47 protein-coding genes are annotated in these 51,831 nt (G+C 64.1%); 35 read left to right on the forward strand and 12 right to left on the reverse strand.

Translation table 11 applies throughout. The features are described 5' to 3' along the window. Positions 1 to 182 precede the first annotated feature (182 nt). The 12 genes from DCO49_RS06030 (at position 183) to DCO49_RS20125 (ending at position 19,647) form a co-directional block, all read left to right on the forward strand. Complete coding sequence (locus tag DCO49_RS06030; RefSeq protein ID WP_116863236.1) at positions 183 to 2,015, forward strand: monovalent cation:proton antiporter-2 (CPA2) family protein; 1,833 nt, start codon at positions 183 to 185, stop codon at positions 2,013 to 2,015. A gap of 175 nt (positions 2,016 to 2,190) precedes the next feature. Then, entirely contained in the window at positions 2,191 to 3,069 is an 879-nt protein-coding gene (gene folD / locus DCO49_RS06035) for a bifunctional methylenetetrahydrofolate dehydrogenase/methenyltetrahydrofolate cyclohydrolase FolD (protein WP_116863237.1), read from the forward strand. A gap of 310 nt (positions 3,070 to 3,379) precedes the next feature. Continuing rightward, entirely contained in the window at positions 3,380 to 4,837 is a 1,458-nt protein-coding gene (gene guaB, locus DCO49_RS06040) for an IMP dehydrogenase (protein WP_116863273.1), read from the forward strand. Between the two features lie 110 nt (positions 4,838 to 4,947). Next, a complete protein-coding gene (gene guaA, locus DCO49_RS06045; protein ID WP_005409309.1) occupies positions 4,948 to 6,513 on the forward strand; it encodes a glutamine-hydrolyzing GMP synthase in 1,566 nt (521 codons plus the stop codon). Positions 6,514 to 6,608: 95 nt separating this feature from the next. Then, the gene (locus tag DCO49_RS06050; protein WP_116863238.1) at positions 6,609 to 9,137 is read left to right on the forward strand and encodes a type I restriction-modification system subunit M; all 2,529 of its coding nucleotides are present in this window, start codon (positions 6,609 to 6,611) and stop codon (positions 9,135 to 9,137) included. Next, positions 9,128 to 10,504, forward strand: a complete 1,377-nt coding sequence (locus tag DCO49_RS06055) for a restriction endonuclease subunit S (protein ID WP_116863239.1) — start codon at positions 9,128 to 9,130, stop codon at positions 10,502 to 10,504. The genes DCO49_RS06050 and DCO49_RS06055 overlap by 10 nt, the downstream gene beginning before the upstream one ends. Positions 10,505 to 10,569: 65 nt before the next feature. Beyond that, positions 10,570 to 13,707: an HsdR family type I site-specific deoxyribonuclease gene (locus DCO49_RS06060; RefSeq protein WP_116863274.1), complete on the forward strand. Its 3,138-nt coding sequence runs from the start codon at positions 10,570 to 10,572 to the stop codon at positions 13,705 to 13,707. Further along, positions 13,707 to 14,423, forward strand: coding sequence for a SprT family zinc-dependent metalloprotease (locus tag DCO49_RS06065; protein ID WP_165835685.1), 717 nt, complete (start codon positions 13,707 to 13,709; stop codon positions 14,421 to 14,423). Before DCO49_RS06060 ends, DCO49_RS06065 begins: the two co-directional genes overlap by 1 nt. 156 nt (positions 14,424 to 14,579) lie before the next feature. Further along, positions 14,580 to 15,500 carry a restriction endonuclease gene (locus DCO49_RS06070; protein ID WP_279325640.1) on the forward strand — a complete coding sequence of 307 codons (921 nt, stop codon included), beginning with the start codon at positions 14,580 to 14,582 and terminating at the stop codon, positions 15,498 to 15,500. A gap of 474 nt (positions 15,501 to 15,974) precedes the next feature. Continuing rightward, a complete protein-coding gene (locus tag DCO49_RS06080) occupies positions 15,975 to 17,312 on the forward strand; it encodes a DUF4433 domain-containing protein (RefSeq protein WP_116863241.1) in 1,338 nt (445 codons plus the stop codon). 7 nt (positions 17,313 to 17,319) lie between these two features. Then, a complete protein-coding gene (locus DCO49_RS06085; RefSeq protein WP_165835686.1) occupies positions 17,320 to 18,753 on the forward strand; it encodes a macro domain-containing protein in 1,434 nt (477 codons plus the stop codon). A gap of 465 nt (positions 18,754 to 19,218) precedes the next feature. Next, complete coding sequence (locus tag DCO49_RS20125; RefSeq protein WP_133249395.1) at positions 19,219 to 19,647, forward strand: hypothetical protein; 429 nt, start codon at positions 19,219 to 19,221, stop codon at positions 19,645 to 19,647. A gap of 120 nt (positions 19,648 to 19,767) precedes the next feature. Here the strand turns inward: DCO49_RS20125 and DCO49_RS06090 are convergent, their stop codons facing one another. Further along, positions 19,768 to 20,124: a hypothetical protein gene (locus tag DCO49_RS06090; protein WP_116863243.1), complete on the reverse strand. Its 357-nt coding sequence runs from the start codon at positions 20,122 to 20,124 to the stop codon at positions 19,768 to 19,770. A gap of 246 nt (positions 20,125 to 20,370) precedes the next feature. Between DCO49_RS06090 and DCO49_RS20295 the strand changes: the two genes are divergently transcribed. Beyond that, positions 20,371 to 20,511 carry a hypothetical protein gene (locus tag DCO49_RS20295; RefSeq protein WP_165835687.1) on the forward strand — a complete coding sequence of 47 codons (141 nt, stop codon included), beginning with the start codon at positions 20,371 to 20,373 and terminating at the stop codon, positions 20,509 to 20,511. A 159-nt stretch (positions 20,512 to 20,670) separates the two neighbouring features. On the opposite strand, the gene DCO49_RS06095 is transcribed toward DCO49_RS20295, so the two are convergent. After that, the gene (locus DCO49_RS06095; protein WP_116863244.1) at positions 20,671 to 21,594 is read right to left on the reverse strand and encodes a LysR family transcriptional regulator; all 924 of its coding nucleotides are present in this window, start codon (positions 21,592 to 21,594) and stop codon (positions 20,671 to 20,673) included. 96 nt (positions 21,595 to 21,690) lie between these two features. Here DCO49_RS06095 and DCO49_RS06100 point away from each other — a divergent pair, with 96 nt between their 5' ends. The 4 genes from DCO49_RS06100 (at position 21,691) to DCO49_RS20300 (ending at position 24,498) form a co-directional block, all read left to right on the forward strand. Next, positions 21,691 to 22,530 carry a type 1 glutamine amidotransferase domain-containing protein gene (locus tag DCO49_RS06100; RefSeq protein WP_116863245.1) on the forward strand — a complete coding sequence of 280 codons (840 nt, stop codon included), beginning with the start codon at positions 21,691 to 21,693 and terminating at the stop codon, positions 22,528 to 22,530. A 310-nt stretch (positions 22,531 to 22,840) separates the two neighbouring features. Then, positions 22,841 to 23,152, forward strand: coding sequence for a hypothetical protein (locus DCO49_RS06105; protein WP_116863246.1), 312 nt, complete (start codon positions 22,841 to 22,843; stop codon positions 23,150 to 23,152). Between the two features lie 77 nt (positions 23,153 to 23,229). Then, positions 23,230 to 24,012 (forward strand): 3-hydroxybutyrate dehydrogenase, encoded by a 783-nt coding sequence (locus DCO49_RS06110; protein ID WP_116863247.1) that lies wholly within the window; start codon positions 23,230 to 23,232, stop codon positions 24,010 to 24,012. 228 nt (positions 24,013 to 24,240) lie between these two features. After that, positions 24,241 to 24,498, forward strand: coding sequence for a hypothetical protein (locus DCO49_RS20300; RefSeq protein WP_165835688.1), 258 nt, complete (start codon positions 24,241 to 24,243; stop codon positions 24,496 to 24,498). 577 nt (positions 24,499 to 25,075) lie between these two features. Here DCO49_RS20300 and DCO49_RS06120 read toward each other — a convergent pair. Continuing rightward, positions 25,076 to 25,471: a helix-turn-helix domain-containing protein gene (locus DCO49_RS06120; protein ID WP_116863248.1), complete on the reverse strand. Its 396-nt coding sequence runs from the start codon at positions 25,469 to 25,471 to the stop codon at positions 25,076 to 25,078. Between the two features lie 96 nt (positions 25,472 to 25,567). On the opposite strand from DCO49_RS06120, the gene DCO49_RS06125 reads away from it, so the two are divergent. After that, positions 25,568 to 26,305, forward strand: a complete 738-nt coding sequence (locus tag DCO49_RS06125; protein WP_116863249.1) for an SDR family oxidoreductase — start codon at positions 25,568 to 25,570, stop codon at positions 26,303 to 26,305. A 22-nt stretch (positions 26,306 to 26,327) separates the two neighbouring features. Here DCO49_RS06125 and DCO49_RS06130 read toward each other — a convergent pair whose 3' ends face one another. Further along, positions 26,328 to 26,627 carry a hypothetical protein gene (locus DCO49_RS06130; RefSeq protein WP_116863250.1) on the reverse strand — a complete coding sequence of 100 codons (300 nt, stop codon included), beginning with the start codon at positions 26,625 to 26,627 and terminating at the stop codon, positions 26,328 to 26,330. A gap of 633 nt (positions 26,628 to 27,260) precedes the next feature. Here DCO49_RS06130 and DCO49_RS06140 point away from each other — a divergent pair. The 8 genes from DCO49_RS06140 (at position 27,261) to DCO49_RS06175 (ending at position 34,448) form a co-directional block, all read left to right on the forward strand. Next, positions 27,261 to 27,920 carry a thermostable hemolysin gene (locus DCO49_RS06140; RefSeq protein WP_116863252.1) on the forward strand — a complete coding sequence of 220 codons (660 nt, stop codon included), beginning with the start codon at positions 27,261 to 27,263 and terminating at the stop codon, positions 27,918 to 27,920. Further along, a complete protein-coding gene (locus tag DCO49_RS06145; RefSeq protein ID WP_116863253.1) occupies positions 27,917 to 29,404 on the forward strand; it encodes an AMP-binding protein in 1,488 nt (495 codons plus the stop codon). Before DCO49_RS06140 ends, DCO49_RS06145 begins: the two co-directional genes overlap by 4 nt. Continuing rightward, a complete protein-coding gene (locus tag DCO49_RS06150) occupies positions 29,401 to 30,075 on the forward strand; it encodes an iron-containing redox enzyme family protein (RefSeq protein ID WP_116863254.1) in 675 nt (224 codons plus the stop codon). Before DCO49_RS06145 ends, DCO49_RS06150 begins: the two co-directional genes overlap by 4 nt. Continuing rightward, positions 30,075 to 30,935: an SDR family oxidoreductase gene (locus tag DCO49_RS06155; RefSeq protein WP_116863255.1), complete on the forward strand. Its 861-nt coding sequence runs from the start codon at positions 30,075 to 30,077 to the stop codon at positions 30,933 to 30,935. The genes DCO49_RS06150 and DCO49_RS06155 overlap by 1 nt, the downstream gene beginning before the upstream one ends. Then, positions 30,916 to 31,578: a hypothetical protein gene (locus DCO49_RS06160; protein ID WP_343126021.1), complete on the forward strand. Its 663-nt coding sequence runs from the start codon at positions 30,916 to 30,918 to the stop codon at positions 31,576 to 31,578. The genes DCO49_RS06155 and DCO49_RS06160 overlap by 20 nt, the downstream gene beginning before the upstream one ends. A gap of 24 nt (positions 31,579 to 31,602) precedes the next feature. Further along, positions 31,603 to 32,277 (forward strand): response regulator transcription factor, encoded by a 675-nt coding sequence (locus DCO49_RS06165; protein ID WP_116863256.1) that lies wholly within the window; start codon positions 31,603 to 31,605, stop codon positions 32,275 to 32,277. Between the two features lie 17 nt (positions 32,278 to 32,294). Next, complete coding sequence (locus tag DCO49_RS06170) at positions 32,295 to 33,680, forward strand: ATP-binding protein (RefSeq protein WP_116863257.1); 1,386 nt, start codon at positions 32,295 to 32,297, stop codon at positions 33,678 to 33,680. A 111-nt stretch (positions 33,681 to 33,791) separates the two neighbouring features. Continuing rightward, on the forward strand, positions 33,792 to 34,448 hold the full coding sequence (locus tag DCO49_RS06175; protein WP_133249396.1) for a hypothetical protein: 657 nt from the start codon (positions 33,792 to 33,794) through the stop codon (positions 34,446 to 34,448). 89 nt (positions 34,449 to 34,537) lie between these two features. Here the strand turns inward: DCO49_RS06175 and DCO49_RS06180 are convergent, their stop codons facing one another. The 4 genes from DCO49_RS06180 to DCO49_RS06195 form a co-directional block, all read right to left on the reverse strand. After that, positions 34,538 to 34,921, reverse strand: coding sequence for a chemotaxis protein CheW (locus DCO49_RS06180; protein WP_165835689.1), 384 nt, complete (start codon positions 34,919 to 34,921; stop codon positions 34,538 to 34,540). A 177-nt stretch (positions 34,922 to 35,098) separates the two neighbouring features. After that, a complete protein-coding gene (locus DCO49_RS06185) occupies positions 35,099 to 36,865 on the reverse strand; it encodes a sensor domain-containing phosphodiesterase (RefSeq protein WP_243402675.1) in 1,767 nt (588 codons plus the stop codon). A gap of 123 nt (positions 36,866 to 36,988) precedes the next feature. Further along, positions 36,989 to 38,581, reverse strand: a complete 1,593-nt coding sequence (locus DCO49_RS06190) for a sensor domain-containing diguanylate cyclase (protein ID WP_243402676.1) — start codon at positions 38,579 to 38,581, stop codon at positions 36,989 to 36,991. A 200-nt stretch (positions 38,582 to 38,781) separates the two neighbouring features. After that, positions 38,782 to 39,615: an oxidoreductase gene (locus DCO49_RS06195; protein ID WP_116863260.1), complete on the reverse strand. Its 834-nt coding sequence runs from the start codon at positions 39,613 to 39,615 to the stop codon at positions 38,782 to 38,784. A 100-nt stretch (positions 39,616 to 39,715) separates the two neighbouring features. Between DCO49_RS06195 and DCO49_RS06200 the strand changes: the two genes are divergently transcribed. The 4 genes from DCO49_RS06200 (at position 39,716) to DCO49_RS06215 (ending at position 44,770) form a co-directional block, all read left to right on the forward strand. Then, on the forward strand, positions 39,716 to 40,657 hold the full coding sequence (locus tag DCO49_RS06200; RefSeq protein WP_243402677.1) for an AraC family transcriptional regulator: 942 nt from the start codon (positions 39,716 to 39,718) through the stop codon (positions 40,655 to 40,657). Positions 40,658 to 40,786: 129 nt separating this feature from the next. After that, positions 40,787 to 41,218 carry a BLUF domain-containing protein gene (locus DCO49_RS06205; protein WP_116863262.1) on the forward strand — a complete coding sequence of 144 codons (432 nt, stop codon included), beginning with the start codon at positions 40,787 to 40,789 and terminating at the stop codon, positions 41,216 to 41,218. A 62-nt stretch (positions 41,219 to 41,280) separates the two neighbouring features. Continuing rightward, positions 41,281 to 41,565, forward strand: a complete 285-nt coding sequence (locus DCO49_RS06210; protein ID WP_165835690.1) for a hypothetical protein — start codon at positions 41,281 to 41,283, stop codon at positions 41,563 to 41,565. A gap of 460 nt (positions 41,566 to 42,025) precedes the next feature. Then, complete coding sequence (locus DCO49_RS06215) at positions 42,026 to 44,770, forward strand: PAS domain-containing protein (RefSeq protein ID WP_116863264.1); 2,745 nt, start codon at positions 42,026 to 42,028, stop codon at positions 44,768 to 44,770. On the opposite strand, the gene DCO49_RS06220 is transcribed toward DCO49_RS06215, so the two are convergent. Continuing rightward, positions 44,727 to 45,071 (reverse strand): response regulator, encoded by a 345-nt coding sequence (locus tag DCO49_RS06220; RefSeq protein ID WP_116863279.1) that lies wholly within the window; start codon positions 45,069 to 45,071, stop codon positions 44,727 to 44,729. The two genes, DCO49_RS06215 and DCO49_RS06220, sit on opposite strands and share 44 nt — an antisense overlap. Before the next feature lie 123 nt (positions 45,072 to 45,194). Continuing rightward, entirely contained in the window at positions 45,195 to 45,365 is a 171-nt protein-coding gene (locus DCO49_RS06225; RefSeq protein ID WP_116863265.1) for a CsbD family protein, read from the reverse strand. A 161-nt stretch (positions 45,366 to 45,526) separates the two neighbouring features. Here DCO49_RS06225 and DCO49_RS06230 point away from each other — a divergent pair, with 161 nt between their 5' ends. Both DCO49_RS06230 and DCO49_RS06235 read left to right on the forward strand, forming a co-directional pair. After that, positions 45,527 to 46,114, forward strand: coding sequence for a TetR/AcrR family transcriptional regulator (locus tag DCO49_RS06230; protein ID WP_116863266.1), 588 nt, complete (start codon positions 45,527 to 45,529; stop codon positions 46,112 to 46,114). A gap of 92 nt (positions 46,115 to 46,206) precedes the next feature. Then, the gene (locus tag DCO49_RS06235; protein WP_116863267.1) at positions 46,207 to 46,707 is read left to right on the forward strand and encodes a hypothetical protein; all 501 of its coding nucleotides are present in this window, start codon (positions 46,207 to 46,209) and stop codon (positions 46,705 to 46,707) included. Positions 46,708 to 46,845: 138 nt separating this feature from the next. Here the strand turns inward: DCO49_RS06235 and DCO49_RS06240 are convergent, their stop codons facing one another. Next, the gene (locus DCO49_RS06240) at positions 46,846 to 47,739 is read right to left on the reverse strand and encodes a LysR substrate-binding domain-containing protein (protein ID WP_116863268.1); all 894 of its coding nucleotides are present in this window, start codon (positions 47,737 to 47,739) and stop codon (positions 46,846 to 46,848) included. Between the two features lie 84 nt (positions 47,740 to 47,823). Between DCO49_RS06240 and DCO49_RS06245 the strand changes: the two genes are divergently transcribed. Then, on the forward strand, positions 47,824 to 48,603 hold the full coding sequence (locus tag DCO49_RS06245; RefSeq protein ID WP_116863269.1) for an NAD(P)H-dependent oxidoreductase: 780 nt from the start codon (positions 47,824 to 47,826) through the stop codon (positions 48,601 to 48,603). Positions 48,604 to 48,676: 73 nt separating this feature from the next. Here the strand turns inward: DCO49_RS06245 and DCO49_RS06250 are convergent, their stop codons facing one another. Further along, on the reverse strand, positions 48,677 to 49,750 hold the full coding sequence (locus DCO49_RS06250; RefSeq protein WP_116863270.1) for an MBL fold metallo-hydrolase: 1,074 nt from the start codon (positions 49,748 to 49,750) through the stop codon (positions 48,677 to 48,679). A gap of 104 nt (positions 49,751 to 49,854) precedes the next feature. Here DCO49_RS06250 and DCO49_RS06255 point away from each other — a divergent pair, with 104 nt between their 5' ends. Then, complete coding sequence (locus DCO49_RS06255; RefSeq protein ID WP_116863271.1) at positions 49,855 to 50,466, forward strand: TetR/AcrR family transcriptional regulator; 612 nt, start codon at positions 49,855 to 49,857, stop codon at positions 50,464 to 50,466. A 129-nt stretch (positions 50,467 to 50,595) separates the two neighbouring features. Then, positions 50,596 to 51,603, forward strand: coding sequence for an aminoglycoside phosphotransferase family protein (locus DCO49_RS06260; RefSeq protein WP_116863272.1), 1,008 nt, complete (start codon positions 50,596 to 50,598; stop codon positions 51,601 to 51,603). Positions 51,604 to 51,831: the final 228 nt, after the last annotated feature.

Consider the following 51,831-nt stretch of genomic DNA (forward strand, 5'->3'; position numbering starts at 1 on the left):
CGCGGTTGGCCAAAGGCAGTCGAGCATGGCTCGACTCTACAGGGCGCGATTTCGGAACGATGCTGGGTATCAATTGCACCATCGTTCCATTTCCGGCACAAGCAAACGCAACGTCGATGCTATTGCCGTCAGAAAACTTGCTCTATCGTTGAGGCCGATTTCGGTTTTCGGGGATACACCGCATGGCGGTAGAAGCAGCGACCAGCGAACTGGTCAAGGTCGTCGCCCTGTTGGGCGCGGCAGTGGTGATGGTGCCCCTGTTCCGCAGGCTCGGCCTGGGTTCGGTGCTGGGTTACTTCGCCGCGGGCCTGGCGATCGGACCGTTCGGCCTGGGCTGGTTCTCCGACCCGCAGGCGATCCTGCATACGGCCGAGCTTGGCGTGGTGATGTTCCTGTTCGTCATCGGCCTGGAAATGCGCCCCTCGCACCTGTGGAGCCTGCGCAAGGAGATCTTCGGGCTGGGCACGCTGCAGATCGTCACCTGTGCGCTGGTGCTGACCAGCATCGCCAAACTGTTCGGCCTGTCGTGGCAGGTCGCCTTCATCGGCGCCACCGGCTTCGTGCTCACCTCCACCGCGGTGGTGATGCAGCTGCTGGCCGAGCGCGGTGACATCGCGCTGCCGTCGGGGCAGAAGATCGTCTCGATCCTGCTGTTTGAAGACCTGCTGATCGTGCCGCTGCTGGCCCTGGTCGCGTGGATGGCGCCGAGCGCCGGCAATGCCGATGGCGAGGGCTCGCGCTGGTTGTCGGTGGCGATCGGCGTGGGTGCCATCGTCGGCCTGGTGCTGGTCGGCCGCTTCCTGCTCAATCCGCTGTTCCGCCTGCTTGCCGAATCGAAAGCACGCGAAGTGATGACCGCTGCCGCGCTGCTCGTCGTGCTGGGTGCGGCGCTGCTGATGCAGCTGTCGGGCCTGTCGATGGCGATGGGCGCGTTCCTCGCCGGCGTGCTGCTGAGCGAATCCACCTTCCGCCACCAGATCGAGGCGGACATCGAGCCGTTCCGCGGCATCCTGCTGGGCCTGTTCTTCCTCAGCGTGGGCATGGCGCTGGACCTGGGCGTGGTGGCCGGCAACTGGCCGATGATCGTCGGCCTGGTGCTGGCGCTGATGGCGGCCAAGGCGTTGTGCATCTACGTGGTAGCGCGGGTGATGGGCAGCGACCACGCGCAGGCGATGGACCGTGGCGTGCTGATGGCGCAGGGCGGCGAATTCGCCTTCGTGCTGTTCTCCGCCGCGGCCAGCGCCGGCGTCATCAACATGGACATCAATGCCAACTTCACCGCCGTGGTGGTGCTGTCGATGGCGCTGACCCCGCTGGTGGTGCTGGTCTACAAGCGCGTGGCGCCGAAGCCCGAGGTCAGCCTGGAAGGCGTGGACACCGCCGACGGCCTGTCCGGCAGCGTGCTGATGATCGGCTTCGGCCGCTTCGGCCAGGTGGCCAGCCAGTCGCTGCTGGCCCGCGACGTGGACGTGACCATCATCGACAACGACGTCGAGATGATCCACAACGCCGAGCGCTTCGGTTTCAAGATCTATTACGGCGATGGCACGCGTCTTGACGTGCTGCATGCCTCCGGCGCCGGTACCGCGCGGGCGATCGCGGTGTGCGTGAACAATGCCGAGGATGCCGACCGCATCGTCGAGCTGGTCGCGCACGAGTTCCCGCAGGCCAAGCTGCTGGTGCGCTCGTTCGACCGCGAGCACTCGCTGCGCCTGATCCATGCGGGCGTCGATTTCCAGATCCGCGAGACGTTTGAATCGGCGCTGATGTTCGGCCAGGCCGCGCTGATGGAGCTGGGTGCGGACGAGGAGGATGCGCAGGAGATCGCCGAGCAGATCCGCGAGCGTGATGCCGAGCGCTTCGAACTGGAAATGGCCGGCGGCAGCCTGCGTGCCGGCGCGCACATGGTGTTCGGCAGCGCGCTGCCGGGCGTGCCGACCCCGACCCCGTTCACCGCGCCCAAGCGCAAGGCCCGCACGTTGAACGCGGACCAGGTGCCGGAAGAGGAAGAGTAGAGCCGAGCCCATGCTCGGCTTGCTCTTCGGTCAGGTTGCGATAAAGCCGCGCTGCGCGCGTGAGCCGACATTAGGCTCGGCTCTACAAGGGCGGGCGGACCGGTGCCGTGGCGGTGGGCGAGGGGGCCTGAATCAGGGACAATAGCGTCCCCGCCGCCGCCCGCCCCCGCATTCGATGACTGACTCCGCCTCCCAGCCTCCTGCCCGCATCCTCGATGGCCGCCGTATTGCCGAGGACCTGCTCGACAGCCTGAAGGTGCGCGTCGACGCCCGCGTGGCCGCCGGTGGCAGCCGCCCCGGCCTGGCCGTGGTGCTGGTCGGTGGCGACCCGGCCTCCACCGTGTACGTGCGCAACAAGCGCCGCGCGGCCGAAAAGGTCGGTATCGAAGCGCACGACTACGATCTGCCGGCCGGCACCAGCGAAGCCGAACTGCTGGCCCTGATCGACCAGCTCAATGCAGACCCGAAGATCAACGGCATCCTGATCCAGCTGCCGCTGCCGGGCATTCCCGACGCGCGCCGCCTGATCCAGCGCATCGACCCGCGCAAGGACGTGGACGGCTTCCACCCGGAAAACGTCGGCCACCTGGCCCTGCGCGAATTCGGCCTGCGCCCGTGCACCCCGCGCGGCATCACCACGCTGCTGGGCCATACCGACCAGCCGGTGCGCGGCCGCAACGCCACCATCGTCGGCGTCAGCAACCACGTCGGCCGTCCGATGGGCCTGGAGCTGCTGATTGCCGGCTGCACCGTCACCAGCTGCCACAAGTTCACCCCCAAGGACGTGCTGGAACAGGCCGTGCGCAACGCCGACATCCTGGTGGTGGCCGTGGGCCGCCCGGGCATCGTGCCGGGCGAGTGGGTGAAGCCGGGTGCGGTGGTGATCGACGTCGGCATCAACCGGCTGGAAGACGGCCGGCTGGTGGGCGATGTTGGGTTTGAAGCGGCGGCCCAGCGGGCCAGCTGGATCACCCCGGTGCCGGGTGGCGTCGGCCCGATGACCGTGGCCACGTTGATGCAGAACACGCTGGAAGCGGCGGAAGCGCTGAGCTGACCCGCCGTTGGTGGGTGCCAACCTCGGTTGGCACCTGGTGGGGACGGGGTCCGCCCCCCTGAATGAATCACCGCCCCGCGCGACGCTGCGGCACCGCTTGGTGGTACCGGGCCTCGGGCCTCCTGTAGAGCCGAGCCCATGCTCGGCTCATCGCGGTCTGGCGGAAAGCAGCCGAGCGTGGGCTCGGCTCTACAGGTGAGCGGGTGCGACACTGTGTCGCGCGAAGTTCCAATTCTGGCTACCAAAAATGCTGTTCTTGGCTCCTGAAAAGGGGTAAAATGTCGCGCTTCCCCACATCTCGGGTATGCCGATGCTGCGCATCCAGGCTGAAGCACTCACTTACGACGACGTCTCGCTCGTCCCCGCCCACTCGACCATCCTGCCCAAGGACGTCAACCTCGAAACGCGGTTGACCCGAGACCTGAAGCTCAAGCTTCCGATCCTGTCTGCGGCCATGGATACCGTCACCGAAGCCCGCCTGGCCATCGCCATGGCACAGCTGGGTGGCATGGGCATCATCCACAAGAATCTCAGCCTGGAACAGCAGGCCGCGGAAGTGGCCAAGGTCAAGAAGTTCGAGGCCGGTGTCATCCGCGACCCGATCACCGTCGGCCCGGAAACCACTATCCGCGACGTGCTGGCCCTGACCCAAGCGCACAACATCTCCGGCGTGCCGGTGGTGGGCAGCGACGGCCTGCTGGCCGGCATCGTGACCCATCGCGACATGCGCTTCGAGACCGAGCTGGACGATCCGGTCCGCCACATCATGACCAAGAAGGATCGCCTGATCACGGTCAAGGAAGGCGCCGCCAGCGAAGAAGTGCTGCAGCTGCTGCACCGCAACCGCATCGAAAAGGTGCTGGTGGTCAACGATGATTTCGCGCTGCGTGGCCTGATCACCGTCAAGGACATCCAGAAGAACACCGACTTCCCCAACGCCGCCAAGGATCTGTCGACCCGCCTGCTGGTCGGCGCTGCCGTCGGCGTGGGCGGTGACACCGACCGCCGCGTGGAAGCGCTGGTTGCCGCCGGCGTGGACGTGATCGTGGTCGATACCGCGCACGGCCACTCGCAGGGCGTGCTGGACCGCGTCAGCTGGGTCAAGAAGAACTTCCCGCACGTGCAGGTCATCGGTGGCAACATCTGCACCGGCGAAGCCGCACTGGCGCTGCTGGACAGCGGCGCAGACGCGGTCAAGGTCGGCATCGGTCCGGGCTCGATCTGCACCACCCGCGTCGTCGCCGGCGTCGGCGTGCCGCAGGTCACCGCCATCGATCTGGTGGCCGAAGCCCTGCAGGACCGCATCCCGCTCATCGCCGACGGTGGCATCCGTTACTCGGGTGATATCGGCAAGGCGCTGGCCGCCGGTGCCTCGACCATCATGGTCGGCGGCCTGCTGGCCGGTACCGAGGAATCGCCGGGCGAGACCGAGCTGTACCAGGGCCGTTCGTACAAGAGCTACCGCGGTATGGGTTCGCTGGCCGCCATGGAAAAGGGGTCCAAGGACCGCTACTTCCAGGACGCCGCCACCGCCGACAAGCTGGTGCCGGAAGGCATTGAAGGCCGCGTGCCGTACCGCGGCCCGGTGGGCGGCATCATCCACCAGCTGATGGGCGGCCTGCGCGCCACCATGGGCTACGTGGGCTGCGCCACCATCGACGACATGCGCACCAAGCCCAAATTCGTCAAGATCAGCGGCGCCGGCCAGCGTGAGAGCCACGTCCACGACGTGACGATCACCAAAGAGCCGCCGAACTACCGCGCCTGACGCGGGCCGGGCAAAGAGGAACGAGGAAGCTGATTCCCGTTCCTCTTTCTCTATGCGCTGTTGAAAAGTATTCGAAGTTTTCGTTTTCCCTACTGCATTGCCAGGGCGCCATGACCAACATCCATAACGACAAGATCCTCATCCTCGATTTCGGCGCGCAGTACACGCAGCTGATTGCCCGCCGCATCCGCGAGCTGGGCGTCTACTGCGAAATCTGGGCGTGGGACCACAACCCGGCCGACATCGCGGCGTTTGGCGCCAAGGGCATCATCCTGTCCGGTGGTCCGGAATCGACCACGCTGCCGGGCGCCCCGGCCGCACCGCAGGAAGTGTTCGACAGCGGCCTGCCGATCTTCGGCATCTGCTACGGCATGCAGACCCTGGCCGCGCAGCTGGGCGGTGCCACCGAAGCCGCTGACCAGCGTGAATTCGGCCATGCCGAAGTGAACGTCATCAACCCCGATGCACTGTTCAAGGGCCTGAGCGACCACGGCGGCGAGCCGAAGCTGAATGTCTGGATGAGCCACGGCGACCACGTCTCCGTGGCACCGCCGGGCTTCACCATCACCGCCACCACCGACCGCATTCCGGTGGCCGCCATGGCCAACGAAGAAAAGCGCTGGTACGGCGTGCAGTTCCACCCGGAAGTGACCCACACCCTGCAGGGCCAAGCGCTGCTGCGCCGCTTCGTGGTGGACGTGTGCGGCTGCCAGACCCTGTGGACCGCCGCCAACATCATCGACGACCAGATCGCCCGTGTGCGCGAACAGGTGGGCGATGACGAAGTGATCCTGGGCCTGTCCGGCGGCGTCGATTCGTCCGTGGTGGCCGCGCTGCTGCACAAGGCCATCGGCGAGAAGCTGACCTGCGTGTTTGTGGATACCGGCCTGCTGCGCTGGCAGGAAGGCGACCAGGTGATGGCGATGTTCGCCGAGCACATGGGCGTAAAGGTGGTGCGCGTGAATGCCGCCGACCGTTACTTCGCCGCGCTGGAAGGCGTGAGCGACCCGGAAGCCAAGCGCAAGATCATCGGCAACCTGTTCGTTGAGATCTTCGACGAAGAGTCGAACAAGCTGAAGAACGCCAAGTGGCTGGCACAGGGCACCATCTACCCGGACGTGATCGAGTCGGCCGGCAGCAAGACCGGCAAGGCGCATGTGATCAAGAGCCACCACAACGTGGGCGGCCTGCCGGAGCACATGAAGCTGGGCCTGGTGGAGCCGCTGCGCGAGCTGTTCAAGGACGAAGTGCGCCGCCTGGGTGTTGAGCTGGGCCTGCCGCGCACCATGGTCTACCGCCATCCGTTCCCGGGTCCGGGCCTGGGTGTGCGCATTCTGGGTGAAGTGAAGCGCGAGTACGCCGAACTGTTGGCCAAGGCCGATGCCATCTTCATTGATGAGCTGCGCAAGGCGGATCTGTACGACAAGACCAGCCAGGCGTTTGCCGTGTTCCTGCCGGTGAAGTCGGTGGGCGTGGTGGGCGATGCGCGCGCTTATGAGTGGGTGATTGCGCTAAGGGCCGTGGAGACGATTGACTTCATGACGGCGCATTGGGCGCATCTGCCGTATGAGTTCCTGGGTACGGTGAGCAACCGGATCATCAATGAGTTGCGGGGGGTTTCAAGGGTTGTCTATGACATCTCGGGGAAGCCGCCGGCTACTATTGAGTGGGAATAACTGCTGTGCCATAAATAGCCGGAGCCTTCTCCGGCTATTTTTTCCTCATTCAATGGCTTTGTCCGTCCTAGGTCGGAAGCCGATCGCGAAACTAAATGGCTCTCAAGAAATCAGAACTCTATTCCTCGCTCTGGCAAAGCTGCGATGCGCTGCGCGGCGGCATGGATGCCAGCCAGTACAAGGACTATGTGCTGGTGCTTCTGTTCATCAAGTACGTCAGCGACAAGTACGCCGGCAAGCCCTATCAGCCACTCACCATTCCGCGCGGCGCCAGCTTCGCCGATATGGTGGCGCTGAAGGGTAAGAGTGACATCGGCGACCAGATCAACAAGAAGATCATCGCGCCACTTGTCGACAAGAACTCTCAGCTCTCGCTCTCCGACTTTCCGGACTTCAACGACGCAGCCAAGCTCGGCACCGGCAAGGAGATGGTGGAGCGGCTTACTGAACTGGTGGCAATCTTCGAGAACAAGGCGCTCGACTTCTCGAAGAACCGTGCCGACGGCGACGACATCCTGGGCGACGCCTACGAATACCTGATGCAGCACTTCGCCACCGAAAGTGGCAAGAGCAAGGGCCAGTTCTACACGCCAGCTGAAGTGAGTCGCGTCATTGCCGCGACGTTGGGCATCGCCACCGCGCCGACCACGCATCAGACCACCGTGTACGATCCGACCTGCGGCTCGGGCTCGCTGTTGCTGAAGGTGGCTGCCGCGGCGTCGACCAAGTTGGCGCTGTACGGTCAGGAGAAGGACGCGGCCACCAGCGGCTTGGCGCGCATGAACATGATCCTGCATGACCAGCCCACGGCCGAGATCAAGCAGGGGAACACGCTGGCCGATCCGAAGTTCCGCGATGGCAAGACGGGCAATGAAAGTCTCAAGGTCTTTGACTACGTGGTAGCCAATCCGCCGTTTTCCGACAAGCGCTGGAGCACCGGCATCGACCCGCTGCACGATCCCTGGCAGCGCTTCGAAGGCTTCGGCGTGCCGCCGGCCAAGCAGGGCGACTACGCCTACCTGCTGCACATCGTGCGTTCGCTCAAGAGCACCGGCCGCGCGGCCTGCATCCTGCCGCACGGTGTGCTGTTCCGTGGCAACGCCGAGGCTGACATCCGGCGCGCGCTGATCCGCAAGGGCTACATCGAGGCCATCATTGGCCTGCCGGCCAACCTATTCTATGGCACGGGTATCCCGGCCTGCATCGTCGTGATCGACAAATCACACGCGGTTGAGCGCGTGGCCGCCGGCACCGGCATCTTCATGATCGACGCTAGCCAGGCTTTCATGAAGGATGGCCCCAAGAACCGCCTGCGTGAGCGCGACATCCACCGAATCGTCGACACCTTCCAGCGGCGTCAGGACGTGCCGCGCTATGCCAGGCAGGTAAGCTTGCGCGACATCGAGAAGAACGAGCAGAACCTCAATCTGCCGCGCTACATCGACAGCCAGATGCCCGAAGACCGGGAGGACATCGAGGGCCACCTGCGAGGCGGTATCCCTGAGACCGATGTCACGGCGGCCGACAGCCTCGTCAGCCGCTACTGGGCCGTGTGCCCGCAGCTAGAGCGCACGCTGTTCCGGCCTAATCGCCCCGGCTTCGTCGATCTGGCTGTCGACAAGGTGGCGATCAAGTCCACTATTCACGGCCACCCCGAATTCGTCGGCTTCATCGCGCGGATGAACGCGCATTTCGCCGAGTGGCGCGACACGCAAGCCCAAGCGTTGAAGGCGCTGCGGCCCAATATGCCTGAAGTTAAGCCCGGGCGCGTGATTGCCGAACTCTCCGAAGACCTGCTCGGCCACTACCTCGACCAGCCGCTGATCGACGCCTACGCTGTATACCAGCACCTGATGGACTATTGGGCGCAGACCATGCAGGACGATTGCTATGCCATCGCCGCGGATGGCTGGAAGGCGCAGACCTACCGCGTGATCGAGACCAATAAGAAGGGCAAGCAGAAGGACAAGGGCTGGGCCTGCGACCTGGTGCCCAAGCCGCTGATCGTGGCGCGCTACTTCGCCAAAGAGCAGGCCGCGCTTCAGGCGCTACAGGTCAAGCTGGAAGGTGTGAGCGCGGCCCTCGCCGAGCTGGAGGAGGAACACAGTGGTGAGGACGCGGCTTTCCACGGTTTCGATAGAATCAACGTCGCAACGGTGAAGGATCGGCTTCGCGAGATCGAAGGCGAAGTCAAGGCCGAGATCAAGGCGGCCAAGAGCGGCAAGTCAGGCAAGGCGCTGACGGCCACCAACGGCAATGCCGGAGAGCCGGTCGCCGAAGAGCGGCTTGTTCTGCTGGACTGGTTGAAGCTCGCGGTCGAAGAATCGGCGCTGAGGAAGCGCGTGAGAGAGGCCGACGCTGCGCTGGATGCAGCGGCGTATGCCAAGTACCCGAAACTCACCGAAGTCGAGGTACAGGCGCTTGTGGTGGATGACAAGTGGCTCGCCACGCTAGATGCAGCGGTGCACGGCGAAATGGACCGGCTGAGCCAGCGGCTGGCAGCGCGGGTGAAGGAGCTGGCAGAGCGCTATGAGGCGCCTTTGCCGCAGTTGAGCGAGTGCGTGGCGGATCTAGAGGCGCGGGTGAACTTGCACTTGGAGAGGATGGGATTCGCATGGAAGTGATGGCGCCGACTCTTCAGCCCGTGACATCTGGCGCTTTCAAACAGACAGATGTTGGAACTATTCCTGTTGATTGGATAGTGAAATCTGCCAAACAGATTGCCAACCCTGTTCGCGGTGGATCTCCCCGTCCAGCTGGAGATCCGCGCTTCTTCAACGGTCAGTTCATGCCATGGTTGACTGTCGCATCTCTCACGAATCTACCCCAATCGCAGCTGATCGTTTCGGAGACGGCATCCTTTCTTACAGAAGAGGGAGCAAACTATAGCCGCACATTGCAGCCTGGCACGCTCATCATAGCGAACAGTGGGGCGACTCTTGGTGTCGCCAAAATCTTGGGCATCAAGTGCTGCGCGAACGATGGAATTGCCGCTCTGCTAGGCCTTGATCAAGATGTGTGCCCGAAGTACCTCGCTTACTTCATCAATACTCAGACCAAAATGCTGCGGGAGGTTGTTGCGACGGGTAACGGGCAGCCGAATCTTAATACCGCACTAATCGGGGGTCTTAAATTTCCGCTACCACCCTCTCGTAAAGAGCAAGAGGCAATCGCCGAAGCACTCTCATGCGCGGATGCCCTCATCGAATCCTTGTCGCAGCTGCTGGTGAAGAAGCGCCAGATTAGAAAAGGTGCAATGCAAGAGCTGCTCACGGGTACGAAGCGGCTGCCGGGATTCGCTGGTGATTGGCCGCAGAAGTCTCTGGGCGAGTTATTTCGTTTCAGTGGCGGTGTTTCCGCGTCCCGCGATCAACTATCAGATCGAGGGCATCTCTACCTCCACTACGGCGATATCCATGTAAGTACGAAGACTTTCATCGACGTGGCGGTCGAGGGCGGCGTGATCCCGAGGCTCGACATCGGCCTCGCAAACGTTCCGCCGACGTCCCTGCTCGCCGATGGCGACGTGGTTTTCGTCGACGCCTCGGAGGATGATGAAGGTGTCAGTAAGCACATCGTGATCTCCAATTCGGATCGATTGCCATTCATCGCAGGGCTGCACACGATCGTCGCGAAACAGAGACAGCAGCTGCTGGAGCGCTCATACCTCCGTTACTGCTTCCAGACACGCGCCGTGAAGGATCAGTTTAATTTCTACGCAGTGGGAACAAAGGTTTCCGGCATCAGTAAGAGAAACATCGCAAGAATTCTGCTGCCGGTGCCTCCTTATGCAGAGCAGGAAGCAATAGGTGAGTTGCTTGCATCCATTGACGCGGAGATGACGGCCTTGGAAGAGAAACTCATAAAGGCTCGACAACTCAAGCAAGGCATGACGCGGTCGCTGCTCACAGGCGGCACTCGTCTGATTAAACCTGCCTCGAAAGTCATTCCCGCGCCCACTAAGTCAGTCGCCAATCTCCCTATTGGCTAGAGCATGGCTTAGCTGAAGGATCAACGAGCACCCCGCCCCTATACGCGCCTACGATGAGCCACACTATGCCCTCGATCGGACAACCAGAACGCGCCACACAGAGCCGCGTAGTCGCACTGTTTCGAGACGAGTTGGGCTGGCGCTACGCGGGGGATTGGAGGGATTGCGAGGGCAACGCCAACATACAAGAGAGCTTGCTCACGCCTTGGCTCGCGAAGCGAGGCTGCACGCCCGCGCAGATCAGCGCCGCATTACTGCGCCTACGCAGCGAAGCCGGCAACCACCATCGCACGCTCTACGCGAACAATAAGGCCGTGTACAGCTTGCTGCGCTACGGTGTACAGGTGCTGACGGCCGCAGGTGCCAAGACGCAGACCGTCGAGCTGATCGACTGGCAACATCCGGAGGCCAATGACTTCGCCATCGCGGAGGAAGTGACGCTTAAGGGTGATCGCACGCGGCGGCCTGACCTGGTCCTGTACATCAACGGCATCGCCATCGGTGTGATCGAGCTGAAGAACAGCCGGGTGTCGGTGGGAGATGGCATTCGTCAGTGCCTGTCGAACCAGCTTCCGATGTTCCACGAGTCGTTCTTCAGCACGGTGCAATTTGTCTTCGCGGGCAACGATTCCGAGGGATTGCGTTACGGAACGATAGGAACGCCCGAGAAGATGTTCCTGAAGTGGAAGGAAGATGAAGCTCACGATAGCCGATTCAAGCTCGACAAGTACTTGCTGAAAATTTGTGGCAAGGCCCGGATTATCGAGCTGATGCGCGACTTCGTGCTGTTCGACGGAGGTGTGAAGAAGCTGCCGCGCGTGCACCAGTACTTTGGTATCCAGGCGGCGCAGGACCATGTAGAGCGGCGCAAGGGGGGCATCCTGTGGCATACGCAGGGTAGCGGCAAGAGCATCGTGATGGTGTTGCTGGCGCGCTGGATCCTGGAGAACCGGCCGCAGGCGCGAGTGGTGATCGTGACCGACCGCGACGAGCTGGACAAGCAGATCCTGCGCGTATTCACCGATGCTGGCGAGAAGCTGCACCGCAGCCGCAGCGGTCGCGATCTGATGACACAACTGTCGCAGCCCGCGCCGAGGCTGCTGTGCTCTCTGGTGCATAAGTTCGGTGTGGAGGCGCGTGGACGCGACAAGAAGGAGTTTGAGGCCTTTCTGGAGGAGCTCCAGACGCAGCCGACAACGGCTGTGGGTGAGCTGTTCGTCTTCGTTGACGAATGCCACCGCACGCAAAGCGGTCGGCTGCATCGGGTGATGAAGGCATTGCTGCCCCAGGCGGTGTTCATCGGCTTCACCGGCACACCACTGCTAAAGGCTGACAAGCAGTCCAGTCTGGAGGTGTTCGGGGGCTACATCCACACCTACAAGTTTGGAGAGGCTGTGGAAGACGAGGTGGTACTGGACCTGGTGTACGAGGCTCGTGATATCGACCAGCGGCTGGGCTCGTCGGCGAAGATCGATGCCTGGTTTGAGGCCAAGACGCGCGGCCTAAATGCTTGGCAGAAGCAGGAGCTGAAAGCCAAGTGGGGCACCATGCAACAAGTGCTGAGCTCGCGTTCGCGCATGGAGCGCGTAGTTGCTGACATCGTGTTCGATTTCAGCGTGAAACCACGGCTATCGACCGAGCGGGGTAATGCAATCCTGGTCGCCTCTAGCATCTTTGAGGCCTGCAAGTACTTCGCGCTGCTGCAGAAGACGCCGTTCAAGGGACGGTGCGCCGTCGTTACCTCGTACAGCCCGCAAGCCAAAGATGTGACGACCGAGGAGGTCGGCGCCAATACAGAGAGCGACAAGCAGTTAATTTTCAATACCTACACCGAGCTGCTCAAGAGCGTGCAAGTCAAGCCGGGGATGAGTCCTACCGAGACCTACGAGGAGTGGGCCAAGGCACTGTTCGCTACCGAGCCTGCGAACATGAAATTGTTGGTGGTGGTGGACAAGCTCCTGACAGGTTTCGACGCGCCGCCCTGCACCTACTTGTATATCGACAAGTCGATGCAAGACCACGGCCTTTTCCAGGCCATCTGCCGCACCAACCGGCTGGATGGCGATGACAAGGAATTCGGCTATATCGTTGACTATAAGGACCTGTTCAAGAAGGTGGAGAAAGTAGTTGCCGTCTACACCTCGGAGCTGGATCATAGCGCTGGCGGTACCGCCCCTGAAGTGCTGATGCAGAACCGCCTGGAGATTGGCCGCAAGCGGCTGGACGATGCGGTGGAAGCGTTGGCGCTGCTTTGCGAGCCGGTGGCGGAGCCGCGTGGTGAACTGGAGCACATCCGTTACTTCTGCGGTAACACCGAGATCGCCAGCGATCTGATCGCCCATGAACCGCAGCGTGTGATGCTCTACAAGGGCGTTGTCGCACTGTTACGCGCATGGGCAAACGTGGCCGACGAATTGGGTGCCGCTGGCTATTCCGCGACAGACGATGTGCGCTTGCGAGGGCTGCTCGATCGCTATGTGAAACTGCGCGAGATCGTGCGCAAGGCAAGCGGCGAGATGCTGGACTTGAAGCCTTACGAGGCGGATATGCGGCACTTGATAGACACCTACATCGAGGCCGAGGAGCCCCGTGAAATCTCACCGTTTGAGGGTGTCGGCCTGCTTGAGCTGATAGTGAAGACTGGCATCGCCGATGCTATCTCTGCGAAGCTCGGCGAGTTCAAAGGCAACCGCGATGCGATCGCCGAGACGATCGAGAACAACGTGCGCAGCAGAATCGTCAAGGAGCACCTGAACGATCCCGCCTTCTACGAGCGGATGTCGGCATTACTGGACGGCATTATTAAGCTGCGCAAGGAGAAGGCGGAAGAGTACGAGCAGTACTTGCTACACATTGCTCAGTTAGTGAAGCAGGTCGATGCAGGTCGTGCGGAAGGTGCGCCGATCGAACTAACCACGCCGGGACGCCGCGCGCTCTACCATAACCTGCAGCCTTGGCTTGCGGAGCGACCGGCGGGCCAAGTTGCTGAGTCGATGTTGCTCTATGGTGACGGAGATATTCGGAATGCGGCGCTTGAGTTGGCACTGCGCATCGATCAAACGGTAAAGGAGATAAGGCCGGATAGCTGGCGAGGTAATCCGGCAAAAGAGAACGCCATCAAGGCAGCGCTGTTTGCATTGCTGCAGAGTACAGAGCAGGTAGAGCGCGTCTTTTTGATTATCAAGGCCCAAGGCGAGTACTGATGCCGACTCGCATCGCGCTTGGTGGCATCGAGGCGGAAGTGGTTTTCAAAGACATCCGCAACATCCACCTGACTGTGCTGCCGCCAAATGGGCGCGTGCGCATTTCCGCCCCGACGCATATGGCTCTCGACACGGTTCGTGTGTTTGCCTTGTCCAAGCTAGCTTGGATCAAAAGCCAGCGCAAAAGCATGGTTGAGCAGGAGCGCGAGCCTTCACGTGAATACTTGGAGCGTGAGAGCCATTACGTTTGGGGGCGGCGCTATCTGCTGAAAATTGTGGAGACCGACGGCGCGCAAATGGTGTCGCTCCGACATCGCACTCTGGTGTTAGCAATAAAGAACGGTGCCGACCAAGCGGCTAGGAGGGCGGTGCTTTCGCGCTGGTATCGAGATCAGTTGCGCGAGCGTGCCAGTTCATTGGTTACAGACTGGAGTCGTAGGCTCGGTCTGGATGCTCCGCGGCTTTACGTCCAGCACATGAAGACCAAATGGGGTAGCTGCTCGCCGATTCGGCGCTCGATCCGTCTCAATACTGAATTGGCCAAGAAACCTCCGGGTTGCTTGGAGTACATCGTGGTGCACGAGCTAGTCCATTTGCTGGAGCCCACTCACAATGAGCGCTTCAAGGCGCTGATGCGAGCTTTCTTGCCGGAGTGGGAGGATCGTCGGCGAGAACTAAATGCGTTGCCGATCCGAAATGAGCGCTGGAGCTACTGATCCGCAGAGCTAGTCTGACGAGGTTCAATTCGGAAATCACGGACGGTCCTAAAAGGCCTGCAGGATTCAGACTTCCTTAGGTCAAATTCGAATCTTCAAGCCTTTGTAGGGATGAGGTTATAGTTGCTGCAAATTGCAGGGGAGTGGACAAGATTGATGATTCCAACTTACGACAAGTTCATCGATCCCGTATTGCGTTTCTTGGAGCGAAATCCAGGGGGCGTTGCCGCCGCCTTGGCTTATGATGCCGCTGCCAATGCCTTAGGGCTGACCGATGAACAGAAGCTCAGGGTGTTGGATAGCGGTGCGCAGATCTATAAGAATCGAGCGGCTTGGGCGCATGATCGGCTGAAGCGCGCTGGCCTTTCGTCCAGCCCGAGACGCGGGAACTGGCAGTTGACGGAGGCCGGGAGAAGCTACGTTTCTGATCATCCGTTCCCGCTGGACGATGAGGAGGTTGGGAGAATCGCAACTGGCTATCTCGCAGTTAAGCTTCGATCCCCAGTAGATGCTGTGGCGCTAGATGGCACTGACCCGATTGAGCTGGCCCCTGGGTCGCCCGTTTTGAGCCCCGATGATCGACTTGACGGTGCGCTTGCTGAACTGAAATCGGCGACAGCGGCGGAGCTTCTGGATTGCCTGTTGCGCGTTTCTCCTGGACGGTTCGAAATCATCGTTCTTGATATCCTGCATCGATTGGGATACGGGGCGAACCGCTCAGACTTGCTACGCGTCGGCGGAGCTGGAGATGGTGGAATTGACGGCGTAATCTCGCTGGATAAGCTCGGGTTGGACAAAGTCTACGTGCAAGCGAAGCGCTGGAAGAGCGCGGTTGGTAGGCCAGAGCTTCAGGCCTTCTACGGGGCGCTCGCTGGACAGAAGGCCAAACGCGGAGTGTTCATAACCACGTCCGGCTTCACGCCCCAGGCTGTCGACTTTGTTGGTTCTGTTGAGGGGATTGTTATCGTCGATGGAAATCGATTGGTTGGTCTCATGATCGACAATGAGGTTGGCGTGAGCTCGCGAATTATTCGAGTTCCATCCGTGGATAGCGACTATTTCGACGAAGATCGCTGATTATGTCCCGGGGCGTTTCGCGGGAGTAGGTGCGAGTTCCCATTGGGGCTAGCTTCGTAATCAGTGAGTGTATGCCGTCTCAGTCTCGCCCAATCTCCAAGCAAGCCGACTCAACCAACCCCCGGCAAGCCAGAAACAACCCATCAGCCACCCTCTAATCCAAATGCGGGTCCGCTGCCACCCGTCGGCGGTCTGCCGCGTGCAGGATCCCCAGCACGGTCAGCACCCTCGCCATCGCGCGCTCGCTCCTCGCCACGCTCGCGCGGCGGCCGGGTTACGCATCAGTTCTTCGGCCAGCGCTGCCGTGTTGCTTCGCCCAACCTCCAGGAGACTGATCGGACGTGGGTGCGCAAATTGAAGTTCGCGGATCTGGAATTTCGCCGCCTTGCTTCGCATTGGGTGCGGTATAGCACGTGAGCGGAGCAAGCGGTAGGATAAGTAACGCAGAAATGCCAAATAACAAGGATAGTTCCAATGCCAATCCCAGTCGCCCATGCGCATCGCTACGTCTACCATTTCTCTCACATCGATAATTTGCCCGGCTTGCTGCAGCACGGCTTTCTGTCCAGTAATCATCCCCGGTTCCCAAAGAAACACCGCTCGATCGCAGCTGCGGGAATCCAGAAACGGCGTGCCGAGATGCAGGTTACCTGTGCGCCAGGTGGATGTGTCCATGATTACGTGCCGTTCTACTTCGGCTCGGTCAGTCCGATGCTCCTCAGCGTGATTAACGCCAAGAATGTCGACCAGTACGACATCCTATATTTCGAGTTTCCGATCACGTTGGTCGATCAGCCTTGCGCAGTGTTCTCGGGCGCCTCTGCTAACACGCAGGCTCCGCCAGCCTTCTACAGTGATCCCGCAGACCTGGACAAACTCGACTGGGCGGCGATCGACTGCCGAAAGTGGGGCAATGTTGACGAGGATTTTAGGCATCGGCGCATGGCTGAGTTGCTGGTCCAGGGCCAGCTTCCGGTTACTGCTGCCACGCGTTGCGTGGTCTGGAACGAAGGAGTGAAGGAGCGAGTCCAGGCGATCGTCGGAGCGGCACCGTTTCCCAGCATCGAGTTTCAGGACGGAAGGAAAAGGCCGCATTGGTTCACCGATTTTGCCAGCGGTAGTAGGGCAAGCTTGGTCAAAGGGCCCGGCGAAATTGCGATTAAGTTCGAACGCGCTTGCGCCCTTGTGGAAGAGCATTCGGGTTTGCATGCAGACACCGCGAAATTCAAGAATCTGACGGACCTGCGCGACGCACTGCGTGTTGACTTCGACTGTCTTCCCCAGACCGCTGAACTTGTTGGGCTCAAATCCGCCAACGGCGTGCACAAGCGGACGGTCGACGTCCATACCGAGGAGGTTGTCGACAGGCTCCGGTTGTTGAAGGAATTCGTCGCACTAGACAAGAAGTCGCAGCTCTTAGTGGAGATTGCCGCTTACCTCCACGACATCGGCAAGGGGCCGCGGGCGCGCTGGGATGAGAATGGCGGGTTACAGAAGGTCGATCCCAATCATCCGGTCGGCGCAATGCCGATGATGGTGGAGATCCTCACCAAGCATATCGGTAAGGTTGGCCAAGCATCGGCCAGGAAGCTGATGAAGTTGGTCTGTTACCATGACCTAGTCGGTGACGTGCTTGGAAAGGGGCGCGACGAGCAGCAGATTGTCGACGTTGTTGATAGCAAGGAAGAGATGGACATGCTCTTTGCCCTTGGCAAGGCTGACGCTACTGTGCTTGTTGAGCAGTGGTGGGATGAACTGGCAGCGAAGGCGCTCTATGCTCGCTGTCTCAAAGCGATCGAGGAGGCGGCGTAAGCCCGCTATGCTGGAATTCACGCAAGGCGACATGTTCGAGACTCCGGTGGATATTCGCGTCAACACGGTGAATTGTGTCGGCGTGATGGGCGCTGGCGTCGCTCTAGCGTTCAAGCAGCGCTATCCCGAGATGTTCAAGGACTATCAGCGCGCCTGCAAGGATGGCCGGGTGCGCCCTGGGAGGATGCACGTTTGGAAGTCTCTAGAAGGCGACTGGATCGTGAACTTCCCAACCAAGCGTGACTGGCGCGATCCGTCTTGTTACGAGGATATTGATGCTGGCCTCGACGATCTTCGTGCCTATCTTGAGTGCGTCGGGCAGGTGACGGTCGCGCTACCTGCTCTGGGATGCGGACATGGCGGGCTCGACTGGGACCGGGTCTCTGGAATGATCCAGAATAGGCTCGGCGACATAGATGCGCGTGTGTTGGTGTTTCCACCATCGGCATCCCGGCAGGCGGGGCGCTCGGCTAGTAAGGTGCCAACGAGCGATGAACGCGCAAACGCCGTGAATCTAGGCTATCGGCTGGTTGAGCCCGGTGCGGTGCCAGCGCTGCAGTTGCAAAGCCCGCTTTACCTGATAGGTGAGGAGCAGTTGCTGTCTCGCAGGTGGATCGCGCTTCTGCCCTCCCGCGAACCGGGGGAGCGGGAGATTCAGGCGCTTCATACCATCGCAGCTGAGCTCGCACGTTCTGCCAGCGTAGCGACTGTGGCGCTGGTCCACGGCGGGAAGGTGAGTGAGGCAGTTGCCCAAGTATTCGTCGATCAAGGTATCAACACGCTGTTGCTGCTCCCATTTGGCGTGCTCACCCGCAAGGCGATCGCGAGGCAACCGGCGATTGACCCCAGGCAAGCGCCGGCGCTGGCTTCTGTAGCGCCCGCTAGCGCGAAATGGTCGCGCCAGCTGTTCTCTCAGGCGCAGGATCTGCTCCGTGCCAACGCCGCCGCATTGCTGATCTCGGATCCGGAACCGGACTGGTTGACCGCCAAGGGCCTCGGTAAATGGGTACAGACCCCGATTTCCTATATCCGCTACGAGACCACCCCCGTGCACATGCGTGAGGCACTTGCGAGTGTAGGTGCTCGCCGGATTTCCCGGCGCCGAGAGGATGGGGCGCCTGACATCCACTATCTTGTCGGCGCTTTGGACGCGGCCTGGTTGGCGCAACCGGATTCAGTGAATGCGTACGATTCTAACTCGGATGCGAACATCGTAGATCAGCCATCGACAACTCGGGTGCTGGAAAAAGCGGGGGCTGGTGTCAATGTCGTCACAATCGCGTGGGACAAGCTTTCGCAAGAGTCGCGTAGGGAGTGGCTTGAGTTGCTGAGCGGGCTGGATGTTGCCGACGTTACTGTCTCGCTTAAACTTCCGACCACCCTGTCCAAGGTCGACCGTGAGCGCCTCGCACATCTGCTCCCTGCCGGAGACGAAAGGTAAGTCGTTCGGGGTTGGCGCCGTCATAGCTAGAGAAGGATGGCCAATCTAGCTCTGGGGAGTGAGGTGATTACACGTAGAATTTGGAGGGCAGATTGACGAGTCCATGCGCGGTAGCAAAGCAGCGCCCATCTTGAATGGCATCAAATCCCTGATTGCGTGTTGTTAGCCATCCTCTGGCGCACTAAGATCGAGCTGTGCGAGAGGGCTAGCCCACCAGACGGTGAGCTGTGGTTAAGTCGCATATTCGGACGTAGCGATCCGGCTACTAGCTTGGGGGGGCAGATGATTCTTAGCGATGCTGATGCAAAGGCAATTCTTATGGCCAAGGTACGATGGCCAGTAAGGACAAATACTTGGCCTATACCTGGATACAAAGGCTACTGGATCAAGACCTGTCCCAGCAGCGCACCGCGTCCTTTCATCCATCCAGCAGGCGCCAAATTCGGTAAGACTTGGCCGGATGGCATGTACGTCTACGTACATGCCGAGAGTGGCTTTGCGGACATCATCGCCATTGAGGTTTGCTGTAATAATCAAAATTTCAATGACAAAAGGTCGCCCTACACGCCAACTTCGGGCAATGTCCAGATGACCTTGCCCATCGGATGGCTGGAGTCAGATCTCACGATTCAGAAAGGGCGAAAGCGAAAAGCCTGGGAAGCGTCCGGATGGTTTGCAAAAAAGCCCACAGCTGACTTGACGCTCACAATTCGTCACCTTCGCGCATTGTTTGTGCTAACCGATGCAGATTACAGCACCTTCGGAGCAAACCACTTGCCCGCCGGGCACGAGTATTTTTGCAGGCATCGAGATCTCAACCAGATAACGCGCCAGGAAATGCAGGCATTTGTTAAATCCATGGCGCTTATGCACCATTTCCGAGTGCGCCCCTAACAATTGACTCAAGCCGACGCTACTTAGCGGCGGAGCTTAATTCTAGCGTGGGTTGACGTCCGCTTCTGACCGGAATCGGATACTGGGTACATCAGTAGGCATCTAGGCAGCTAAGGGAAATCACGTCGGCCTAACCTCCCGACAAGCCCACTCAGCCAGCCCCCGGCAAGCCAGAAACAACCCATCCACAACCCCCTCATCCAGATGCCGCTCCGGCTCCGCTGACACCCGGCAGCGGTCGGCCGAATGCAGAACCTCCAACACCGTCAGTAGTCCCACCAATGCGCGCTCGGTCCTCGCCAAGCTCACGCGCCGTCCGGGTGACACGTCGTTCTCCGGCCAGGGCAGCCCATCAGCGCCTTCGCAGCCACGCATGCGTTTGAGGATGCCGAGCAGGGAGTTCAAGTCGGGCAGCGGGGTGTCGTCATTGATGGACTCAACAGCGGTGTACGAAGAGAAGGTCTCGGATTCGCTCATGGCGTCGGTTTCCTTGGCTGTGCTTAACAGCGCCACAGCGTAAGCGGGGTGGCGGACGGTGCGGGTTCCAAACCGGGACAGACAGTTGTCAGAAGACCGGCGGGTCCGAAGACCCCCACGCACCGCCCGCCATAAAGGCCGACGGATTGCCCGCCGGCACCGGTTAAGGACGGTGCCGACGGGCAAGCGTAAACAACTCTCTGTCTCGGGTTTGGACGCCCGGCCACCCGTTGTCGGTGGCGCGCCATGGTGTTTACGCTGCCGCTTCGAATGCAAATTGAAATTCGCGAAGAAATCGCGGAGTTCGAGAGCGAAGATCTATTGTTGCACGCATCATTCGTGCAGCACGCGACGCCATCAGACGCATTCGCGCAGATGCTCTGCTGATTACGAATCAAAGTGGCGTAATCGCCCATGCCGCAAGCGGATAGCGCGACGGCGTTCTTTACAACAGTTCTTAGTCAGCCTCGGCAGACAACGGCGCCCGATCAGCCGCACGCCCCAACAATCGGTTCAAACACGACATCGCCAACGAGCTTCGCAGCCTCAACCAACGCTGTCCTCAGCCACCGCCGCATTCCCCACCAACAACTCGATCATCGCCCGCGCCGCCGCCGACTGACGCCGATGCGGCGCATAGATCACCGAAAACGGCCGTGATCTCCCCCGCAGCTGCGGCAACACCTCCACCAGCTGCCCACGCCGCAACCGCTCGCGCACGATGAACTCATAGCTCTGGCAGATGCCGATGCCCTGTTCGGCCAGCGACACCACGCCCAGCACATCGTCGGAGGTCTCGATGGACGAGCGCGGCAGCCAGTCCACGTCGCGCCCGTCATCGCGGAAGATCCAGGGCGCCAGCCGCCCGGTACGCGGCATCACAAACGGAAGGCACAGGTGCTGCTGCAGGTCGTCCAGCGTCTGCGGGGTGCCGCAGCGCTGAAGGTAGTCCGGCGCGGCCACCAGCAGCAGTGGGGAGTCTTCCAGCTTACGCGCCACCAGCCCGCTGTCCGGCAGCTGGCCCAGGCGGATGGCCAGGTCGAAGCCTTCGGCCACCAGGTCCACGTTGCGGTTGGTGATGTTCAGTTCCACCTGCACCTGCGGGTACTGCTGCGCAAAGCGCGCCAGCACGGGCGGCAGCCGGTAGTGGCCATAGGTGGTGGGCACGCTCAGGCGCACGCGGCCGGCCAGCGCACCATCCTGGGCCAGTACGTCGCGCTCGGCGTCGTCCAGCAGGCTGAAGGCGGTGCGCACCTGTTCCAGATAGAGCCGCCCGGCATCGGTCAGGCCCACGCGGCGGGTGGTCCGCTGCAGCAGCTGCCGGCCCAGCCGCGCTTCCAGGCGGGTGACCGCGCGGCTCAGCACCGAGGGTGTGGTGGACAGCGCCACCGCGCCGGCGGTGAACGAGCCGTGCTCGACCACCGCCAGGAACACTTCCACATCGCCCAGGTAGTCGAACTTGCGGCTCATTTGGCTCTCCGGGGAACAGATGTTTTGCGATGGGGCCAATTTATCGCCGCTTGGGCGATGAATAAAGTGGCCACCATTCCCCGATAGGAGCTCCCCATGAACCTGATGACCCGGCTGGCCGCAGCGCTGGCCCTGACCCTGGCCGCCAGCGGCGCGCATGCCGCCAACGTGCTGGTGGTGCTGTCCGACGAAAACCACCTGGACCTGAAGGACGGCAAGGTGCTGTCCACCGGCTTCTATCTCAACGAGCTGATGCAGCCGGTCAAGCTGCTGCTGGACGCGGGCCACGAGGTCACCTTCGCCACGCCGCAGGGGCAGGCGCCGACGGTGGATGCGTCCTCGGTGACGCCGGCGTACTTCGGCAACGATGCCGCGCAGCTGAAACTGCACAAGGACCTGATGGAGAAGCTGGCGCTGACCTCGCCGACGGCCTCGCCGGTGGTGAGCCTGGCGCGCGTGGAGCAGCAGGGCTACGCGCGTTTCGATGCGGTCTACATTCCCGGTGGCCACGCGCCGATGCAGGACCTGCTGAAGAGCCCGGCGCTGGGCCGGTTGCTGGCCGACTTCCACCAGCGCAACAAGACCACCGCGCTGGTCTGCCACGGGCCGATCGCGCTGCTGTCCACGCTGCCGGATGCGGCGGGTTTCGTGGCGACGCTGGAAGCGGGGGCGACGTCGGCCATGCCGAAGTGGATCTACAGCGGCTACCAGGTGACGGTGATCAGCAACCAGGAAGAAGCGCAGGCCAAGCCGCTGCTGGGCGGCGGTGAGATGAAGTTCTACCCACAGACGGCGCTGCAGCGGGCGGGTGCGCGGTTCAGCAGCAATGCCACCCCGTGGACCGGGCATGTGGTGGTGGATCGTGAGTTGATTACGGGGCAGAACCCGGCGTCGGCGCTGGAGGTGGGGCGGCGATTGGTCGAGCGGTTGGAGTAAGGCGGCTTTTCCATCGAATGCGCACCCGTGGCACCATGGCGGGCCGGCGTCGTCCTCATGTACGAGGCGGGCACGCTTGGCAAGGTTGAACCGGCCCAAGCGGGCAAGTGGTCGCCAATGCCGAACGTTGATCCAGGAGTTCTGTGTGCCGAGCACAGTGGTAGTTGTGAAAACCGTGGCCGTCGCTGCCCTTGCGGCACTTCCGTTGCTGACCATCTGGTTGATCCATCGGCGTGCGTCACTGACAGCCCGTTCTGCGTTGGGATCAGGGCTGCGTCTGAACACGCCTCGCCGGATCTCCGGTACCTCCATGACCTTGGTGTTGGTGGATGGGAAAGAGGACCGCGAGCACTACTTCTTCGATACAGAAGCTTTCTACCTGCGGCGGGGGCTCACGCCCACGGCGGTTCCGCTTTCGCAGATCACCTCAGTCACACGAACGTCCGACAGGATCTACGGGCGCTATGTCTGGCAGGTGTGCTTCAGCAAGGCGGCGGTCAGAAAGTGCGTCACGTTCACCAACAACCTGACCCTGTTCAACCGCGACTTCCTGCTCTTCCTGGAGGCGGTGCGGAAGGCCAATCCACTGGCGACCGTTGACCGGGCGGGCGTCCGTTTCTAGCTGCGGGCCGGCGCGGGCAGCGCATCCAGACAAGGCGGGGATTTACACTTGGGCCTCCGTCCTAAGGAATCTCCCCCATGTTCTCTGGAAAGGTCGCGGTAGTTACCGGCTCCACCAGCGGTATAGGTCTTGGCATCGCCAGGGCGCTGGCGCGGCAAGGTGCCGACATCGTGCTGAATGGCTTCGGTGATGCGACGGAGATTGAACACATCCGCTCCAGCCTGGAGACCGAGTCCGGTGTACGGGTGGCGCATGACGGTGCCGACCTTTCGCATGGCGAGGAAGTGCGGGAGATGATCAGCCGTGCCGTTGCCACGATGGGCCGCATCGACATGCTGGTAAACAACGCGGGCATCCAGCACACGGCGTCGATCGAGGAATTTCCGGTCGACAAGTGGGATGCCCTCCTGGCGCTGAATCTCTCTGCGGTGTTTCACGCAACGGCAGCGGCGTTGCCACACATGAAGCAGCAGGGCTGGGGCCGCATCATCAACATTGCGTCCGCACACGGCCTGGTGGGCTCGGTGAACAAGTCGGCCTATGTGGCGGCCAAGCATGGCGTGGTGGGGTTTACCAAGGTGACCGCGCTGGAAACCGGCGGCACGGGCATCACGGCCAACGCCATCTGCCCGGGTTGGGTGCGGACCCCGCTGGTTGAAAAGCAGATTACTGCGCTGGCGGAGCGGAACGGAACCGACCAGGAATCGGCCGCGCGTGAACTGCTGGCCGAGAAGCAGCCTTCGTTGCAGTTCGTGACGCCGGAGCAGCTTGGGGAGATGGTGGTGTTTCTGGCGTCGGATGCTGCGGCGCAGATGACGGGCACGGCGCTCCCGATGGATGGTGGTTGGACCGCGCGCTAAGCGTGGTTGCGCGGCGCGTTCGGTTTTTCGCCGGGCGTGGCCCGGCGCTACCGGTGCAGGGTGGTGGTAGCGCGGGGCCATGCCCCGCGAGCGCGCGGCGACGTCAGGCGGGTCTGATTTCCCTGCACACATTTCGGCCAGCTCCCGGCAGGCAAAGAACAACCCCTCAACCACGCCTTCGTCCAAGTGTCGGCTGGGCGTGGCGAACGATTCGCAACGGCTTGCTGCATGCAGCATCTCCACCGCGGTCAGCATGGCCACGGCGGCACGATCAATCCGGGCCAGCGACTGCCTGCGGCCCTCGGAAAGGTTCTCTTCCGGCCACAGCATTCCATCCGAGCCTTCACCATCGCGGATGCGCTTGAGGCAGCCCTGGAAGGTGCTGAGATCGGAGGAGGGATTGTCGTCGTCGTTGGTGGAATCATCGACGGGGAAGGGCGGGTTCTTGCGTATGGTCATGGCGTCGGCTTCCGTGGCTGTACTTAACAGTGCCACCGCGCGGAAGCGGGTGGCGGACGGTGCGTGGCTGCAAACCGGGATGCAATATGTGCCATTGGCCGGTGGGTACGAATACCCCCACGCACCGCCCGCCATACAGGCCGACGGATTGCCCGCCGGTACCGGTTTCCGGGCGGCACCGGCGGGCAAGCGCAAACAACAGGCACATCAATGCATCGCGGGTTTGCAGACCCGGCCACTCGTTGTCAGTGGCACGCCATGGTGTTTACGCCTGCTTGTTCGATGCAATGAGAAAAATCCGAAGATCATGAGCGCAGCGGAGAGGCCGGGGCGAGTGTCGCATGCTTCATCCCGGACGCACGCGACAGTGAATGACGTCATCGGGCTTTGCTTACGCCGTTCACGACTGGGATGACGCAAAGTGCGCGGCAGGTGCCGACGCGTGTGACGCTTCCCGCTTACTAGTTGTTGTATGAAGCGGCCTTGTCGAGCGCGTTGAAGGCGTGAAGTGTGCCTTGAAGCGACCTGAGCGGCGCTGTTGGCGAGCCAGGTGCGACAGCTGATGGACGGCGGCGCCGCTGCGCTCGCCGGGCATGGCCCGGCGCTACCTGGCCTGGTCGTACGCGGCCTGGGCGCGTTCCATCTCCGGCCCGTAGTGCAAGGCCCAGTCGTACAGCGCGGTAAACGGCTGCTGCAGCGAACGCCCCAACGCGGTGATCGTGTACTCCACGCCTACGGGCGTGGTGGGCAGTACATGCCGTTGAATCAAGCCGTTGCGTTCCAGCCGCTTCAACGCATCGGCCAGCGCTTTGTGGGTGATACCGTCCAGCCGACGCATGATCTCGTTGAATCGTGACGGGCGCGAACACAGCACGGTGAGGATGAGGATCGACCACTTGCTGGCGATCTGTTCGAGGATCGGGCGCGAACGGTGCACGTCGATCAGCGCGTCTTCGGCAACGCAGTCGGTACGGGTGTGCGGTTGGGTAGAGCGGGGCATCGGTTTACTCCACGATATCTACGCTAGCTTAAGTGCGTATTTTGCCGTAAGTATAAGCTGTATATCATCGGCCGCACTTAACCATGCGAGGTCGTGATGAACAGATTGCAGGACAAAGTCGCCCTTGTAACCGGTGGTGGCTCGGGCATTGGGGGCGCGATCGCGCAGCGCTTCGCCGCCGAGGGCGCAACGGTGTACGCCACCAGCCGCTCGGCCGGGAAAGCAGCGCCGCAGCCCTTGGCGGAAACGGGAACAGGGCGGATCCACCCGCTGCGCGCTGATGCGGGCACGACGGCTGGGCTTGCACAGGTGTTCGATCACATCCGTGCGGATGCAGGGCGCATCGATGTGGTGGTCATCAACGCCGGTATTTCCGAGTTCGCAATGCTGGATGATGTCAGCGAGGATCTGTTCGACCGCACCTTCGCGCTGAACGTGCGTGCGGCACTGTTTGCGGCGCAGGGTGCGCTTGATCTGATGCCGGCGGGTGGCTGCATCGTACTGATCGGGTCCATTGCCGGTGCAATCGGTACCCAGGGCTACGGCGTGTATAGCGCGAGCAAAGCAGCACTGCGCGCGTTTGCGCGCACCTGGGCGAATGAGCTGGCGCCGAAGGGCATCCGCGTGAATGTCGTCAGCCCCGGCCCGGTGGATACCGCGATGTTCGATGCGGTGAGCGACGAGGTGCGCGAAGCGATTACCGGTCTGGTGCCGATGGGGCGGTTGGGCCGGGCCGAGGAAGTGGCCGCGGCCGCGCTGTTCCTGGCCAGCAGCGAGAGCAGCTTCACCACCGGCGCCGAACTGGCGGTGGATGGCGGCATGGCGCAGGTATGAGCCTGCGCGGCGCCTGGGTGGGCTAGGGCCCGTAGAGCGTTTCGGGGTCTATCCCGGCCAGGGCCAGCACGCGGTCGCGCCGCACCTGCTGTACCCACGTGGCAAACAGCTGGGCGTTGGTGAGCGTGCCGCTGGTACCGCAGGCGGGGCAGGTCAACTCGATACCCGATTCAACGTGTCGAAGGCCCCCTGGTTCCGAATAGCGCGCTTCGTCTCCGCACTGCAGGCACTTGCAGTGCAGTGCCTCCAGACGGTCGATCGTCCCATTGAGGCGCAGCAAGGGACGGATCCTCAGGATCCGGAACGCGGGGGAGAAAATCATGTGTCGCGCCGGTAAGGGGCTAGACACGGGGGGCGAAGGATTCGCGCCGCAGAGGAGCCAGATGACTTCAACCATACAGCATGAATCGTTAAGCATGCTCACGTGGTCTTCGCTGCTCGGCGGGCGTTGCTGCCGTTAGCGGGAGCACTTGCTGCGGGGATTGGGGGCATCGCGTCCCGCTGGTGCCGCGCCGGCCGGCTGCCGCAGACCGTGTCGTACCCACGTCGATACCGCTGCGTGTAGCCGTGCACGTGGGTGATGGCCCACCCATCGTCACGGCCCGCTTTGCTTTTCTGCGCGCAAGCCCGGTGCAGCTGCAGGATCCGGCCTTCGTCGATGCTGCAGCCGCGCTCATCCAGCAGACGGGGATCGACGCTGCCTTGCTGGAGTTCGAGTTGACCGAGTCGAAACGACCGCACTGGCGGAGGGCGTGGAGACGCCAGCGCAGCACGAGCTGCTGCTTGGGCTGGGCTGCGAGCTCTTCCAAGGGTCTTTGTTTGGGCGCCGATGCCAGCGGAGGTGCTGCCGGAATGGATGGCTCGGCACAGCTCAACGAAATGGCAGCGAAGCGCTAACAATCGCCTAACAACCGGCTAATCGAGCCTTAATCGGCGGCCATCACGATCCTGTCCCATGGACACGATCCCACTGCCGATTCCCTTGGCCCCGCATCCGGGCAGGTTTGCCGAAGCGGCCCTCATCCCCCCCGACCATCCCCAGCGCGGCGAAGTGGAGGCTTTCATTGCCGCTACCTATCGCCAGCGCTTCGGCGCCGACGTGCGCAGCTTCATGCCGCAGTTGCTGGCTTACCGTGATACGCGCGGGCAGCTGGTGGCTGCGGTGGGCCTGCGCAACGCGGCCAGCGCTGTCCTGTTCGTGGAGCACTATCTGGATGACCCGGTGGAAGAGGTGCTCGGGCAGCGACTGCACAGCGCACCACGCCGCGACCAGATTGCGGAGGTTGGCCATTTTGCTGCCTCGACCCCCGGTGTGGCACGCGAGCTGATCGTGCAACTGGCCTGGGTGCTGAATGCCGCCCAGGTGGACTGGGTGCTGTTCGTGGCCACGCAGCAGTTGCGCAACGCCTTTGTGCGCCTGCACCTGGCCCCCATTGATCTGGTGGCCGCGCGTGCCGAGCGCATGGGCAGCGGCGCGGCAGACTGGGGGCGCTACTATGAGACGCAGCCGCGGCTGATGTGCGGCAACATCCGCGAAGGCATTGCCTTTCTTGGTGGCCAGGCCTGTGCGGTAGCCCCGACCGATGCCGCCTGCACAGTGGGAGCGTCGGCATGAGCGCGTCGGCGCAGGAGTTTCTGCGTCTGCTGCAGGCGCACCGGCAACCTGTGCTTGCCAGCCAGGAAACGCTGGCTGCTCCGGCGCTGCAATCGCGCGTACTGGAGCTTGCACAGTGGCTGCAACGATCCGGGGTGCGGTGTGTTGCCAGCCGGTTGGACAACGGGCCGGACTGGATGGTCCTTGACCTTGCACTGCGCATCGCCGACGTGGCCCACGTCCCGTTACCGACGTTCTTTTCGCAGGAGCAAGTGCAGCACGCCCTGCACAGCAGCGCGGCGCAGTTGCTGGTGACCGCCGCCAATGCTTTGCCGGCGCACGGCGAAGCTGACGCAGGCGTCCTGCCTGGCATGCGTGCGCATGCGGTGTGGCTGCGTGCCCCCGCCAGCGTGGCTCTGCCGGCGGGTACGGCGTGCGTGACCTACACCTCCGGCAGCACCGGCCACCCGCGCGGCGTTTGCCTTTCGGCGAAAACGTTGCTGACGGTGGCCGGCTCACTGGCCGATGCTGCCGCGGCGATCGCGCCGAAGCGGCATCTGTGCCTGATGCCGTTGTCCACGCTGCTGGAAAACGTGGCTGGGTTGTATGCGGCGGTGTTGTCGGGTGCCGAGATTGCGCTGCCGTCGCTTCAGGAAATCGGCTACACCGGCGCTGCCGGGTTGGATGTGCCTACCTTGCTGCGCTGCCTGCACCGCTACCAGCCCGAGAGCATCATTCTGGTGCCGCAGCTGCTGCTGGCGCTGGTGATGGCCGCCGAGCAGGGGGCCGCGCTGCCGGCGTCGCTGCGATACCTCGCAGTTGGCGGTGGCCGTGTCGCGCCGCAGCTGCTGGCGCGGGCGCGGCAGCTCAACCTGCCGGTGTTCGAGGGTTATGGCCTGACCGAATGCGGTTCGGTCGTGTGCCTCAACCGCCCCGGGGCACAGCGCGATGGCTCCGTTGGCCAGCCCCTGCCGCACGCACAGGTGCAGATTGTGGACGGCGAGATCGTTGTGGCCGGCTCGCGGGCACTGGGTTACCTGGGCGGAGAACCGATGCCCCCTGGCCCCATCCACACGGGCGATCTGGGCCACATCGATGCGGACGGCTACGTACACGTCACTGGCCGCCGCAAGAACGTGTTCATTACGGCCTTCGGCCGCAATGTCTCACCCGAGTGGGTGGAGAGCGAGCTGCTTTCGCATCCGGCCATCGCACAGGCGCTGGTATGGGGCGAGGCCAGAGCCGACAACGTGGCGGTGGTGGTGCCACGGTTCCCGCAGCAGGGCACTCCGGCCCTTGAAGCCGCCCTGGCCGCCATCAACGCAGGGCTGCCCGATTACGCGCGGATTGCCCGCTACGTGCTGGCAACGCCCTTCACCGCGCAGGCGGGCCTGCTGACGGCCAATGGCAGGCCGCGCCGCGAGGCCATCCTCGCCCACTACCAGACCGGGATCGATGCCGCCTACGGCCAACCCGCTTTCAGTTCCACTGGAGACCACGCATGAGCTTCCACGACCATCTTCTGGCCGAAACCACGTACGAGCGGCAGACGCTGCTGCAGATTCCGATCATCGGCGATGCACTGGCCGGCCGGATCGACCGCGGCGATTACCTGGCGTTCCTGCAGCAGGCCTACCACCACGTGCGGCACACCGTGCCGCTGCTGATGGCCTGCGGCGCGCGCCTGCCGGCACGGCTGGAATGGCTGCGCACCGCCATTGGCGAGTACATCGAAGAGGAGATGGGCCACCAGGAGTGGGTGCTGGACGATATTGCCGCGGCGGGCGGCGACCGCGCTGCAGCGGCAGCTTCCGAGCCGGCGTTGGCCACCGAGCTGATGGTCAGCTATGCCTATGACACCATCCAGCGCGGCAACCCGGTCGGCTTCTTCGGCATGGTGCTGGTGCTGGAGGGTACCAGCGTGGCGCTGGCCACCCAGGCCGCCAACAGCCTGCAGGCTGCGCTGGATCTGCCTCGCAATGCCTTCAGCTACCTGCTCTCGCACGGCGATCTGGATATCGAGCATGTGGGCTTCTTCAAGTCGTTGGTGGACAAGCTGGACGACCCGGCCGACCAGGCGGCCGTCATCCACGCGGCACGTCGCTTCTACGTGCTGTATGGCGATATCTTCCGCACGCTGCGCAACGGTGGCGCGCGACTGGCGGAGGCCGCGTGATGGAACTGCGCGGACGGACAGTGATACTGACCGGGGCAAGCGGTGGCATCGGTCGCCTGCTGTGCGCAGGGCTGGTGGGCGAGGGCGCAACGGTGGTGGCGGTAGGCCGTGATGGGCTGCGCCTGCAGGCGCTGGCCTCGACGCTGCCGCCAGGCAAGGTGGTGACCGTGGCGGCCGATATCGGTACGGCCGAGGGCCGCAGCACGTTGCTCGCCCGGGCCGAGGTCCTGCCGACAGCGCCTTCAATGCTGGTGGTGGGCCATGCGAGCGCTGCCTTCGGTCTGTTTGCGGGGCAATCGGCCCAGTCGCTTGAGCAGCTGATGCAGGCCAACCTGGTGGGATCGATGCTGCTCATCCATGCGCTGCTGCCGTTGCTGGAGCGCCAGCCGAAGGCCAGTGTGGCGGTGCTCGGCTCGACCTTCGGCAGCCTGGCATTCCCGGGATTTGCCGCCTACAGCGCCAGCAAGTTCGGTCTGCGTGGCCTGGTGGAGGCACTGGGCCGCGAGTACGCGGGCAGCACGGTCACGCTCCAGTACCTCTCGCCGCGCGCAACGCGCACGGATTTCAACAGTGCGGCCGTCGATGCCATGAACGCCGAACTTGGCGTGACCCACGACCCGGCCGAGCGCGTGGCGGCGGCGCTGCTTGCGGCGCTGCGCTCGGGAAACCCGCGGCTGCAGCTGGGCTGGCCGGAGCGACTGTTTGCACGCTTGAACGGGCTGCTGCCGGAACTGGTGGACCGCAGCCTGCGCAGGCAGCTGCCGATCGTCAGGCGCCATGCCAGTACCCCCTCGGCGATCACACAACCCTCCCCACTTCATCCCGACCAGGACACTTCCCATGAAGCGCACGCAGGCTAAGACCATGTTCTATCTCATCCTCATCGCCGCCGTCGTGCTGGTCGGGGTGGCCGTAGCGGCAGAGCCGTCGACCACGGTGGCGCAGGTACGCGACCGTTGGGCACAGATCAATTACCAGACGCCCAAAGCCCAGCGCGAGGCCGCGTTTGCTGCCTTGTCAAAACAGGCCGCGCAGGCACGGCAGGCTGCGCCCAAGGATGCAGGTGCACTGATCTGGGAAGGCATCGTGCTGTCCAGCCTTGCGGGCGAGAAGGGCGGGATGGGCGCGCTCAGCCTGGTCAAGCAGGCACGCGCCGACTTCGAGGCGGCGCTGAAGCTGGACCCGCAGGCATTGGATGGCGCGGCGTATACCAGCCTGGGCGCGCTGTACTACCAGGTGCCCGGTTGGCCGCTGGGCTTTGGTGATGACGACCAGGCACGCCGGATGCTGAAGAAGGGCCTGGACATCGACCCCAACGGCATCGATGCGAACTACTTCTACGGCGACTTCCTCCGCGACCAGAAGGAGTGGGCGCCGGCGCAGGCGGCGCTGCAGAAGGCCGTGACGGCGCCGGCCCGACCCGGGCGGGAGGTGGCTGACGCAGGCCGTCGCCACGAGGCCGAGGCCAAGTTGAAGGATGTCATGGGCCATCTTGCAAAGTAGGACCGGCAACCGGACACTGCCGCCATGCGCATTCTCCTTGTAGAAGATGACCGCTCCCTGGGCGAAGGCATCCGGACGGCCCTGCGCCGCGGAGCCTTCGCCGTGGACTGGGTGGAGGATGGCACGGCGGCTCTGCTGGCGGCCAAGGATGGCGACTTCGACCTTGTCGTGCTGGACCTGGGGCTGCCGCGGGTGGATGGCATTGAAGTGATCCGCCGCCTGCGCGCGGCGGCCAACCCGGTGCCGATCCTGGTGCTGAGCGCCCGCGAGCGGGCCACCGACCGTACCCTGGGATTGGATGTCGGCGCGGACGATTACCTGGGCAAGCCGTTCGACACCGCCGAGCTTTTGGCGCGCGTGCGCGCTTTGGTCAGGCGCAGCAGCGGCAGGGCGCAACCCACGCTGGATGCCGGCAACCTGCATCTGGACCCGGCCACGCTGGAGGCGCGGTGGAAGGGCCGGATGCTGGACCTGACCCGACGGGAATTCTCATTGCTGCGGCTGCTGATGGAACAGAACGGGCGACCGATGGCACGGGAAACCATCCAGAAGCACCTGTACGGTTGGGATGAGGACGTGGCCAGCAATGCGGTGGACGTGCACGTGCACCAGCTGCGGCGCAAGGTCGACCCCGGCATCGTCCGCACGGTGCGCGGCATCGGCTATGCGCTGGGCCACGCATCGGATGCTGACGCATGACATCCATGCGCCGGACATTGCTGATCACGCTGCTGGGCACGTTGGCTGTGCTGATGGCCGTGGCTGGGTTCTTCAGCTATCGCGCCGGCCTGCAGGAGGCCGGGGAGATGTTCGATGCCCGGCTGGTGCAGTCGACGCGGGTGCTGGTGGGGCTGGTGGATGAACCGCTGGGTGACCTCAGCGCGTTTCCTGGCGACCCGATCGTGCTGCGTGGTTGGCACGGCCGCGCCGAAGGCGTGGGCGATGCGCTGGCGTTCACCGACGGCCACGCCTATGAGAGCAAGCTGGCCTTCCAGGTATGGGATCGGCAATCACGGCTGTTGCTTCGTTCGGACAGTGCCCCGGTCGCGCCGATGGCCGCACTGGTGGCCGGCTTTGCGAGCCCTGTGATCAATGGCGAGCAGTGGCGCACCTTTACGCTGCGCACCGGCGAGGGGCGCTGGTTCCAGTCGGGCGAGCGCTCGGACATTCGCGAGGAGCTGGCCGAGGACATTGCCGGCGGCACGCTGTTGCCGCTGCTGCTGGCGCTGCCCCTGATGGCGCTGGTGATCTGGTGGGGCGTGAGCCACGTGACACGGTCGTTGCAGCGGGTCTCGGACCAGATTGGCGAGCGCGATCCGGAGCGGATGTCGCCGCTGGAGCTGGAGCATGTGCCCCGTGAGGTGCACGGGCTGGTGCAGGCGGTGAATGGCCTGCTGCAGCGGCTGCACGCAGCGCTGGCGCGCGAGCGGCGCTTCGTGGCTGACGCCGCCCACGAACTGCGCACTCCCATCAGCGCGCTGAAGGTGCACGCGGACAACGCGCGCCTGGTTGCCGATGCGTCCGACCGATTCAAGGCGCAGGACCTGCTGCAGGATTCAGTGGGGCGGTTGGAGCGACTGGTGGCGCAGCTGCTGACGCTCAGCCGGACCGAGGCGACCTCGCGGTCCGCTACGGCACGGTTGAGCCTGGAAGCGCTGGTGGCCACTGAAGTCGATGCCCTCCGGGCGCTGCTGGATCTGCAATCGTTGCGACTGTCGCTGGCCCTGTCGCCGGTGGAGCTGAGAGGGGATGAGGCAGGGTTGGGTGCGCTGGTGCGCAATCTGCTTGAGAATGCCATCCGCTATACGCCCAGCGGTGGCCAGATCCTGGTAGAGGCAGGCCAGGAGAATGGAGCCGCCTGGTTCAGCGTGGACGACAGTGGCCCGGGAATTGCCGAAGAAGAGCGCGAACGTGTATTCGATCGTTTCTACCGGATTCTTGGCAGCGGCGTAGAGGGCAGCGGATTGGGCCTGGCCATTGTCCGTGGTGTGGCTGAGGCACATGGGGCGGCGGTCACGTTGCAGCGCTCTGCACGGTTGGGAGGACTGCGGGTTGTGGTGGCCTGGCCGCCGCATGCGCCGGACGCAGCGGGTTTGCTGTAAACCCGAGCCTATGCTCGGCTGCGGCACATGCTGCCAGCCGTGGGCTGGCACTACAGGGGCGGGGCGCGCTGGCTGTAAGCTGGCCCCACCCCTGACGGTGCTCCTGATCCCATGGACCTGATCCGACTGCTTAGATCGCTTGAGGAGTTTCTCTACGAACTGGTGGGCTGGCTGGTTTTCTATCCGCGTACGCTGTGGCGGGTACTGGTGCGACCGGGCGAGGTGGCGATCTACACGCGGCGCGAGTTCGCCAAGGACCCGGAGCACCGCTTTGCCGATGCCATCAGTCCGGTGCTGATGTTGATCCTGTCGGTGGTGCTGGCGCACGCGCTGGAGATGACCATGCGTCAGGCGCCGCTGTCGGTATCCGGGCCGCTGGGCAAGCTGCTGTTTTCCAGCGAGCCGGGCCTGCTGCTGACGCGCTCGGCGGTGTTCTGCATTTTTGCGCTGGGCGCGGCGCTGAGCACGTTGTGGCGGCAACGCCTGCCGATTGACCGCGATACCTTGCGTGAGCCGTTCTCCATCCAGGCGTTCCTGGCGTGCCCCTTTGTGTTGCTGCTTGCGGTGTCGCAGGCGGTGGGCGGGGAAGCGAGAGGCTGGGGCGCGGCAATCGGGCTTGCAGCGGTGGTCTGGTACCTGTGGGCGCGAACGCGCACGTTCGTGGCGTTGAATGACGTGGGTTATCTGCCGGCGGCGGGGTTCGTGCTGGTGTCGTTCCTGCTGACCTCGGCGCTGGTGTTGGCGCTGGGGTTTGCGATTGTGACGTAGGCAAACGTCCGCCGGGCATGGCCCGGCGCTACCGGAGGGCGTCGCGGCCGCGGGGGAGGGGTAGCACCGGGCCATGCCCGGCGGCGCGGTCAGGCCGCAATCAACAACGACGGGTCGATCACCGGTATCTCGCTGTTGTCGGCCGCGGCGATGCTCTGGCTGCAGAACACATACCCCAACGGGTTGTCGGCGCGCAGCTGCTTGCGCGGCACGCTCTCGATGTCGCCTACTTCATCCACGGCAAGGCCAATAACATCCACCCCGGCCCGCACCAGGGCCATCGCCGGGCAGGTGTAGGTGAACGGGGTCAGCCCACTGAGGCGGCGCAGGTCGGCCACGCGCAGTGGCTTCTCGCGCACCGTGAGGATAGGGCGGCCTTCCTTGATCGGGCGGTCGAACGTTTCCGGCCCGCGGATCTCGACGGTGGCCTGCACATCCACGGCAAACCACTGTTCACCGGCCCGTACGGCCAAGTATTCAAAGAAGCGATGCGACGACGTGGCCGGTTGTCCGGCAGGAGGGGAAGACGGCTGCAAGAGAATTCCAGTGGAAGGGGCGCTGCTGCGGCGGCGACATGATGCCGTCTTGGCGAGCTCAACTGTGTTCGCAAATGATGAACGTCGAAAATCCTGTTCAGCCAGCACTGGGGCTCACGCTGGAACGTACGGTACCGTCTGCAGCGCCGCCAGTTCGCCCGCAGTGATGGGCCGCGAGAGCGCGAAGCCCTGGATTTCATCGCAGCCATAGGCCTGCAGCAGCGCCACCTGTTCGCCTGTTTCCGCCCCTTCGCCTACGGTGTTGTAGCCAAGGCCGTGGGCCAGGCCGATGACGGCCTGCACCTTCAACCGCGCTCGGGTATCGGTGGGCAGGTCGTCGATCATCGACTTGTCCAGCTTGATGGTGTGGATGGGCAGTTCGGTGAGGTAGCCGAAATTGCTGTAGCCACTGCCGAAATCATCAATCGCCACGCGCACGCCGGCCGCAGCCAGTTGCTGCAGTTGTTCGCCGGGCAGCGAATCGGCGCGCAGCCATTCGCCTTCGGTAATCTCGATTTCCACATCGGTGCAGGACAAGCCCTTGCTCAGCAGGGTCGAAATGAAGGCGTCGGCCATGCCCTTGCGGGCGACATCGCGCGCGGACAGGTTGATGGACAGGGTGAGGGTAAGGCCTTCGCGCCGCCATTGCGCGAGCTGGCTGAAGGCATGTTCCAACACCCACGCGGTGACGCCATGCATCAGCGTGGTGCGCTCGAACACGGGAATGAACTCGGCGGGGCTGACCGCGCCCAGCTGCGGGTGGTTCCAGCGCAGCAGGACTTCGGCTGCGACCGGGGCAAGATCTCCGGCGCGGAAGCGCGGTTGATACACCAGGTGGAACTGGTTCTGCTGCAGCGCCTGCTGGCCGTCGGTGGCCAGGCGATAGCTGCGCTGCAGGCGTTCATCGCGGCTGGGCGAGTACCAGCAGCAGGTGACCTGGCCGGCAAGGGCCGAGCCGAGCGCGATCATCATCTTGCGCAGCAGGTCGTCGGCACTGTCGCGCCCCAGGGTGCCTTCGCACAGGCCGGCATGGAACTGCGGTGCCAGCGGTACCGACGCCGCCATCAACGGGCGGATGAGGTCATCGTGCAGCAGGTGGACCAGGCGTTCGATGGCCTCGCGCTCGGGCAGTTCCACCACGAAGGCGAAGCGGGTGGCACCGACGTGGTAGACCTGGGCCACGCCGTCAAGGGCAAGATTGATGCGTACGCCCGCACGGCGGATCAGTGCCTCCAGCGGCGCCATGCCCAGCACCTGGCCGGCCTCGTGGGCACGCGGCAGATCCAGGATGTCGATCATCACCGCGAAGCACGGCTGGCCAGGTGTGCGCAGCGAACGCGCGGCGTAATCGATGGCGAACTGGTGGCGGTTGGGCAGGCCACTCACCGGATCGCGACGACCGCTGAGGGTGCGCAGCTCCAGCTCATTCATCACCGCCATGCCCAGCGTCTGCAGCTGGCGCCGGTCATCGGCGGAAAACTGCCGGGGCACGCTGTCCATCACGCACAGTGCGCCGATGGGCACACCGTTGGCGGCAACCAGGGGCGTGCCCGCATAGAAGCGCAGGTGTGGCGGCCCGGCCACCAGCGGCAGGCTGGAAAAGCGCGGGTCCAGGGCGAGGTCGTTGATGACCAGGCCCGCGGTGGAACCGATGGTGTGTGCGCAGATGGAGTCGCGGATATGCGATTCGGCCACGGCCAGGCCTTGGCGCGAGATCAGCCGCTGGCGGTCGACTTCGATGAGCGATACCAAGGCCACTGGCGCGCGGAAGGTGCGCGCGGCCAGGTCGGTCAGCCGATCCAGCGAGGCGCCGGCAACGTCGTCAAGGACGTCCAGACTGCCCAGCGTCGACATGCGTTCTTCGGTACGGGTAGGGGCCATGTGCGTGTGCCGGTTGAACAGGGGCGCCATAGAGCCGAAGCAGTGCCGTGCAGGCGGCACGGCGGTGATGACAGGGTTGCAGGTATGGAGCGGTGGCGTTGTGCAGAAACGGCAAGCATCACGTCAAGGAGGGTTCTCGCGCCGATGGCTGCGACGGCGGTAGAGCACGGTGCGGTTGCGGCCTGCATGCTTGGCGCGGTACAGCGCCTTGTCCGCCTGGCGGATGACCAGGTCTGCATCGGCCTGGGTTTCGGGGTAATGGCTGACGCCAGCTGAAATGGTGACGTGCCCGACCGTGGGGAAGTCATGCGCTTCGATCACGCTGCGCAGGCGCTCGGCCACCTGCAACGCGGTGTCTGCGCCGACCTCCGGCAGCAGGGCGAGGAATTCCTCACCGCCCAGGCGGCACAGCACGTCCTGCGGGCGTGCGTTGGCACGCATGCACTGGGCGATGTCGGCCAGTACCTGGTCGCCTGTGTCGTGGCCGTGGTGGTCGTTGACGTCCTTGAAGTGGTCCACGTCCAGGGTGATGACGCCGAACGGCACGCCCGAGGCATTGAGCGCGCTGAGCGCGCGTTCCAGCCCGCGCCGGTTGAGCAGCTGGGTCAGGGGATCGGTGAGGGCTGCCTTGTCCAGCAGCCCGATGCGCTCGTTGAGGTTGCGGAAGCTGACCAGCACCGCCTGCTTGAGCTGGGCGGCCTCGTAGTACCAGGAATTGACCGCCTTGACCTGGCTGATGGCGGCGCCGATATCGCGGTCCTGTGCGTGCTGGGCCAGTTCCTGCAACGGCGAGGCGATGCGTCGTGAGCACAGCCAGATCAGCAGCAGGGTGAGCAGGCCCAGTGGCGCTGCATTGCGCAGGACCGTGGCCAGCAGGGTGCCCATCGGTGCCACGGCGGCATCGGCCGGGCGCTGGGCGACGATGCCCCAGCCGGCGGCGGGCACGTGGGCGAAACCGGCCAGCATGTGCATGCCGTGGCGGTTGCGCGAGTGCACGGCCCCCGCACGGCCTTGCGCCAAGGCGTCGATGGCGGCGTTGCGGGTGGCGGGCTGGCCGACCCGGTCGGGTTCGGGGTGGTAGAGCACGGTGCCATCGCGGCTGACCACGTACAGGTACGAGCCATCGTCGTAGGGATGCGTGCCGAGCAGGGTATGCAGCACGTTGGGGTCACGCAGGTGGATGGAGGCGGTGATGTAGCCGGCGTAGTTGCCGTCGGCGTTGAACACGGGATGGGAGAGGGTGACGACCAGGTTGCCGGTGTGGGCGATGAACGGATCGCTGACCATCGGCACCCGCTGCTGCAGCGCCTGCCGGTTGGCCGCACTGGTGAGGGCCTTGCCCTGCAGTTCGGGCAGGGCCGGTGATGCACCCACGACCACGCCCTGCGCATTGACCGTGATGACGCTGTTGAAGGCATCGGTCTGTTGCTTGACCCGTTCCACTTCTTCGTCGTGCGCGGCGGGCTGGGCGACGTTGCGGCTGAGGCGTTCGGCGCCGACCGCCAGTTGCTGCTGGGCATTCAGCACGAAATGCTGGGTGGACTGCGCCAACGAGTGCGCATAGACCCGGTTGGCTTCCAGGCTCTTTTCAAGCAGCTGCTGGCGCTGCACCTGGTAGCTGGCCCAGACCGCATTGCCCAGCATCACCAAAGCAGAGAGCGCGGCAAGCGCGAGGATCAGCCGTTGCAGGTTCACCTGCCGGATCGATGCATCCACCCCTGCGCCTCCCTGGCGGCTGGTAGGCGCTCAGGCTACAACCGGGGGGAGGGCGAACCGTGCGCGTGGCCTTCACGCGGTTCACGAACCCGGCAGCGTGCCGACCAACGGTCGGCACCCACCCATACTTGGCACCGACCAACAGGTTCATGCCCCGGTAGCGCCGGGCCATGCCCGGCGAGCGCCGCGCCCAGGCCAGCTCAGCCGTCGGTGGAACGGCTCAGTGTTTCCCACGCCTCGATACCGGCGGCCAGATCCTGCAGCTTGCCGCGCACCAGCTGCACCGCGTCACTGCCCAGCAGCAGGTGGGTGGGCGGGGTGGGGCTGTCGATCAGCTGCAGCATGGCCTGCGCAGCCTTCATGGGATCGCCCAGCTGCTGCCCGCTCTTGGCCTCGCGCGCGCTGCGGATGGGGTCGAAGAGGGCGTCGTAATCCTCGATCGCACGTGGCGAACGCACCATCGAGCGCCCGGCCCAATCGGTGCGGAACGAACCGGGCGCGACGGCAGTGACGTGGATGCCGAAGCCGGCCACTTCCTTGGCCAGTACTTCGCTGATGCCTTCCAGCGCGAACTTGCTGCCGCAGTACCAGGCGATGCCCGGCATCGTGATGAAGCCGCCCATCGAGGTGATGTTGAGGATGTGCCCGCGGCGGCGCGCGCGCATGTGCGGGAGTACGGCCTTGATGAGGGCGGCCGGGCCGAACACGTTCACCTCGAACTGCTGGCGCAGATCAGCGAGCGAGGATTCCTCGAGGACGCCTTCGTGGCCGTAGCCAGCGTTGTTGACCAGTACGTCGATGGCGCCGATGTCGGTTTCGATATGGCGGACGAGGGCATCGATGGCGTCGGCACCGGTGACGTCCAAGAGGCGCGCGAAGGCCTTGCCGGGTGCGAGGGCTTCGAAGTCGTGGCGGGCCGTTTCGCTGCGCACGGTGCCGACCACGCGATGGCCGGCCTGCAGGGCCTGCTGGGCCAGGGCACGGCCGAAGCCGCTGCTGACGCCGGTGATGAGGAAGAGTCGGGAGGTCGCCATGGTTCCGGGTCTCGGTTGCGGGACTTGCACGTTAGTGCTTGCCTGGAAGACGGCCAAGGCCCAGGATCCGGGCATTCTTGCCTATTCCTATGAGGGTCCCGTGCCCGCTGTTGAACCGTCGATGCAGGCGCGCATGGTTGGCCTGCTGCATGCGCTGGCCACGCAGGAGGGCTACACGCTGACGGCCCTGCCGGGCGTGCGCCTGCTGCGCTCGGACCGGCCGCTGGCACGGACGCCGGTGCTGTATGACCCAGGCATCGTGATCGTCTGCCAAGGCGTGAAGCGCGGCTACATGGGCGCGAAGGTCTACCAGTACGACGCGCAGCACTACCTGGCGGTGTCGGTGCCGGTGCCGTTTACCATGGAAACCGAGGCGAGCGCCGACGCGCCGCTGCTGGCGATCTACCTGCAGCTGGACCTGCAGCTGGCCGCGGACCTGATGCTGGAGCTGGAGGCGCACGCTGATGCTGTGCCTGCACCGGCGCAGAGCATGATGGCCAGCCCGATGGAGGCGGCGATGCAGGCCACCGTGCTGCGTCTGCTGGAGGCGCTGGGCGATCCGCTGGAGGCGGCGGTGCTTGGCCCGGCGCTGGTGCGCGAGCTGTATTTCCGCGTGTTGACCGGTGCACAGGGCGGCGCGATGCGCGCAGCACTGGCGATGCGCGGGCGCTTCGGCCGCATCGGCAAGGTGCTGCGGCATATCCATGCGGCCTACGCGACGGCGCTGGATGTGGACGCGCTGGCGGCGGAGGCGGAGATGAGCGTGCCGACCTTCCACGATCACTTCCGTGCCATTACCGGTACCTCGCCGATGCAATACGTGAAGTCGACCCGGCTGCACCAGGCGCGGTTGCTGATGCTGCGCCAGGGCATGACGGCCGAGGCGGCGGCGCTGGGAGTGGGCTACGCCAGCGCGTCGCAGTTCAATCGTGAGTTCAAGCGCCTGTTCGCGCTGCCGCCGGCGGCCGAGGTGGCGCGGATGCGGCGCAGCTTCGCATTGCCGCCAGCAGCGGTGGATGCGGTGTATGTGTCGTCGCATTGAGGACTGACCGGACGCAGATGTCGGCTGATAGTCACACGACCCGCACGGGCGGCTGGCTAACGTGTCGCACACGTCTGCTCCTTCGCCGTGACGCGCTGCGCCGCGTCACCCTCACTTCCGGAAGTACACATGTCCGCCCTGCCTTTGCGCGCGCTGGCCTACCAGAGCACCGCGTCGTGCCCTCTGGCTGCCGATTCGATAGACGAACTGCTCATCACCGCCATGGCCCGCAACCAGGCGCTGTCGGTGACCGGCGTGCTGCTGTTCGATGGGCATCGGTTCTTCCAGTATCTGGAAGGGCCGCGCGTGGCTATCGACGAGGTTTTCGGCCGCATCGAGCGGGATACCCGACATGAGCGTGTGGGGGTGCTGTTTGATGAAGCGGTGAACGAGCGCTATTTCTGCAACTGGTCGATGGTCTGCCGCAGCGTGGACGTTTCGGCCCTGCATGCCATCGCCGCAGGCAAATGGAAGCGGCAGTTTCCTGCCGTGCGCGACGATCGCCGTGCGGTACCGGGACTGGGTGCACTGGTGGATTTCTGGGAGCGGCCCCACGCGTGAGCGTGATCACTCCGGCATGACGGGGTAAGCCGTTACGGTGGCTGCTCACAAAGGGGGGAGGCATGGAAGAATCGAATGGCGGTATGGTGCGCTGGCTGAGTTTCCGGCTGCGCAATGGGCAATCGATCGGCCCGCAACGGTTGCGCGAGGCGTGGACCTGGGCTTGCCAATCGCAGCGTTCGGGTGTGCGCCGCGAGCAGCTGGGCGAAGACCACTGGGTCTATGCCCTGTATGGCCCGGAGCTGATCACCTGCCCGCGGACGGCCGAGCAGCGGATGCGTGGCTTCCTGCTGGAGGCGGGCTATATCTTCACGATGGGTTCGCTGGGGCGGCGCGAGGCCGCCTGACGCCGCGCTCAATCTAGCTCACGCTGCTGCACCACCCAAGGCAGGGAAGTGCGGGCGCAGCAGCGAGACAAGCAGCTCCATGCCAGGGCTGGCCACTCCGTGTGTGACGCGCGTCACTATACGGAGGCGCTAGCGGCCATGCGTGAGGGTTTGCTCACGCCTTATGTGGGCGAGCTTGGCCCGCAATCTGTCTTGACGACGACATCGGGCCATATGCCGTAGATTGGTGTCGACAGTCTCACTTTCTGCAGCGGGCGGGATGCCCCTGGGGTGCTGCGACTCCCGCTATTGACCAGGAACTGAAGTGCAACCCCTTGTCCCTGTTTTTCCCCGCGCTGCAGGTGCTGCGGCGGATCGCGTCCGTCATCACGACTGGTCCTCCACCTCGCTTGGGCCTGCGGCGCAGTGGCCCGCAGCGCTGCGCTGTGCGGTGGAACTGATGCTCAATTCTCCGGAAAGCATGTACCTGGTATGGGGCGACGAGCTGGTTTTCCTGTTCAACGATGCCTATGCACCGATCCTGGGACCGCGCCTGGACCATGCGATGGGCGCACCGCTGCGCAGCCTGTGGGCGGATGCGTGGCCTGCGGTACGCGAGCCGATCGAGCAGGCCTTTGCCGGGCAGGGGTCGCGCTTCGAGAATGTGCCGGTGGCGATGAACCGCTATGGGACGCCGGAAGACACCTGGTGGACGTTCTCGTTCTCCCCTTTGTATGAGGACGAGGAAACGGTTGCGGGCGCCTTCTGCGTAACCAAGGAAGTGACCGGCATGGTGGTAGCACAGGATCGGCTGGCGCGCGAGAACGAGCGGCTGATCGCGCTGTTCGAGAAATCTCCGCTGTTCATGGCGTTCCTGACGGGGCCGGAGCACCGTATCGAGCTGGTCAATCCTGGCTATACGAGCCTGATCGGGCACCGCGAGGTGATCGGCCGCCCCATTGTCGAGGCGCTGCCGGAGGTGCTGGACCAGGGCTATCTGCATCTGCTGGATAAGGTCTACCGCACAGGTGAGCCGTACATTGGGCGCAAGGTGGCCTACGACAGCGGCATCGCGCGGGTCGGCAGCGATCCGCGCCATATCGTCGACGTGGTGTTCCAGCCGTGCAAGGACGAGGCGGGGCAGGTCAACGGCATCTTCGTGCAGGGCCTGGACCTGACGCCGCAGGTGGCGCTTGAGCGGCACCTTTCGCTGACCGAGGCGCGGCACCGGCAGATCATGGACAGTGCCCGTGACTACGCGATCATCGCCTTCGACATGGACGGTATGGTGACGCTGTGGAACCGCGGCGCGGAGGAGATGCTCGGTTGGCATGAGTCTGAAGTGCTGGGCCGACATGGAGAGGTGCTTTACCTCGACGACGACCGTCTGGCCGGCCGCTTTCGCTACACCATGCAGCAGGCGCTGGTGAGTGGAGGTCTGAGCGGTGAGCGCTGGCTGCGCCGCCGCGATGGGGGACGGTTCTGGGCGCATGGCTCGATGACGGTCCTGCGTGGCCAGGAAGGTGAGGCCGTTGGCTATGTGCTGGTGTTCCGCGACCGCACGGCTGAGAGATACGCCTCCGAAGCGCTGGTACAGAGCGAGCGACGACTGGGGGCGCTGGTTGCTGCAGCGACGCAGTCGCTGTACGCCATTTCTGCCGATTGGCAGCGGGTAAACCTGATCTATCGACAGGGGGGCGCCGCGGACCTTCACGAGGGCGGCGGGTCATGGCGCGATCAGTTGATCCATCCTGCCGACCGCGGCGCCGTAGATGCCGCCATCGAACAGGCACGCGAGACCGGTTCGGCGCTGGAGGTGGAACACCGCAGCCTGATGCCCGACGGCGAGGTTCGCTGGTTGCAGATGCGTGCGGTGCCACTGCTGGATGAAGACGGGCAGGTACGGGAGTGGTTCGGAGCGGCGGCTGACATCACTGACCGCCGTATTGCACAGCAGCGGCTGCAACAGCTGACCCTGACCCTGGAAGAGCGGGTGCAGGCACGAACGGCCGAACTGATGGCCATGGAGGAGCGTCTGCGGCAAGGCCAGAAGATGGAGTCGCTGGGCCAGTTGACCGGCGGCATCGCGCACGATTTCAACAACATGCTGACCGCTGTTTCGATGGGTCTGGAGCTGCTGGAACTGCGGGTGGGGCAGGGGCGCGTGGAGGATCTGCAGCGTTACCTCGAGATGGCCCGAGGTGGCGCCGACCGGGCTGCGGCACTGACCCAACGTCTGCTCGCGTTTTCGCGGCGGCAGACCCTGGCGCCATCATCCGTGCGCGTTTCCACGCTGGTAAGCGGCATGCTGGACATTCTCAGTCGTTCCATCGGGCCTTCGATCGACATTGAAACGCGACTGCAGGATGGCGGTGATGACGTACTGGTGGATGCGCCGCAGCTGGAGAATGCCTTGCTCAATCTCTGCATCAACGCCCGCGACGCCATGCCCGAGGGCGGAACGCTGGTCATCGCCTCGGACATCGAGGCGGTGACAAGCGCACGCGGTGAGCAGCTTGGATTGCCCGCAGCGACGTACGTGCGCCTTTCCGTGTGTGATACCGGGACCGGTATGGATGCCAGCGTGCTGGAGAAGGTCTTCGAACCGTTCTTCACCACCAAGCCGATCGGCCAGGGCACCGGGCTCGGCCTTTCGATGATCTACGGGTTTACCCGGCAGTCGGGCGGGCAGGTGGACGTCGAATCCACGCCGGGGCAGGGCACCACGATCAGCCTGTATCTGCCGCAATTCAGCTCCGCGCCGGCAACCTGCGCCGAGCCCGTGGCCGATGCCTCAACCATGCCAATGCTCTCGGGCCGCTCAGTGCTGCTGGTTGAGGATGAAGCGTCGATCCGGGCGCTGGTGCGCGATGTCCTGAGTACGCAGGGGCATCACGTGACCGAAGCGGCGAATGGCAGCGAGGCGCTTTCGCTCTTGGCAACTGACCATTCGTTCGACCTGCTGGTGACGGATGTGGGCCTGACGGGAGCATTGAATGGACGCCAGGTTGCCGACGCGGGTCGGCAGTCGCGACCGGCGATGCCCGTCCTGTTCATCACCGGCTACGCGGCATTTGCGGCGGTGGGCGGTGAGCACCTTGAGGCTGGCATGGAGATTCTGACCAAACCCTTCTCCGCCGTGGAGCTCGAGCGGCGCGTTGACCGGTTGCTGGCAGGGGAATTCAGATCGTGGCGTGCACCGACTCCAGAAGCTCCCGCAGCGTAAAGGGCTTGCGCAGCACGGGAATGTGGCGGGGCAGGCTCTCCGGGTCGCCCGCAAGCTGGCCGGCATAGCCGGTCATCAGCAGGACGCGCAGGGCGGGGTCGCGGGTCATCGCGTGGCGCGCGAGCTCGCAACCGTTCATGCCTGGCAGCCGGATATCCGAGATCAAAAGATCGAATGACCCGGCGCTGCATAGTGCAGCAACCGCCGCTTCGGCATCGCCAACCGCAGTGAGGTTGTAGCCACTCTCGGAAAGGACATCCTCGGTAAGTTCGCGGATGGCCGTGTCATCCTCTACAAGCAGGATGCGTTGCGTGGTCGGTGGAGTCACAGCGGGGGAGTTCTCGATGCATGTAGCGGAGCTGCAGATGCCCTCGATTGAGGGCACCCGGATGCCGCATGTGGGGCGCGGCGGTATTTCAGTGACTCAGTGGCGCGCGTCATCCTTGGCCTTGCCGGCAGCGCTCTGCACCTTTCCAACGCCCTTCTGTGCTTTGCCTTCAAGTTCCTGCGTCTTGTTGCCGGTGACCTTGCCGGCCACTTCCTTCACCGTGCCCTTGACCTGGTTCTTGGCACCTTCGGTACGATTCTTGTCCATTGCAGAACACCTCTGTTGAAAGCCCGGGATGGGGGCTTCGATCCTGCGGGCGCGTGGGTGGCGTGTCAGTGAAAGAAGCGCGAGCGCCATCCTCACGATGGTAGCGCCAGGCCATGCCTGGCGGATTTGACAGTCAGCCTACCAACTAGTAGGTTGACTCAATGAAAGAACCGCTCTCCCCCAAAGCCCACGAGATCCTCGCCCACGCCCGTTCGCTGCTGGAAGCCGGCGGCTACAACGGCTTCAGCTACGCCGACGTCTCGGCACGGGTGAACATCAGCAAGGCCAGCATCCATCACCATTTCCCCAGCAAGACGGATCTGGTGCGCACGGTGGTGGTGCTGTACCGGGCCGAGGCGCGCGAGGGCCTCGCACTGCTCGAGCGGCAGCTGGGCGACCCGCTGCAGGAGCTCAACGCCTACGTGGACTACTGGTCCAGCTGCATTGCCGGCGGCACGTCCTCGTTCTGCATCTGCGCGATGCTGGCGGCGGAGGCGCCGATGATTCCGGCTGAGATTGCCGATGAAGTGCGCGGCCATTTCGAGGATCTGAGCGGCTGGCTGGCGCTGACCCTGGAGAAGGGTGCTGCGACAGGCCAGCTGCGGCTGCAGGGTTCGGCCGCGGACGAAGCCAAGGGGTTCATGTCATCGGTGCACGGCGCGATGCTCGCCGCGCGCGGTCTGGGTGATGCGGACACGTTCGAGGCGCTGGCGCGCCTGGCCATCGCGCGGGTCAGCGCGGCGGACTGAGATTTGTGTGATGGGCCTGCGGCAGCGCAGGCCTTCTTTTTACCCTTTAATGCCTACCTACTAGTAGGTTCAGTAATCATCGGAGATTTCCCATGGCACACCCCCTGTCCACCTTCGGCGCGATCCACACCGCCGTCAGCCTGATCCCGGTCCTGGCCGGCCTGTACGGCTTCATCCGCAATCGCGCGATCGACCCGGCCACGCGCTCGGGCAAGCTCTATCTGCTGGGTCTGGTGCTGTCGGTGGCGAGTTCGTTCACTGTGTCGAGCACGGGCGGATTGAACCCCGGCCATGCGTTCGGGGTGATCGTGCTGCTGGTCGCCTTCGGCGGCTTGCTGGCGGGGCGGTTGCGCTTTCTCGGCCGCTTGGCGCCTTACCTGACGACCTTCGCGCTGTCCTTCAGCTTCCTGCTGTCGCTGGTGCCGGGCACCAACGAGACGTTGACCCGCTTGCCGGTGGGCCACCCCATTGCCGCCGCGCCGCTGGCGCCGGTGGTGCTGCAGGTGTTGCTGGGCTGCGCGGTGGTGTTCGTGATCGGCTTCGCCGCGCAGTGCTGGCGCATCCATGCGCGCAACAAGCACGCGCGGGCCTGATGCCATGAGGCTGCGGCTGGGTGAAACGCATCGAGGAGATGCGCGGTGATCCATTCTTCGCTGCCCTTGGCATCGATCACGTGGCATCTTTGTAGCGGTCGATCCTGGTTGACGGGCAGCGCCAACCAAGGCTGGCCTCTACAGGGCTGCCAAACGCTCCCGCAGCCATCGATGCGCGGGGTCGCGATGCACGCGCTCGTGCCAGAACAGCATCATCTCGAATCCCGGCACGTCGATCGGTGCCTCCACCGCCTTCAACGCAGGGTCAGCCTCCACCAAGCGTGAAGGCATCATCGCAACCAGGTCGGTGCGTAGCAGGGCACTGCGCAGGAACAGGAAGTGCGGCACCGACAGCACGACCTCGCGCCGTGCACCGACATGTGCCAGCGCGCTGTCCGTGTTGCCATGGAAGCCGCCGCCGTCGGGGGACACGATGGCGTGCTGCAACGCGCAGAACTGCTTCAGCGTCGGTCGCCGCTTCAATTTCGGATGGTCGCGCCGTCCAGCAAGAACATAGCGTTCCTGGAACAGCGGACGCTGGTGCAGTGACGGCGGCGCTTCCGACGCGATGTGGATGGCAAGGTCGATTTCACCACGCTCGCCCTGCGCCACCATCTGCGCCGGCGCCAGGCTGACCACCGCCAAGCGTGTGCCCGGTGCGGCATCGCGGATGCCTGGGAGTGCAGGCAGCACCACGGTGGATTCACCGAAGTCCGACGCCATGATCCGCCAGGTCTGCTGCGCGCTGGCCGGATCGAACGCCTGTACGGGCGCGACGGTGCGCCGGATCGCATCCAGTGCGTCGGCCAGTGGCTCGCGCAGCGCCTCGGCGCGGGCCGTGCAGCGCATGCCGCGTGAACCCGGCAGCAGCAGCGGGTCATCAAACAGGTCGCGCAGCCGCGCCAGCTGGATGCTGACGGTGGGCTGGGCCAGATGCAGGCGTCCGGCCGCGCGGGTCACGTTCTGTTCTTCCAGCAGCGCCTGCAGGGTCACCAGCAGGTTGAGGTCGATGCGACGCAGGACATTGTCCATGGCAATGGGTGCAATTGCGGGAATTCATTTCAACTATAGCGCGATGCTGCCTATCGTCATCGGCATTCCCCACTGTGGTGACCCATGAACGTTCTGCTTGTCTACGCCCATCCCGAACCCACCTCGCTCAATGGCACGCTGAAGAACTTCGCCGTGCAGCGCCTGCAGGCGGCGGGCCATACCGTGCAGGTATCAGACCTGTATGCAATGCACTGGAAGGCGCCGATCGATCGCGATGATCATCCGGGACGCGATCCGCAGCGCCCCTTTCATGCTTCGCTGGATTCGCGCGACGCCTATGCCACTGGCCGGCAGAGTGACGACATCGCCGCCGAACAGGACAAGTTGCGCTGGGCCGATACGGTCATCCTGCAGTTCCCGCTGTGGTGGTTCTCGATGCCGGCCATCCTCAAGGGCTGGGTCGACCGGGTCTATGCCTATGGCTTCGCTTATGGGGTGGGTGAGCATTCGGACCATCACTGGGGCGACCGCTATGGCGAGGGCGCGATGGCCGGCAAGCGCGCGATGCTGGTGGTGACTACCGGTGGCTGGGAGTCGCACTACGCCGCGCGCGGGATCAACGGTCCAATCGATGATCTGCTGTTCCCGATCCAGCACGGGATCCTGTTCTATCCCGGTTTCGATGTGCTGCCGCCCCACGTGATCTACCGCAGCAGCAAGGTGGGCGAGCAGAACGTGGCGGACGTGCTGGAAGGGCTGGGCAGGCGATTGGATGGCCTGGCCAGTGACGCGGTGATTCCGTACCGCCGGCAGAATGCAGGGGACTACCTGATTCCCTCGCTGGAGCTGCGGCCGGGTCTGGCCGAAGGGGCTGCGGGTCTCGGCATCCACCAGGAAGGGTGAACGCCCGGGGGCTCTGGTAGCCGTCGACCTTGGTCGACGGAGAGCGCCAACCAAGGTTGGCCGCTACCTGGGTTCAGCGTGAGGGTTCCCACCAGCGCGTACCCGCCACAGGCGCCTGCATGTCCAGCGCCTGGCCCATGATCGGCGTGGCCACGGGCACGTTCTTCGCCGCCGCCAGTGCGGTGATCCGCTCGAATGGCTGCTGCCAGGCGTGCAGAGCCAGGTCGAAGGTGCCGTTGTGGATCGGCAGCAGCCATTTGCCGCGCAGGTCCAGGTGCGCCTGCAGGGTCTGTTCGGGCTGCATGTGCACGAAGGCCCAGCGCTTGTCGTAGGCGCCGGTCTCGATCATGGTCAGGTCGAACGGGCCGTACTTCTCGCCGATGGCCTTGAAGCCGTCGAAGTAGCCGGTATCGCCGCTGAAGAAGATGCGGAAGTCGCCGTCCTGGATCACCCACGAGGCCCACAGGCTGCGATCGCTGTCACCCAGGCCGCGGCCGGAGAAATGCTGGCCCGGCGTGGCGGTCAGGCGCAGGCCATTGGCCTCGGTCGACTGCCACCAGTCCAGCTGCTCGACCTTGGCGGCATCCACACCCCAGGCGATCAACTGGTCGCCCACGCCCAGCGGCGCGATGAAGCGCGCGGTTTTGCCGGCCAGCTGCATCACCGCGGCATGGTCCAGATGGTCGTAATGGTTGTGCGAGAGGATCACGCCGGCGATCGGCGGCAGGTCTTCAATGCTGATCGGCGGTGCGTGGAAGCGTGCCGGGCCCATCCACTGCACCGGGGAGGCACGCTCGGAGAACACCGGATCAGTCAGCCAGTACTGGCCGCGCAGCTTCAGCAGGATCGTGGAGTGGCCAAGCCGGAACAGGGTGCGATCCGGTGCGGCGTCCAGTGCGGCGCGATCCAGCGCCTGCACCGGAATCGGCTGGGTGGGCACGGTGCCCTTGGGCTTGTTGACCATGAAGGCCCACCAGATCTCCAGACCATCACGCAGGCCCGTGGCGGGCTTTGGTAGAACATTGCGGAACTTGCCGTCGCGGAATTGAGGCGAGTCCGGGAAGCGGGGCAGGGACCACGATTTGCAGAAGGTATAGGCGGTCACGGCAAGGGTTCCGATCAGGAGGATGAGGAGCAGGCGCTTCATCGGGGACGTCCGCTGGGTACACTGAACAGTGTAGTTTCCGGTTTCAGGAAAGTACACCGGCCGGTGTAAAATGTGCGCAACTGTTCAGTTTCCTGGTTCCTGCCATGTCCCGTGCCCAGCATCGCCTGACCGACCGCAAACGCGAAGCCATCGTGCGCGCGGCGGTGGAGGAGTTCCGCAGTGCCGGCTACGAGGCGACCAGCATGGACCGCATCGCGGCGGCGGCCGGGGTGTCCAAGCGCACGGTCTACAACCATTTCCCCAGCAAGGAAGCGCTGTTCGGCCACATCCTCGAAGAGCTGTGGGAAAGCAGCATGGCTGCCGTCGTGCTGCCGTACCGCGCCGACCAGCCGCTGGACGTGCAGCTGCTGCAGCTGATCGGGCAGAAGCTGGACCTGCTGGGCGATGCCAACTTCATCGATCTGGCCCGCGTGGCGATGGCCGAGATCATCCATTCGCCCGAGCGTGCGCAGGCGATTGTCTGCCGCATGAGCGAGAAGGAAGGCGGCGTGAGCGCATGGATCCGCGCCGCCATCGCCGATGGTCGCCTGCGCGAGGTCGATCCGGAATTCGCCGACCACCAGCTGCAGGGCCTGGTGAAGGGCTTCGCGTTCTGGCCGCAGGTCACCATGGGCCAGCCGCCGCTGGGCCCGGTCGAACGGCGCAAGGTCGCCGATTCGGCGGTGGCGATGTTCCTGGAGTTCTACGCACGCTGAGCCCACGCACCAGCGACTTCGACATGGCAGCGCATCGCTGTCCACTGATGCAATGTTGTGACGGGATCGCCATCGAACCGACTTGGCCATCTGCGACACTGAGTTCGGATTCCACGGCAAGACCACCCCATGTCCTTTGCGTCGGCGCAGCAGATCAATGAAGTACTGCAGCAGTCCTACGGCATCACTGCCACCGCGGTGGTCCCGCGCGTGGTGGGTGCCGACGCCAACGCGAGCGTGTTCCGCATCGATGCGCGCGGCAGCCAATGGTGGCTGAAGTGCCGCAGTTACCAGGTAGCGCCGCAGGTGTGGGACGGTCTGCACTGGCTGCGCGGCACGCTGGGCATCGAGGAGATCGTGGCGCCGTGGCCGGCCGTGACCGGTGGTGCGTCGGTGCAGCGCTGGGGCCTGCAGTTCACCCTGTTCCCGTATATCGAAGGGCAATCCGGATTCGAAGCGCCGTTGAGTGCGGTGCAGTGGCAGCGTCTGGGTGAAATACTCCGCCGCCTGCACACGGCTCAACTGCCCGAGGCGCTGGCCGAAGGACTGCCGCGGCAATCGTTGTCCTGCGAGGCACTGGATACGGTAGGGCAATGGCTGCAGGAACCGGCGACGTTGCCCGCCGCGCAGGATCGCTGGGGGCGTGCCTTCCACGCGGTGTGGGCGCGACAGCGCGTGCGCCTCACCGCGCTGCACCGGCGTGCGCTGGCGCTTCAGCAGGCGCTGGCGGAGCGTGAGCCGCTGCTGCATCCCTGCCATACCGATCTGCACGCGGGGAACGTGTTGATGGGTCACGACGGGGCGCTGCACCTGATCGACTGGGATGGCCTGTCACTGGCACCGCGCGAACGCGACCTGATGTTCGTCGGGGCAGCGGTGGGCGGTCGTTGGGGGCGCGAACGCCCGCAGGGTTTTGCCGAGGGGTATGGCGATGACCTGGGCGATGCGCAGTGGATCGCGTGGTATCGGCATGTGCGCATCCTGAAGGATCTGGTGGCGTTCCAGCAGATGCTGATGGGCGTGGCGGGCGGTTACCGGCCGCCGCAGCAGCGTCGGCAGGCGCTGCATCACCTGGGGGAGTTGTTCGCACCGGGAAATGTGTTCTGCGCGGCAGAACGGGCTTACCGCGCGGTGTAGGGGTTCGGCAGGGCTGCGCCCTGCACGTGCCGAAGCCAGAGCAACGTCAACGTCAACTTCAGAAGCGGGCTTTCCGTGGGTTGGCGGGGTGGGTCCGGTTGAGGGGGACGCCGTAAATACGTCCATGTAGGCTTGGTCGCGGCTTGCTCGTGTGCGCTGTCCTGCGCACACGGCAAGACCAGGGTTGGGCGTCCTGCCCAACCCGCCCGAGGCATGCCTCGGGCCCAT

This window comes from Stenotrophomonas sp. SPM, assembly GCF_003105135.1.
GTDB lineage: Bacteria > Pseudomonadota > Gammaproteobacteria > Xanthomonadales > Xanthomonadaceae > Stenotrophomonas.

What these genes read in the sequence shown, in the direction of transcription:
- DCO49_RS06195 (WP_116863260.1), bottom strand. Translation starts at nt 39,615, where the DNA reads ATGGCGACCTCCCGACTCTTCCTCATCACCGGCGTCAGCAGCGGCTTC.
- DCO49_RS06210 (WP_165835690.1), top strand. Translation starts at nt 41,281, where the DNA reads ATGGAAGAATCGAATGGCGGTATGGTGCGCTGGCTGAGTTTCCGGCTG.
- DCO49_RS06240 (WP_116863268.1), bottom strand. Translation starts at nt 47,739, where the DNA reads ATGGACAATGTCCTGCGTCGCATCGACCTCAACCTGCTGGTGACCCTG.
- DCO49_RS06070 (WP_279325640.1), top strand. Translation starts at nt 14,580, where the DNA reads ATGATTCCAACTTACGACAAGTTCATCGATCCCGTATTGCGTTTCTTG.
- DCO49_RS06250 (WP_116863270.1), bottom strand. Translation starts at nt 49,750, where the DNA reads ATGAAGCGCCTGCTCCTCATCCTCCTGATCGGAACCCTTGCCGTGACC.
- folD (WP_116863237.1), top strand. Translation starts at nt 2,191, where the DNA reads ATGACTGACTCCGCCTCCCAGCCTCCTGCCCGCATCCTCGATGGCCGC.
- DCO49_RS06260 (WP_116863272.1), top strand. Translation starts at nt 50,596, where the DNA reads ATGTCCTTTGCGTCGGCGCAGCAGATCAATGAAGTACTGCAGCAGTCC.
- DCO49_RS20300 (WP_165835688.1), top strand. Translation starts at nt 24,241, where the DNA reads ATGCAGCATCTCCACCGCGGTCAGCATGGCCACGGCGGCACGATCAAT.
- DCO49_RS20125 (WP_133249395.1), top strand. Translation starts at nt 19,219, where the DNA reads ATGTACGTCTACGTACATGCCGAGAGTGGCTTTGCGGACATCATCGCC.
- DCO49_RS06205 (WP_116863262.1), top strand. Translation starts at nt 40,787, where the DNA reads ATGTCCGCCCTGCCTTTGCGCGCGCTGGCCTACCAGAGCACCGCGTCG.
- DCO49_RS06125 (WP_116863249.1), top strand. Translation starts at nt 25,568, where the DNA reads ATGAACAGATTGCAGGACAAAGTCGCCCTTGTAACCGGTGGTGGCTCG.
- DCO49_RS06245 (WP_116863269.1), top strand. Translation starts at nt 47,824, where the DNA reads ATGAACGTTCTGCTTGTCTACGCCCATCCCGAACCCACCTCGCTCAAT.
- DCO49_RS06065 (WP_165835685.1), top strand. Translation starts at nt 13,707, where the DNA reads ATGCCGACTCGCATCGCGCTTGGTGGCATCGAGGCGGAAGTGGTTTTC.
- DCO49_RS06060 (WP_116863274.1), top strand. Translation starts at nt 10,570, where the DNA reads ATGCCCTCGATCGGACAACCAGAACGCGCCACACAGAGCCGCGTAGTC.
- DCO49_RS20295 (WP_165835687.1), top strand. Translation starts at nt 20,371, where the DNA reads ATGGTGTTTACGCTGCCGCTTCGAATGCAAATTGAAATTCGCGAAGAA.
- guaB (WP_116863273.1), top strand. Translation starts at nt 3,380, where the DNA reads ATGCTGCGCATCCAGGCTGAAGCACTCACTTACGACGACGTCTCGCTC.
- DCO49_RS06050 (WP_116863238.1), top strand. Translation starts at nt 6,609, where the DNA reads ATGGCTCTCAAGAAATCAGAACTCTATTCCTCGCTCTGGCAAAGCTGC.
- DCO49_RS06080 (WP_116863241.1), top strand. Translation starts at nt 15,975, where the DNA reads ATGCCAATCCCAGTCGCCCATGCGCATCGCTACGTCTACCATTTCTCT.
- DCO49_RS06105 (WP_116863246.1), top strand. Translation starts at nt 22,841, where the DNA reads ATGACCTTGGTGTTGGTGGATGGGAAAGAGGACCGCGAGCACTACTTC.
- DCO49_RS06130 (WP_116863250.1), bottom strand. Translation starts at nt 26,627, where the DNA reads ATGATTTTCTCCCCCGCGTTCCGGATCCTGAGGATCCGTCCCTTGCTG.
- DCO49_RS06155 (WP_116863255.1), top strand. Translation starts at nt 30,075, where the DNA reads ATGGAACTGCGCGGACGGACAGTGATACTGACCGGGGCAAGCGGTGGC.
- DCO49_RS06175 (WP_133249396.1), top strand. Translation starts at nt 33,792, where the DNA reads ATGGACCTGATCCGACTGCTTAGATCGCTTGAGGAGTTTCTCTACGAA.
- DCO49_RS06055 (WP_116863239.1), top strand. Translation starts at nt 9,128, where the DNA reads ATGGAAGTGATGGCGCCGACTCTTCAGCCCGTGACATCTGGCGCTTTC.
- DCO49_RS06140 (WP_116863252.1), top strand. Translation starts at nt 27,261, where the DNA reads ATGGACACGATCCCACTGCCGATTCCCTTGGCCCCGCATCCGGGCAGG.
- DCO49_RS06235 (WP_116863267.1), top strand. Translation starts at nt 46,207, where the DNA reads ATGGCACACCCCCTGTCCACCTTCGGCGCGATCCACACCGCCGTCAGC.
- DCO49_RS06215 (WP_116863264.1), top strand. Translation starts at nt 42,026, where the DNA reads ATGTACCTGGTATGGGGCGACGAGCTGGTTTTCCTGTTCAACGATGCC.
- DCO49_RS06090 (WP_116863243.1), bottom strand. Translation starts at nt 20,124, where the DNA reads ATGAGCGAATCCGAGACCTTCTCTTCGTACACCGCTGTTGAGTCCATC.
- guaA (WP_005409309.1), top strand. Translation starts at nt 4,948, where the DNA reads ATGACCAACATCCATAACGACAAGATCCTCATCCTCGATTTCGGCGCG.
- DCO49_RS06230 (WP_116863266.1), top strand. Translation starts at nt 45,527, where the DNA reads ATGAAAGAACCGCTCTCCCCCAAAGCCCACGAGATCCTCGCCCACGCC.
- DCO49_RS06120 (WP_116863248.1), bottom strand. Translation starts at nt 25,471, where the DNA reads ATGCCCCGCTCTACCCAACCGCACACCCGTACCGACTGCGTTGCCGAA.
- DCO49_RS06100 (WP_116863245.1), top strand. Translation starts at nt 21,691, where the DNA reads ATGAACCTGATGACCCGGCTGGCCGCAGCGCTGGCCCTGACCCTGGCC.
- DCO49_RS06095 (WP_116863244.1), bottom strand. Translation starts at nt 21,594, where the DNA reads ATGAGCCGCAAGTTCGACTACCTGGGCGATGTGGAAGTGTTCCTGGCG.
- DCO49_RS06085 (WP_165835686.1), top strand. Translation starts at nt 17,320, where the DNA reads ATGCTGGAATTCACGCAAGGCGACATGTTCGAGACTCCGGTGGATATT.
- DCO49_RS06185 (WP_243402675.1), bottom strand. Translation starts at nt 36,865, where the DNA reads ATGGCCCCTACCCGTACCGAAGAACGCATGTCGACGCTGGGCAGTCTG.
- DCO49_RS06255 (WP_116863271.1), top strand. Translation starts at nt 49,855, where the DNA reads ATGTCCCGTGCCCAGCATCGCCTGACCGACCGCAAACGCGAAGCCATC.
- DCO49_RS06225 (WP_116863265.1), bottom strand. Translation starts at nt 45,365, where the DNA reads ATGGACAAGAATCGTACCGAAGGTGCCAAGAACCAGGTCAAGGGCACG.
- DCO49_RS06145 (WP_116863253.1), top strand. Translation starts at nt 27,917, where the DNA reads ATGAGCGCGTCGGCGCAGGAGTTTCTGCGTCTGCTGCAGGCGCACCGG.
- DCO49_RS06150 (WP_116863254.1), top strand. Translation starts at nt 29,401, where the DNA reads ATGAGCTTCCACGACCATCTTCTGGCCGAAACCACGTACGAGCGGCAG.
- DCO49_RS06160 (WP_343126021.1), top strand. Translation starts at nt 30,916, where the DNA reads ATGAAGCGCACGCAGGCTAAGACCATGTTCTATCTCATCCTCATCGCC.
- DCO49_RS06110 (WP_116863247.1), top strand. Translation starts at nt 23,230, where the DNA reads ATGTTCTCTGGAAAGGTCGCGGTAGTTACCGGCTCCACCAGCGGTATA.
- DCO49_RS06165 (WP_116863256.1), top strand. Translation starts at nt 31,603, where the DNA reads ATGCGCATTCTCCTTGTAGAAGATGACCGCTCCCTGGGCGAAGGCATC.
- DCO49_RS06030 (WP_116863236.1), top strand. Translation starts at nt 183, where the DNA reads ATGGCGGTAGAAGCAGCGACCAGCGAACTGGTCAAGGTCGTCGCCCTG.